Source organism: Acinetobacter sp. F16, assembly GCF_052712855.1.
The window spans coordinates 57,672-106,906 of sequence record NZ_JBRATK010000010.1 but is presented as its reverse complement, the minus strand read 5'-3'; the positions used below and the strand labels follow the sequence as shown (position 1 = coordinate 106,906).

At 40.6% G+C, this 49,235-nt stretch carries 56 protein-coding genes; 24 read left to right on the top strand and 32 right to left on the bottom strand.

Annotated features, from left to right (window positions below):
- Nucleotides 1-416: 416 nt before the first annotated feature.
- From ACU0NF_RS08085 to ftsY, 4 genes are all read right to left on the bottom strand, one after another.
- Complete coding sequence (locus ACU0NF_RS08085; RefSeq protein ID WP_445660748.1) at nt 417-1,067, bottom strand: DUF2057 family protein; 651 nt, start codon at nt 1,065-1,067, stop codon at nt 417-419.
- Between the two features lie 210 nt (nt 1,068-1,277).
- Nucleotides 1,278-1,871, bottom strand: a complete 594-nt coding sequence (locus ACU0NF_RS08080) for a nitroreductase family protein (RefSeq protein ID WP_445660747.1) — start codon at nt 1,869-1,871, stop codon at nt 1,278-1,280.
- Between the two features lie 200 nt (nt 1,872-2,071).
- Entirely contained in the window at nt 2,072-2,758 is a 687-nt protein-coding gene (locus tag ACU0NF_RS08075) for a nitroreductase family protein (protein ID WP_445660746.1), read from the bottom strand.
- 191 nt (nt 2,759-2,949) lie between these two features.
- Nucleotides 2,950-4,053, bottom strand: a complete 1,104-nt coding sequence (gene ftsY, locus ACU0NF_RS08070; protein WP_445660745.1) for a signal recognition particle-docking protein FtsY — start codon at nt 4,051-4,053, stop codon at nt 2,950-2,952.
- Nucleotides 4,054-4,306: 253 nt separating this feature from the next.
- Between ftsY and ACU0NF_RS08065 the strand changes: the two genes are divergently transcribed.
- Together ACU0NF_RS08065 and ACU0NF_RS08060 are read left to right on the top strand one after the other, a co-directional pair.
- Complete coding sequence (locus ACU0NF_RS08065; RefSeq protein WP_445660744.1) at nt 4,307-5,617, top strand: M16 family metallopeptidase; 1,311 nt, start codon at nt 4,307-4,309, stop codon at nt 5,615-5,617.
- 11 nt (nt 5,618-5,628) lie between these two features.
- On the top strand, nt 5,629-7,230 hold the full coding sequence (locus tag ACU0NF_RS08060; protein WP_445660743.1) for a M16 family metallopeptidase: 1,602 nt from the start codon (nt 5,629-5,631) through the stop codon (nt 7,228-7,230).
- Here the strand turns inward: ACU0NF_RS08060 and ACU0NF_RS08055 are convergent.
- Together ACU0NF_RS08055 and ACU0NF_RS08050 are read right to left on the bottom strand one after the other, a co-directional pair.
- Nucleotides 7,157-7,477 carry a hypothetical protein gene (locus ACU0NF_RS08055; RefSeq protein WP_445660742.1) on the bottom strand — a complete coding sequence of 107 codons (321 nt, stop codon included), beginning with the start codon at nt 7,475-7,477 and terminating at the stop codon, nt 7,157-7,159. The genes ACU0NF_RS08060 and ACU0NF_RS08055 overlap by 74 nt on opposite strands.
- A 106-nt stretch (nt 7,478-7,583) precedes the next feature.
- On the bottom strand, nt 7,584-7,943 hold the full coding sequence (locus ACU0NF_RS08050; RefSeq protein ID WP_445660741.1) for a hypothetical protein: 360 nt from the start codon (nt 7,941-7,943) through the stop codon (nt 7,584-7,586).
- Between the two features lie 224 nt (nt 7,944-8,167).
- Here ACU0NF_RS08050 and ACU0NF_RS08045 point away from each other — a divergent pair, with 224 nt between their 5' ends.
- The 3 genes from ACU0NF_RS08045 (at nt 8,168) to ACU0NF_RS08035 (ending at nt 9,478) form a co-directional block, all read left to right on the top strand.
- A complete protein-coding gene (locus ACU0NF_RS08045; RefSeq protein ID WP_171536984.1) occupies nt 8,168-8,401 on the top strand; it encodes a hypothetical protein in 234 nt (77 codons plus the stop codon).
- Between the two features lie 138 nt (nt 8,402-8,539).
- Complete coding sequence (locus ACU0NF_RS08040; protein WP_131266391.1) at nt 8,540-8,914, top strand: DUF2750 domain-containing protein; 375 nt, start codon at nt 8,540-8,542, stop codon at nt 8,912-8,914.
- A 132-nt stretch (nt 8,915-9,046) separates the two neighbouring features.
- A complete protein-coding gene (locus ACU0NF_RS08035; protein ID WP_171536985.1) occupies nt 9,047-9,478 on the top strand; it encodes a CBS domain-containing protein in 432 nt (143 codons plus the stop codon).
- Between the two features lie 149 nt (nt 9,479-9,627).
- Here the strand turns inward: ACU0NF_RS08035 and trpB are convergent, their stop codons facing one another.
- The 9 genes from trpB to ACU0NF_RS07990 all read right to left on the bottom strand — a co-directional run bounded on the left by trpB (nt 9,628) and on the right by ACU0NF_RS07990 (nt 17,335).
- Nucleotides 9,628-10,836: a tryptophan synthase subunit beta gene (gene trpB, locus ACU0NF_RS08030; protein WP_445660740.1), complete on the bottom strand. Its 1,209-nt coding sequence runs from the start codon at nt 10,834-10,836 to the stop codon at nt 9,628-9,630.
- 46 nt (nt 10,837-10,882) lie between these two features.
- Complete coding sequence (locus ACU0NF_RS08025) at nt 10,883-12,070, bottom strand: vWA domain-containing protein (RefSeq protein ID WP_445660739.1); 1,188 nt, start codon at nt 12,068-12,070, stop codon at nt 10,883-10,885.
- A 13-nt stretch (nt 12,071-12,083) separates the two neighbouring features.
- Nucleotides 12,084-12,935: an AAA family ATPase gene (locus ACU0NF_RS08020; protein WP_445660738.1), complete on the bottom strand. Its 852-nt coding sequence runs from the start codon at nt 12,933-12,935 to the stop codon at nt 12,084-12,086.
- Between the two features lie 21 nt (nt 12,936-12,956).
- Complete coding sequence (locus tag ACU0NF_RS08015) at nt 12,957-13,340, bottom strand: hypothetical protein (RefSeq protein WP_445660737.1); 384 nt, start codon at nt 13,338-13,340, stop codon at nt 12,957-12,959.
- Between the two features lie 21 nt (nt 13,341-13,361).
- Nucleotides 13,362-13,670, bottom strand: a complete 309-nt coding sequence (locus ACU0NF_RS08010) for a YcgL domain-containing protein (RefSeq protein WP_171537938.1) — start codon at nt 13,668-13,670, stop codon at nt 13,362-13,364.
- Between the two features lie 128 nt (nt 13,671-13,798).
- Nucleotides 13,799-14,941 carry a ribonuclease D gene (locus tag ACU0NF_RS08005; RefSeq protein ID WP_445660736.1) on the bottom strand — a complete coding sequence of 381 codons (1,143 nt, stop codon included), beginning with the start codon at nt 14,939-14,941 and terminating at the stop codon, nt 13,799-13,801.
- Nucleotides 14,942-15,166: 225 nt separating this feature from the next.
- A complete protein-coding gene (gene recR / locus ACU0NF_RS08000; RefSeq protein WP_131266398.1) occupies nt 15,167-15,763 on the bottom strand; it encodes a recombination mediator RecR in 597 nt (198 codons plus the stop codon).
- A 12-nt stretch (nt 15,764-15,775) separates the two neighbouring features.
- Nucleotides 15,776-16,105, bottom strand: coding sequence for a YbaB/EbfC family nucleoid-associated protein (locus ACU0NF_RS07995; protein ID WP_131384380.1), 330 nt, complete (start codon nt 16,103-16,105; stop codon nt 15,776-15,778).
- 42 nt (nt 16,106-16,147) lie between these two features.
- Entirely contained in the window at nt 16,148-17,335 is a 1,188-nt protein-coding gene (locus tag ACU0NF_RS07990) for an O-succinylhomoserine sulfhydrylase (RefSeq protein ID WP_445660735.1), read from the bottom strand.
- Between the two features lie 138 nt (nt 17,336-17,473).
- Between ACU0NF_RS07990 and ACU0NF_RS07985 the strand changes: the two genes are divergently transcribed.
- From ACU0NF_RS07985 to ACU0NF_RS07930, 12 genes are all read left to right on the top strand, one after another.
- The gene (locus ACU0NF_RS07985) at nt 17,474-18,565 is read left to right on the top strand and encodes an alpha/beta fold hydrolase (protein ID WP_445660751.1); all 1,092 of its coding nucleotides are present in this window, start codon (nt 17,474-17,476) and stop codon (nt 18,563-18,565) included.
- 10 nt (nt 18,566-18,575) lie between these two features.
- Entirely contained in the window at nt 18,576-19,448 is an 873-nt protein-coding gene (locus ACU0NF_RS07980; protein ID WP_445660734.1) for an NAD(P)-dependent oxidoreductase, read from the top strand.
- An 81-nt stretch (nt 19,449-19,529) separates the two neighbouring features.
- Nucleotides 19,530-19,799 (top strand): YARHG domain-containing protein, encoded by a 270-nt coding sequence (locus ACU0NF_RS07975; protein ID WP_131266402.1) that lies wholly within the window; start codon nt 19,530-19,532, stop codon nt 19,797-19,799.
- A gap of 31 nt (nt 19,800-19,830) precedes the next feature.
- Nucleotides 19,831-20,244: an HIT family protein gene (locus tag ACU0NF_RS07970; RefSeq protein ID WP_445660733.1), complete on the top strand. Its 414-nt coding sequence runs from the start codon at nt 19,831-19,833 to the stop codon at nt 20,242-20,244.
- 254 nt (nt 20,245-20,498) lie between these two features.
- Nucleotides 20,499-21,581 carry a porin gene (locus ACU0NF_RS07965; RefSeq protein WP_445660732.1) on the top strand — a complete coding sequence of 361 codons (1,083 nt, stop codon included), beginning with the start codon at nt 20,499-20,501 and terminating at the stop codon, nt 21,579-21,581.
- A gap of 278 nt (nt 21,582-21,859) precedes the next feature.
- A complete protein-coding gene (locus ACU0NF_RS07960; protein ID WP_445660731.1) occupies nt 21,860-22,729 on the top strand; it encodes an IS982 family transposase in 870 nt (289 codons plus the stop codon).
- Nucleotides 22,730-23,045: 316 nt separating this feature from the next.
- Nucleotides 23,046-23,237, top strand: coding sequence for a cytochrome oxidase putative small subunit CydP (gene cydP, locus ACU0NF_RS07955; RefSeq protein ID WP_131266405.1), 192 nt, complete (start codon nt 23,046-23,048; stop codon nt 23,235-23,237).
- Nucleotides 23,237-24,856: a cytochrome ubiquinol oxidase subunit I gene (locus ACU0NF_RS07950; protein WP_445660730.1), complete on the top strand. Its 1,620-nt coding sequence runs from the start codon at nt 23,237-23,239 to the stop codon at nt 24,854-24,856. Before cydP ends, ACU0NF_RS07950 begins: the two co-directional genes overlap by 1 nt.
- Nucleotides 24,853-25,998, top strand: a complete 1,146-nt coding sequence (gene cydB / locus ACU0NF_RS07945; RefSeq protein ID WP_370984637.1) for a cytochrome d ubiquinol oxidase subunit II — start codon at nt 24,853-24,855, stop codon at nt 25,996-25,998. The genes ACU0NF_RS07950 and cydB overlap by 4 nt, the downstream gene beginning before the upstream one ends.
- A 23-nt stretch (nt 25,999-26,021) precedes the next feature.
- The gene (gene cydX / locus ACU0NF_RS07940) at nt 26,022-26,123 is read left to right on the top strand and encodes a cytochrome bd-I oxidase subunit CydX (RefSeq protein ID WP_004653762.1); all 102 of its coding nucleotides are present in this window, start codon (nt 26,022-26,024) and stop codon (nt 26,121-26,123) included.
- 3 nt (nt 26,124-26,126) lie between these two features.
- On the top strand, nt 26,127-26,423 hold the full coding sequence (locus ACU0NF_RS07935; protein ID WP_445660729.1) for a cyd operon YbgE family protein: 297 nt from the start codon (nt 26,127-26,129) through the stop codon (nt 26,421-26,423).
- A 159-nt stretch (nt 26,424-26,582) separates the two neighbouring features.
- Nucleotides 26,583-26,888, top strand: a complete 306-nt coding sequence (locus ACU0NF_RS07930) for a hypothetical protein (RefSeq protein WP_445660728.1) — start codon at nt 26,583-26,585, stop codon at nt 26,886-26,888.
- A 58-nt stretch (nt 26,889-26,946) separates the two neighbouring features.
- On the opposite strand, the gene rodA is transcribed toward ACU0NF_RS07930, so the two are convergent.
- The 6 genes from rodA to ACU0NF_RS07900 all read right to left on the bottom strand — a co-directional run bounded on the left by rodA (nt 26,947) and on the right by ACU0NF_RS07900 (nt 33,128).
- On the bottom strand, nt 26,947-28,083 hold the full coding sequence (gene rodA / locus ACU0NF_RS07925; RefSeq protein ID WP_131266411.1) for a rod shape-determining protein RodA: 1,137 nt from the start codon (nt 28,081-28,083) through the stop codon (nt 26,947-26,949).
- Nucleotides 28,084-28,165: 82 nt separating this feature from the next.
- The gene (ispD, locus tag ACU0NF_RS07920) at nt 28,166-28,888 is read right to left on the bottom strand and encodes a 2-C-methyl-D-erythritol 4-phosphate cytidylyltransferase (RefSeq protein ID WP_445660727.1); all 723 of its coding nucleotides are present in this window, start codon (nt 28,886-28,888) and stop codon (nt 28,166-28,168) included.
- Nucleotides 28,848-29,243: a septum formation initiator family protein gene (locus tag ACU0NF_RS07915; RefSeq protein WP_214645824.1), complete on the bottom strand. Its 396-nt coding sequence runs from the start codon at nt 29,241-29,243 to the stop codon at nt 28,848-28,850. The genes ispD and ACU0NF_RS07915 overlap by 41 nt, the downstream gene beginning before the upstream one ends.
- Before the next feature lie 16 nt (nt 29,244-29,259).
- Nucleotides 29,260-30,549 (bottom strand): phosphopyruvate hydratase, encoded by a 1,290-nt coding sequence (gene eno / locus ACU0NF_RS07910; RefSeq protein WP_445660726.1) that lies wholly within the window; start codon nt 30,547-30,549, stop codon nt 29,260-29,262.
- A 45-nt stretch (nt 30,550-30,594) separates the two neighbouring features.
- A complete protein-coding gene (gene kdsA / locus ACU0NF_RS07905) occupies nt 30,595-31,452 on the bottom strand; it encodes a 3-deoxy-8-phosphooctulonate synthase (RefSeq protein WP_171537914.1) in 858 nt (285 codons plus the stop codon).
- 35 nt (nt 31,453-31,487) lie between these two features.
- On the bottom strand, nt 31,488-33,128 hold the full coding sequence (locus ACU0NF_RS07900; protein ID WP_445660725.1) for a CTP synthase: 1,641 nt from the start codon (nt 33,126-33,128) through the stop codon (nt 31,488-31,490).
- 226 nt (nt 33,129-33,354) lie between these two features.
- Between ACU0NF_RS07900 and ACU0NF_RS07895 the strand changes: the two genes are divergently transcribed.
- Complete coding sequence (locus ACU0NF_RS07895; RefSeq protein ID WP_445660724.1) at nt 33,355-33,807, top strand: internalin; 453 nt, start codon at nt 33,355-33,357, stop codon at nt 33,805-33,807.
- Between the two features lie 90 nt (nt 33,808-33,897).
- Here the strand turns inward: ACU0NF_RS07895 and ACU0NF_RS07890 are convergent, their stop codons facing one another.
- Nucleotides 33,898-34,011 (bottom strand): hypothetical protein, encoded by a 114-nt coding sequence (locus ACU0NF_RS07890; RefSeq protein WP_445660723.1) that lies wholly within the window; start codon nt 34,009-34,011, stop codon nt 33,898-33,900.
- 287 nt (nt 34,012-34,298) lie between these two features.
- On the opposite strand from ACU0NF_RS07890, the gene ACU0NF_RS07885 reads away from it, so the two are divergent.
- Both ACU0NF_RS07885 and ACU0NF_RS07880 read left to right on the top strand, forming a co-directional pair.
- Complete coding sequence (locus ACU0NF_RS07885; RefSeq protein ID WP_445660722.1) at nt 34,299-34,775, top strand: CinA family protein; 477 nt, start codon at nt 34,299-34,301, stop codon at nt 34,773-34,775.
- 2 nt (nt 34,776-34,777) lie between these two features.
- Complete coding sequence (locus ACU0NF_RS07880; protein WP_445660721.1) at nt 34,778-35,401, top strand: aminotransferase; 624 nt, start codon at nt 34,778-34,780, stop codon at nt 35,399-35,401.
- A gap of 62 nt (nt 35,402-35,463) precedes the next feature.
- Here the strand turns inward: ACU0NF_RS07880 and prpC are convergent, their stop codons facing one another.
- Both prpC and prpB read right to left on the bottom strand, forming a co-directional pair.
- Nucleotides 35,464-36,600 carry a bifunctional 2-methylcitrate synthase/citrate synthase gene (gene prpC, locus ACU0NF_RS07875; RefSeq protein ID WP_131384412.1) on the bottom strand — a complete coding sequence of 379 codons (1,137 nt, stop codon included), beginning with the start codon at nt 36,598-36,600 and terminating at the stop codon, nt 35,464-35,466.
- A 26-nt stretch (nt 36,601-36,626) separates the two neighbouring features.
- On the bottom strand, nt 36,627-37,502 hold the full coding sequence (prpB, locus tag ACU0NF_RS07870; protein WP_131318260.1) for a methylisocitrate lyase: 876 nt from the start codon (nt 37,500-37,502) through the stop codon (nt 36,627-36,629).
- A gap of 247 nt (nt 37,503-37,749) precedes the next feature.
- Between prpB and ACU0NF_RS07865 the strand changes: the two genes are divergently transcribed.
- The 3 genes from ACU0NF_RS07865 (at nt 37,750) to ACU0NF_RS07855 (ending at nt 40,001) form a co-directional block, all read left to right on the top strand.
- A complete protein-coding gene (locus ACU0NF_RS07865) occupies nt 37,750-38,400 on the top strand; it encodes a TetR/AcrR family transcriptional regulator (protein ID WP_131384414.1) in 651 nt (216 codons plus the stop codon).
- 111 nt (nt 38,401-38,511) lie between these two features.
- Nucleotides 38,512-39,432, top strand: coding sequence for an ornithine carbamoyltransferase (argF, locus tag ACU0NF_RS07860; RefSeq protein WP_131266422.1), 921 nt, complete (start codon nt 38,512-38,514; stop codon nt 39,430-39,432).
- A gap of 98 nt (nt 39,433-39,530) precedes the next feature.
- Complete coding sequence (locus ACU0NF_RS07855; protein ID WP_445660720.1) at nt 39,531-40,001, top strand: hypothetical protein; 471 nt, start codon at nt 39,531-39,533, stop codon at nt 39,999-40,001.
- A 25-nt stretch (nt 40,002-40,026) separates the two neighbouring features.
- Here ACU0NF_RS07855 and ACU0NF_RS07850 read toward each other — a convergent pair whose 3' ends face one another.
- The 8 genes from ACU0NF_RS07850 to rpiA all read right to left on the bottom strand — a co-directional run bounded on the left by ACU0NF_RS07850 (nt 40,027) and on the right by rpiA (nt 47,296).
- Entirely contained in the window at nt 40,027-40,380 is a 354-nt protein-coding gene (locus ACU0NF_RS07850; RefSeq protein WP_445660719.1) for a YnfA family protein, read from the bottom strand.
- A 113-nt stretch (nt 40,381-40,493) separates the two neighbouring features.
- Entirely contained in the window at nt 40,494-42,770 is a 2,277-nt protein-coding gene (gene clpA, locus ACU0NF_RS07845; protein WP_445660718.1) for an ATP-dependent Clp protease ATP-binding subunit ClpA, read from the bottom strand.
- Nucleotides 42,771-42,779: 9 nt separating this feature from the next.
- Nucleotides 42,780-43,193 (bottom strand): ATP-dependent Clp protease adapter ClpS, encoded by a 414-nt coding sequence (gene clpS / locus ACU0NF_RS07840; protein WP_067724705.1) that lies wholly within the window; start codon nt 43,191-43,193, stop codon nt 42,780-42,782.
- A gap of 18 nt (nt 43,194-43,211) precedes the next feature.
- Nucleotides 43,212-43,967, bottom strand: a complete 756-nt coding sequence (locus ACU0NF_RS07835; protein WP_131266426.1) for a DUF6776 family protein — start codon at nt 43,965-43,967, stop codon at nt 43,212-43,214.
- 78 nt (nt 43,968-44,045) lie between these two features.
- Complete coding sequence (argC, locus tag ACU0NF_RS07830; RefSeq protein ID WP_445660717.1) at nt 44,046-45,101, bottom strand: N-acetyl-gamma-glutamyl-phosphate reductase; 1,056 nt, start codon at nt 45,099-45,101, stop codon at nt 44,046-44,048.
- Nucleotides 45,102-45,339: 238 nt separating this feature from the next.
- Nucleotides 45,340-45,690: a DUF4431 domain-containing protein gene (locus ACU0NF_RS07825; RefSeq protein WP_445660716.1), complete on the bottom strand. Its 351-nt coding sequence runs from the start codon at nt 45,688-45,690 to the stop codon at nt 45,340-45,342.
- A complete protein-coding gene (locus tag ACU0NF_RS07820; protein WP_445660715.1) occupies nt 45,681-46,355 on the bottom strand; it encodes a M48 family metallopeptidase in 675 nt (224 codons plus the stop codon). The genes ACU0NF_RS07825 and ACU0NF_RS07820 overlap by 10 nt, the downstream gene beginning before the upstream one ends.
- Before the next feature lie 269 nt (nt 46,356-46,624).
- Nucleotides 46,625-47,296, bottom strand: coding sequence for a ribose-5-phosphate isomerase RpiA (gene rpiA / locus ACU0NF_RS07815; RefSeq protein WP_445660714.1), 672 nt, complete (start codon nt 47,294-47,296; stop codon nt 46,625-46,627).
- Nucleotides 47,297-47,404: 108 nt separating this feature from the next.
- Here rpiA and ilvA point away from each other — a divergent pair, with 108 nt between their 5' ends.
- Nucleotides 47,405-48,943 carry a threonine ammonia-lyase, biosynthetic gene (ilvA, locus tag ACU0NF_RS07810; protein ID WP_445660713.1) on the top strand — a complete coding sequence of 513 codons (1,539 nt, stop codon included), beginning with the start codon at nt 47,405-47,407 and terminating at the stop codon, nt 48,941-48,943.
- Nucleotides 48,944-49,235: the final 292 nt, after the last annotated feature.

Sequence of the window (49,235 nt, the reverse complement as noted above, 5' to 3'; positions counted from 1 at the left end):
TTCGAGTAATTCTTACCATCAATCAATGAAAATAATTTCGATCGATCAACCAGTAAAAATCCACACAAGTTGTTCTTCATAATCTCTTAATGATCTTCTTGCTCTTCGTCAGAGACAAGTTTCAACGCAATAAACTAAACAACTTAACCAAATCAGCTAAGTTCGTTTGCTGTATCGCGTCGGGATGCTGCGTATTCTATACAGTTTCTCAAGGCGCGCAACCCCTATTTATCAAAATAACCTTAAAACAGAACCGACTGTTTATTTTTTAAACCAAAATGCTATTTTTCTCACTTTTAAAGTCTTTTTTCTACTATTTCTTAGCTAAAAAACACTCATTCCCACATCACAACTACAGCCATAAAAAGAAAAACCCGCTCAAGCGGATTTTTTCGTTAAATGAATGAATTCATGTATTAGTTCGCTTGTTCAGCCAACCAAGCCATAAATTTTTGACGTTCAGCTGTATTCGCACTTTTCCAAAGCTGAATCAGTTGCTGATCCGTGGAATGATTAGAATTAACAATTGTGCCCGAATTTAGACTTGTTGTTTGTGCATATATAGCAGCAGGTTGATTAACAGGTGCAGATTTCTTTTGGGTTAAGTCTGTGGCTTTTGCAAAAATACCTTGTCCTAACCAGGGTTTTTGTTCTGTGTTTGCACATGTTTGTTGAACCAGTAATTGTTTGTTTTTATCAACCAAAGCAATAATAGGTTGTTCCGCATATTTTTTTGCAGCTTCAAAACTTGCTGGTGCATTAACTAAATCTAATCGGTAATTTTCACCCTCTTTTAACAATGGGGTTTTTAGCGTCACTACACCAGACTTCACAATATCGTGTTCACCATTCAGATGTTCGAAATATTGGGTGTAACGCACACTTATCAGACTTTCCCCTGCATCGACTTTATATTGATTATTCGCCGAGCGGAATAATCCTGTATTAACTTCCTGATCATTTACTGCAAGAATTTTAATTTCTTCAGGTGCCGTAATCGTGACTGCCGAAAATGCAGCCCCACTGATCATTAATGCAGCTGCAGCAAAGGTTAATCTTAAAGCCATTCTGCTTTCTCTTTTTCATTGTTAAAATTGAATTGCACTATGCAATGTATCAATGACGATTTTATGACAAAGCCATTTTCAATACACCAGCATTTTCAAGACTTTGTTGAGATAAGCTTTGCAACTTCCTAGATATAAATATTGAAGTCTTTTTGAGCCATAAAAAAGAGCGTTAAATAACGCTCTCTATAACTTTAAATGAAGAAAAATTTAGTCAAATTTCTTAAACCGCGCTTTATCATCCATAAATGTTTTTTCTCCGGCAAGTGCTTCTATTGAGCCAAACACCAATTGAGCACGTAATTTCCAGTTTTCAGGAATATCGAAAGTCTCTGCAACTTCATCATCAATTACAGGATGATAATGCTGTAATGAGGCCCCGATATGTTGCTCTGCCAATGCTGTCCATACGGCAAACTGCGCAATAGCGCTTGAATGTTCTGACCATACGGGGAAATGGTCGGCATATGAAGCAAATTGTTGTTGCAATGATTTTACGACATCTTGATCTTCAAAAAATAAAACGGTGCCATAACCGGCTGCAAAACTATTAATTTTTGCATTTGTTTTTTCAAAGGTATCTTCTGGTACCATTTTACGCAATGTTTCACGCACGATATCCCAAAATTTGCTATGCGAATCACCATATAGCGTAACCACTCGCGATGTCTGTGAATTAAAAGCGGATGGGCTATGACGCACTGCATCTTTAATAATTTCTTCGATTTTATCTTGTGCTAATGGAACATTTTTACCAATGGCATAAATCGTACGGCGTTGTTTCATGTGATCTAAAAATGACATTGCATCACCCTCTTTTGATTTTTGTTAAACATTATTAGGATGGATTCATCTTAGGTTAATTCTATGCGGGGTACATGACTAAAAAAGTGACATTATGTTTTATTTATAGAACAATTAGATGAAATGCTTTTTGAATTTTATGCTGATTTAAAAACAGAAAAAGCACCTATAACAAGTGCTTTATTTGCTCATAACATCGATTAGACCAATATTCTAAATCGCTCTCCATCTTGTGGATCATATTTAAGCTCAGCGTCTTGCTCAATTGAACCAAAAACCAGTTGCGCTCGAAGCAACCACGATGCGTCTATTTTAAAATAGTCGGCAACTGCTGAATCTATACTCGGGTTATAGTGTTGCAGGCAAGCACCAACACCCGAATCAGCTAAAGTAGTCCATACTGCATATTGCGCCATGCCTGAAGTCTGTTCTGACCAGACTGGGAAATCATCCGCATTAAAAGGAATTTTCTTTTGTAGTCGCTGAATGGTTTGCTGATCCTCATAAAAAAGAACCGTACCAAAACCTGCGGCACATTGCTCTATCTTCATCTCTGTACCTGCAAAAACATGCCCCGCAACTAATTTTCGTTGTACTTCTTTGACGATGTCCCAAAATCTTTCATGAGACTCACCAAATAACACTACAACGCGTGAACTTTGAGAATTCAAGGCAGATGGGCAACTTCGTACCGCTGCCTGAATGAGTTCTGCCAAATAGGCTTGACTATAATGAACTTTCTTCCCAAGCACATAGATGCTACGGCGTTTTTTCAAATGATCAACAAAAGTGAGTTGGTGTATTTCTTCAGCAACGCGTTTTTTAAGCTTAAAATCTTTGGTGATATCTGCCGTCAGGACATGACCAATTTTTTCTAACAATGCCACAGCAGTACTCCCCAATACCAATGCCAAAGCTTGTAATAGCTTTTGATTCTAATCGTTTCTTGGGGACTTCTTTGCATAAGTTATTTTTAGATGTTGTTTTTTAAATCAGTCAATTAGCTTAAAAACAACAAACTCCGCACTTGGCGGAGTTTGTGTGAAACATCAAGCATTTTGCTTTTCTGTTTCGACTTTTACTTTTCTGTTTCAAATAGTGCTGCAACAAAAGATTTTGCTGAAAACGGACGTAAATCGTCAATTTTTTCACCCACACCAATAAAACGAATTGGTACATGGGTACGACTGGCAATATTAAACAGCACACCGCCCTTAGCCGTACCATCAAGCTTAGTAATGGTCAGTCCAGTTAGGCCAACAGCTTCATCAAACATTTCAACTTGATTAATTGCATTTTGACCTGTACCTGCATCCACCACCAACATGATTTCATGCGGTGCAGTTGCATCAATTTTTTGCATCACGCGTTTAACTTTGGTCAGCTCTTGCATCAAGTGACTTTTATTATGTAAACGTCCTGCGGTATCCGCAATCAAAACATCAACACCTTTAGCACGCGCACTTTCAAAGGCATCAAAAATCACTGACGCACTATCCGCGCCATGACCTTGTGCAACCACTGCAATATTATTACGATCACCCCAAATTTGAAGCTGTTCTGTTGCTGCAGCACGGAATGTATCGCCCGCGGCCAACATCACTTTCTTGCCTTCACCTTGTAAGCGTTTTGCCAGCTTACCAATGGTTGTGGTTTTGCCTACACCATTGACGCCCACCACCAAAATAACAAATGGTGCTTTATTTGGGTCAATGTGCAAAGGCTTGACACGTGGAGCAAGGATCGCCACCAGCTCTTCTTGCAAAGCCTTATACAGCGAATGTGAATAGATCAAATCGCCACGTGTGGTACGCTCGGTTAAATTGGCAATAATGGTTTTGGTCGCATCAACACCAATGTCCGCAACCAGTAATTGCTCTTCAACTTCCTCTAGTAATTCGTCATCGATTTCTTTACCACCGATCAGAATATTCACCATGCCATCAGCAAGGTTTTTACGGGTTTTAGTTAAGCCAACTTTCATGCGGCTAAAAAAGCCACCCTTAGATGCATCATCTTGCTCAGTTTCTGTGGCTACAGGCGCAGAAACAATTGCTTGTTCTTGTTTTGGAGTTTCAACAATAGGTACATTTACCACAGGTAAATTCGGTAAAGTGACATCGTCATCCCCGATATCAGCATCAATCAAAAATTTATTTTGCCCATTAGATTGCTGTTGCATGCCGAATCCTTGAAAAGCATTGCGTTGAAAAACAAGGATTCTAGCATAGATTTCCTTTGCAATCCCCAGTAGACATACAACACACCAAAAACGAACAACTCCGCCTTGCTTTCAAACAGGAATTTCTTAAAAATAATCATAAATACAATGAATCACTTTGGTAAATATTGTGCTCAAAATTTATGTCTCACTTTTTCCAAAGCTGCCTTTTTTAAAAAAATATATTTTACCCCTGGGCTTTGCCTTGCTCTGCATGCAAAGTGGATGGGTTCATGCCGAGACACGCAGTGAGTTAGCACGCACCACCTTTGAAACCACACTTAAAAATGGCTTAAAAGTAATTATTCGCGAAGACCATCGCTCACCTATGGTAATGACGCAAATTTGGTATGGTGTCGGAAGTAGTGATGAATCAGGGAATTTACTGGGCATTTCCCATGTTCTGGAACATATGATGTTCAAAGGAACCAGTAAAGTTCCCAATGACGAATTTACCCGCTTAAGCCGTATTTATGGCGGCCGCATAAATGCCTCAACCTTTACCAACCACACCAATTATTATCAGCTTTATCCGAAAACCTATTTACCGATGGCGTTGGAACTTGAAGCGGATCGCATGAGTAATCTGCTGTTACGTCAGCAAGATTTTGATCCGGAAATGAAAGTGGTGATGGAAGAACGGCGCTTACGCACAGATGACAATCCAAGATCACTTGCATTCGAACGATTCAAATGGATTGCTTATCCCACCAGCCATTATCGACAACCGGTGATTGGCCACATGAAGAATCTTCAAAACATTCAGCTTGAAGATGTCAAAAAATGGTATCGCGACTGGTATATCCCGAATAATGCCATCTTGATTATTGTCGGCGATGTGGATTCTGAGAATGCCTTGCTGCAAGTACAAAAGTATTTTGGTGATATTCCTGCCAGAAAAATACCGGCCAGAAATGATGTTCTAGAGTTTGATCGTGTCGGTTACCGCCATATGGAACTCAACCTACCGGTACAAGTGCCGAATTTATTTATGGCCTGGAATGTCCGCTCACTGGTAACGGCCAAAAATCCACAGGATGCTTATGCGCTGACGATTATTAAAAATTTATTAGACAGCGGAATTTCCTCCCGGCTACAAGACCGACTGGTCCGTGACAAGAAAGTTTTAACGGCGATTAGCGTTTCTTACGATCCCTATAGTCGTGGAGACAGCTTGCTCAGTATTTCTGCATTGCCTGTTGATGGCGTGAGTTTGCAAGAAGCTGAAAAAGCCATTCAAAATGAAATTGATTTATTAAAAACCGAACTGATTAAACCCGAAGAAGTTGAACGCGTGACGGCTAAATTCGTATCCAATTTAGTCTATAGCCAGGACGATATTGCAGGTCAAACCAAAATGATCGGCAATCTGGAGATCAATGGTCTAAGTTTTCGCTTGATGGATGAACTGCCAAAGCATTTTGAAACAGTCACTCCCCAAGATATTCAGCGCGTAGCGAATATTTATTTTAGCCGCGACAATCTCAGCACCTTATATCTTTCTCCCGAAAACAAAGCACAATAATGGAATTATACATGTCGAAGCTACGCCCTCTTGTTTTACTCGGTTCTATTATTGCTGCCCAATCTGTAGTTGCCGAAGTAGATTTAACTAGCATGAGCGATGCCAATCCGGCTCATTTAAGCTCGATTCCCCTATTACAAAGTCTGAAAATCAATCACCAGCAACTTCAATTTAATGCCCCTTACGTTCATGAACTGAAGAATCGCTATAAAGTCCGCAGCCTGTTTGTAGAGTCAAAAGATCTGCCTATGATCGATATTCAACTCACCTTTAATGCGGGTGCCGCGCGAGATGAAGAGGTTGCTCCAGGTTTGTATGGTATTGCCAATATGGCCGCAAAGCTGATTGACGAAGGCACAGAACAATATACTGCTAATGATATTGCTAGTGCTTTTGAACGCGTGGGGGCTAAATTTAGTGCTCAAGCTTATCGGGATATGTTTGTTGTAAAACTAAGGGTGCTCTCTGACCCTAAAAAACTTGAGCCGGCTTTAGCCATGATGATGGAAGTTTTAAATCATTCGACCTTTAAAAAATCCAGTATTAATCTGGTCTTAAGCAATACCCAAGTGGGTCAGAAGCAAATTAAGGAAAGTCCGAGCCGGATGATGAGTGTTCAGTTTTATCGAGCGCTATATGGAAAACATCCCTATGCAGAACCGATTAGCGGAACACAACGCAGCATCAGTAAAATTACCCCAGTACAACTGAAACAGTTTAGTGACCAATTTCTGGTGGCACAAAATCTGAATATCGCCATTACCGGTCAACTCAGCGCCAAAGAAGCACTACAACTTTCTGAACGCATTGCTGGCAATTTAAAACAGGGCGAAAAAGCTAAACCCTTGGCTCAGCCACTCGACAAATCGGCTTTTGATATCCGCCACATAGCCTTTAACTCTAGCCAAGCGCATGTAATGATGGGGCATTTGGGCACCACACGATTTGATCCAGATCGTTTAGCTTTGGAAGTTGCCAATCAGATGTTGGGTGGAAGTGGCTTTAATTCTGTATTGATGAAAGAGCTACGGGTTAAACGCGGCTACACTTATGGGGCGTATAGCTCTTTTTCATTTAGCCAGGTGCCGGGTACTTTTAGTTTTAGTTACTCAACCCGACAAGACCAACTGCTCGACAGCATACAAGTTGCTCATCAGGCTTTAGTCAATTTTGTTCAGCAACCGATTGATCACAAACAGCTGGAAGAAACTAAAGCGGGAATGTTACGGGCATTTCCAAATAATTATAGTAGCAATGCCAATATTAATGCCCAGTTAGGCTCAATAGGTTTTTACAACCAAACTGCAGATTATTTGAATGAATATCCCAAGTTATTAGAAAAAATTACCGCACAAGATATCCAAAATGCAATCCGGAAACATCTGCATCCTGAGCGCTTAACCATCATCGTGGTCAATGACAAATTAGATAAACAGGCCTTGAAAACAGCTCTCAATCAAAATCTGCTTCCAGATCAAAATCTGCTTCCAGATACAGCTAAGCTTCCAGCACCTTCAATCGAGCAAATCCCTAAAACGATTATTGCTCCGCCTGCAAAGGAGGTAATTGATGTGCCTGTGTCATTTCCAACTGATGCGCCTGCATCAATTTAAAGTATTGACCGTAAGGAACCTGTGGCTGCTGCATCAGCTGCAAAGCCATTTCTTGAGTATCAGGATAATTGGCCTGAGATGAAAGTTTTACAATATTTTCAAATTGGGTAACTGAAATTGGTCGATGCAAGGCAATAAGGGCAAGGATTAATATAATGGCGATAATCGCAACAATGAGCACGTTATAAACATTTTCAAGCTTTATTTCAGATTTTAATTGAACAATTTTTTGTATAGCAATATGCATAACCTACCTCGAACTCAAGGTAGTGTATGGCGCGTTAAAAATAAGTACAAGCAGATTTGCTCAATTTCAAAGCACTTGTGGCAGAAATTGAGCAATCATCAATTACTTATCCCATTACGTTTCTGATTACGGCAAAGTAAAGCACCATTGCAATAATGGCCAAGACCACCGCAATTGCAAAAACCCCGACACCTCTTTCTGAATCAGCTGGATGCAGTTCATCATCATCCGCGACACGCATTAACTCGCCATTATAAACATCATAAAATTGTTCCCGTTGTTGGATATCCAGCTGACGGGTAAAATCATAAACTCTCTTGCGCTGAGCCAGACAAAAATTACCCAGATGAATTTCCTGATGAAAAACTGCTTCGTCTAAATTTTTGCGGTGTTGATGAGCGAGCTCAACAATTTGAGCTGCGGTTGGAGGCAAATCAAAATTCAAACCATCTAATGTTTTTGTCATGTTATTCTCCTTATACTTAAGAGTTTCCGTACATCCATCTTAATAAAAAATCATTTTGTGCATTGTTTAATCATGTAAACTTGAATTAACCCAAAAAACCCACATATATTGTTTGACAATTTATCTTCGTTGTAATATTACTTTAACAATACCAAGTTAAATTAGTATTAAGACGAATATAGAAGTCTGACCTTAGCAATCATAATTACAATAAGGAGTTTAATATGATTCAACAACTCTCTCCTCAAGATTTAGAACATGTATATGCAGATGCAGTAAATACGATTCAATTTCAAATGAATTTTGCAGATGCGGTTCAAAAATTGGAAGAAGTCGCTCGTGCTGGGCATGGTAAAGCAGCATTATTCTTGGCAGAACTTTATTATCAAGGTTTCCGCGTGGAACGAGACTCGCTAAAAGCGCAGTATTGGCAGAATTTAGCCACCATGCAAGCATAATAAAACGTCACCCAGGTGGCGTTTTTTAATGCCTATAGTTTTTAAATACATATTTTCTTACATTGTTTGTCAAAGCTTACACATAACTTTCATCTAAATTTCCTACAATAGCTGCTGAAGTCACTAGATGCTTTTGGTATGAATCGAATTAAATCTTTACACCCTATTCCTAAAGACTTGTTCTTTAAAATCACGCTTTTAAAGTCAATGATGTACTGCGGTGTACTCTGGGGTTTATATCACCAACAAGGCTGGGCCATGATGTCTGACCATGAAGACTTCATTTTTCCATTTTGGCTTAACAGTGTTCAAGCGCATAAATATGCCGAGCTACATTGGCCAGACTATACTCCTCGTAAAATCACGCCTCAGGATTTTCAGGAATCTTTATTGCCGACATTGACGCGTTTAAAAGTCACCCCTGCTTTATGTAATTCTTCAAGTCGAAAATTTAAATTGACCACTCAACAAATGCGTCATTTTTTCTTCTCTGAATCTTTACAGCCTGCTTAACAGTTGTGCAAATAACCAAAGCGAAAAACAGAGAAATGTAAAATTAAGTTTCTGAATTGAAAAGTGTTTGCATTTTTCTGATTTCGCGCTAAGTTTAATGTCAAAGAACAAAACAACAAAGGATGATAATAAATGACCAATGTAGCACAAGTTCTTCAGGACAAAATTGAACAAACCACCTTTACCATCAGTCCAGAAGCAACTGTACTTGAAGCGATTTCACTTATGGCAAATAAAGGCATTGGCGCAGTTGTGGTCACTGACCAGGATAAAGTAGTCGGTATTCTTTCTGAGCGTGATTACACGCGCAAAGTGATGTTAATGGAACGTACCTCTAAAGAAACTGCAGTGCAGGAAATTATGACTGCAAAAGTATTAACCGTGACCAAATCGACCAGTGTTGAAACTTGCTTGGATCTGATGACAGATCGCCATTTACGTCATCTTCCTGTTGTTGAAAATGACAGACTCATCGGCTTGATCTCAATTGGAGACTTAGTCAAAGCCGTCATGGATGACCAGCGTAAATTGATTGATCAGCTACAACAATATATTGCCAGTTAAACGCTTAAATCCAATAAAAAACCTCTCGAAACGAGAGGTTTTTTTTGTGGCCTATATTAGGAGTTAAGCCCTCTCCTTTTAGGAGAGGGCTTGGGAGAGGTAAAATTACCTCATCCTAAGCTTCCGCTTAAAAAGGAAGGAAATATGAGTTAGTTCAGGCCTAATTTTTCCGCAACATAATCGGAGTCTTTATCACCACGACCGGATAAGTTCACCACAATTTTCACGTCATTCGCCATTTTGGGTGCTTCACGTATCGCCCATGCTACGGCATGTGAACTTTCCAGCGCAGGTACAATTCCTTCTACACGTGACAATGTCATAAAGGCATCCAAACATTCCTGATCTGTTGCCGTTGAGTATTCCACACGACCCAAGTCTTTCAGGAAGCTGTGCTGTGGACCTACACCCGGATAATCCAGGCCAGAAGCAATTGAATGTACGGGTAAAGGTTCACCCTGCTCATCTTCAAGCACATAACACGCCATGCCATGCAGCTGACTCGGTTTACCCAAAGTCAAGGTTGCAGAATGCATATTGGTATCCAGACCATGTCCTGCAGGTTCCACACCCACAAGTTTCACATCGGATTCATTTAAAAATGCGGTGAAAGCACCCATTGCATTTGAACCACCACCGACACAAGCCACGATGTAATCTGGGTTCGAGCCGAAACGGTCATGGGTTTGAACTTTAATTTCATCGCCAATAATGGACTGGAAATCACGTACCATTTTCGGGAAAGGATGTGGACCGACGACTGAACCAATGGCATAGATAAAGTTTTTCGGATCTTTTAGGTATTCCTCAAACGCGCTATCGACTGCATCTTTTAATGTTGCCGTACCACGTGTGACAGAAATCAGGGTTGCACCCAAAATTTTCATTTTCACGACATTTGGATGTTCTTTTTCAATATCCACCTGGCCCATGTGAATTTCACACGGAATACCGACTAAGGCACAGGCGGTCGCCAAAGCAACGCCATGCTGCCCTGCACCGGTTTCTGCGATCACTTTAGTTTTACCCATATATTTGGCAAGTAAAGCTTCGCCTAGGCAGTGGTTAATTTTGTGTGCGCCAGTGTGGTTTAAATCTTCACGTTTCAGGTAAATTTGCGCACCACCCAATTGATCGGACAAACGTTTGGCATGAAACAGCGGACTTGGACGACCGACATAATTGGCAAACAAATCTGTCAGTTCATTTTGAAATTCTGCAGTATGGCGAATTTGCTCATACGCCACATTAATTTCATCCATCGCCTCTTTTAAATGAGGTGGAATAAATTGACCCCCATATTGTCCAAAGAAACCTTCTTCATTGGGTAATGGGATACCATTAATTTGATGAGTCATTTTCCAATTCCTTCATTTAAAACCAGTGCGTTGAGTTTTATTATGCTTAGCGAGATAAATACTTTGTCATATCTTCCACACCTTTCAAGGTCATTGGATACATATGATCTTCAAAAATCTGCTTAATTTGACCAATGGTATGGGTGTAATGCCAATAACGGTCTTCTTCAGGATTCAGCCAGGCGGTTTTTTCAAAATGCTGACGTAAACGCTGCAACCAGACATTACCCGCTTCATCATTCATATATTCAACCGAACCACCCACAGAGCTTAGCTCATAGGGTGCCATACTGGCATCGCCAACAACAATTACCCGATAGTCGCGACCATAAGTATTGAATAAATCCCAAGTGTTCATTCGCGTGTTGGAACGACGGATATTGTCTTTCCACACATAATCGTACAGACAATTATGAAAATAAAAATACTCTAAAGTTTTAAATTCTGTTTTGGCTGCACTAAACAGTTTTTCACATTGCGCGATGTGTGAATCCATCGATCCACCAACATCAAACAACATCAGCACTTTAATACGGTTACGACGTTCAGGCACCAGCTGTACATCTAAAATACCCTGCTTCGCCGTTTCACGAATGGTGCTATTGATATCCAGTTCTTCAGCGGCACCTTGACGGGCAAATTTACGCAAACGACGGAGTGCCATTTGCATTTGGCGTGTACCTAAAATCTGTTCATCATCGAGGTTTTGATATTTACGCTGTTCCCAGACTTTGACGGCAGAACGTTTACGTCCCGGGCCACCAATGCGCACGCCTTCAGGATGATCTCCATAAGCACCGAATGGCGATGTGCCACCGGTACCGATCATCTTGTTGCCGCCCTGATGCTTCTTGTGCTGCTCACGAAGACGCTCTTCCAGCATCTTCATCAGCTCTTCAAGAGAACCGGCTTTTTTAAGCTGTTCGCGCTGTTCAGGCGTCAGATGCTTTTCGATCAGTTCAAGGTCAAACCAGTCTTTCGGCAGTTTATGCACCTGATTGAGCAATTCATCCAGATCAAAAGTCGAGATGCCATCAAAGTAATCTTTCATGGCACGGTCAAACTTGTCAAAGAAGCGCTCATCTTTGACCATCACGGTTTTTGCCAGTTGATAAAACTCGTCCTGATCGGCAAAAACCAGACCAGACGCAACTGCTTCATTGAGGTCAATCAGTTCCCGTGTTGATACCGGTATGCCGTATTTACGTAAGGTATAAAACAATCGCACAAACATGCGTGTTTCCCCCTTAGCGACGTGACATAAAGGCTAAACGTTCAAGCAACTGTACATCTTGCTCGTTTTTAATCAGCGCGCCATACAGTGGTGGAATGGCTTTGGATTTATCATGGTTACGCAAAATATCTTCCGGCATGTCATCGGCCATCAGCAAACTTAACCAGTCAATCAGTTCAGAGGTTGAAGGTGGTTTTTTCAAACCCGGAATCTGGCGAAGTTTAAAGAAAACTTGCAAAGCTTCATTCACCAATGCTGTAGACACCTGCGGGAAATGCACATCAATAATCTCGCGCATGGTCGCTTCATCAGGAAATTCAATATAATGGAAAAAACAACGGCGCAAGAATGCATCCGGCAATTCTTTTTCATTATTTGAAGTAATGATCACAATCGGACGTTGCGTCGCCGTGATGGTTTCCCCGGTTTCATAAACAAAGAACGACATTTTGTCGAGTTCATGCAACAAGTCGTTTGGAAACTCGATGTCTGCCTTGTCAATTTCATCAATCAACAATACACAACGTTGTTCACGGGTGAATGCTTCCCACAGTTTTCCAGGTTTGATGTAGTTTTTAATATCATAAACACGATCATCGCCCAATTGGCTATCACGCAAGCGTGATACAGCATCATATTCGTACAAACCTTGCTGTGCCTTGGTGGTTGACTTGATATGCCAGGTAATCAGCTCAAGCCCCAAACTTTCAGCGACCTGTTCTGCAAGTAAAGTTTTACCTGTACCCGGCTCACCTTTAACCAAAAGCGGTTTTTGCAATGCGCGCGCAGCTTTTACGGCAAGTTTTAAACTGTCAGTCGCAATGTACTGATCTGTACCAGAAAATTGTTGAGTATCCACAGACATGATTTAACCTTATTGTTCTATTTAAAGCGGTGAACTATTTTTGCGTACTACAAACTTTGCTTTGTGGGCGGTGTATCTTGACCATAAATAGCCAACCACCAGACCAAGTCCTACAACAAATAAAATAAGGGAAGCATTTGACCAGACCAAAGCAGTTTCTTTGGTTAAAACGCCAAATAACAGCCCAAAAATTGCCGGGGCGATGGAAGCATTATTTCCTTCAGACACTGTAGGCGTCAGTAAAATCGCAAATCCAATGATCCACGTGATTCCGCCCAAAGGTTGAGGCAAGCGTTTTGCAATCGCATACCACGCCCAAAGAATAATTATGCTTCCCAATACATAAACCGTGACAGCGATGCTGTCTTCAGGAATTGAATCTAGTAGTGAAAGAAAACTATTCATCGTGCAACTCCTGAATCGACTTTAAGCACCGCGAAGCCCTTCTGGCGCAGGTTCATTCGGATTGATTAAACCTTCTGGCGGCACTTGAATAAAGAAGCCTTTGGTTTGAATTGAGTCAATCACATGCAGCACATTTACACGTGCCAATTTACGGTTTTCAGACAGTTCTAAATCCATCACAAAAGTCGCACGCCCAAATGCAACACGCATCGGTTCTGGTAAAATTTCAAGCGGACTTGCTGCTTCTGCTTCGTTTTCAGTTGGCTCAGGACGGGCAATGTAAAGATACATTTCATCTTTTTTGCTAGATTTGAAAATTGAACAATGCATAGTTGAAACAGTACTCATAAAACTTGGCTTAAGCATACAGCAAAAAAAAGACGGATACATTAGTGATTATTAACGCATCAGTCTTGATTTTGTATAAACGATAATTCTTTAATCAATCTGTTTAAAAATTATTCCATCACCTTCATTTGGGTAGACAGATATTGCTCGTCAGCATGCAGAACATCAATCAGTGGCTTGGTTAACAGCTCATAGCGCCAACCCAAAAGATAAGCTGGCAAATCCTGCTCATCATTATGAAAGACTACATGTTGATACAGTGCATTCAGCCATTTTTTACGCATCAACACTTCTTTCGGCACTGTGGTTTCGTCTACGACCGCCTGAATGACTTTATCGACCTTTTCACCAATATCTTTGGATGAATGACGAATTGGCCGTGCCATACGCAGTGGCCATTCTGCCTGCTCGGGCAAGAATTTTAATAGATCTAAAATGGTCTTGCCGTGATCACGCACGATATTTTGACGGATATCTTTAATACTGGATAACTGGAAATGATTACGCGGATTTTTTTCCACCAAATCAATCATACTGGAATTTTTCAGAATAAAGCTACGCGGATAATTCAATGCCTTAACCATCTGCTCACGCCACACCGCCAGTTGCTGTAACTGCATCAGTTGACGGCGCGAATGCCGGTAATTCCCCACATCATGGTAGAGCAATTCCAACGGGGTTTCCTGACCAATCTCATGGGTCAGATGACGGCAATCTTCAAGCGTAAACTCAAGTAAATTCTTATCGTTTAATTCATGCTGAATTTTATTGGATAAATTCATCAAATACAGCACATCATTGGCTGCATAGCTCAGCTGTTCCGGGCTAAGCGGACGTGCCAACCAGTCAGATCGCGTCTGATCTTTATCTATATCGACATCAAGCATCTGTTTTAATGCATTTTGATAGCTAACTTGCAGTCCATGTCCCAGAAAAGACAAGCCCACCTGAGTATCAAAAACATTGCTTAAGCTTTTTTGCTGTGCATAGTGATAGATCAGATCGATATCTTCACTACAGGCATGGAATATATTTTGTTGAGCATGAAACAGTTTTTTCCAAAATGCAGACAAATCCAGACTTGTCCCATCAAGCAAAAAGACCTGACCTGCAACATTAATTTGAAATACACCTAATTTAGGCCAAAGGGTATCCACTTTGATGAATTCTGTGTCTAATCCGTAAATGGATGTCTGACCCATCAAATGCAAAATATTTTCTAAGTCTTTTTGGTGCTGAATGAACTGAAACATATTACCGAGTCTAAAATCAGATTCTCTTTCAAAGTATATTAACCGATATATAGCATTTAGATATAACAAATTTTACATCTAGTGGTCTTATTCACTCTATTTTTAGTATTTAATTCAAAATGTAAAGCGCTTTTATATGTTTTTTATATAAGTTTAAGCTAAATTGAGACGAGGAAAACTCAACATTCAAGCTCATCAAAAGTGATGAAATAAGTACCATTGCACTTATTTCATACGCATCCGGTTATGAACGGCCTGACTCAAAGTATGACTATCCACATATTCAAGTTCTCCCCCTTGAGGAACACCTTGAGCAATACGGGTCATTTGCAGCGGTAAATGCTTGGTGGCTTCAACCAGGTAATGTGCAGTTGCCTGACCTTCTACAGTGGCATTGGTCGCTAATATCACTTCAGAAACATTGCCCTGACTCAAGCGCTGAATCAGATACGGAATACCAATCTCTTCCGGCCCAATCCCGTCAAGTGGCGATAAATGCCCACCCAAGACATGATACTTACCCCGAAAACTGCCACTTTGTTCAATCGCCATCACATCTGCAGGTGATTCAACTACGCATAGCAGCTGATCATCACGTTCATGTGAAAGGCAAATATCACACACTTCATTTTCAGTCAGTGAATGACAAACGCTACATTCATGGATATAGGTGGTTGCTTCATTTAAGGCATGTGCCAAGCCGACTGCACCTTCTCTATTTTTCATGATCAGGTGCAATGCCATGCGCTGAGCCGATTTCGGCCCAACACTTGGCAAAATACGTAAAGCTTGTACCAGTTGATCAAATCGATCACTAAACACTAAACGTATTCCTTAGAATAAACCGGCAAGGCCTGGTGGCAAGCCCATACCAGAGTTAGCCGCTTTCATGCGTTCTTCAGAAATCGCTTCTGCCTGACGCGCCGCATCATTCATTGCAGCAGCAATTAAGTCTTCAATCATATCGGCATCGTCTTGAAGAAGTTCAGGACTGATTTCGATACGTTTTACCACGTTACGGCAAGTCATGGTGACTTTCACCAAACCGCCGCCTGCTTCAGCATGAACTTCAGTTTGAGCAAGCTCTTCTTTGGCTTTTTTCATGTTGTTTTCAACATCTTTCTGCATGCGCTGCGCTTGCTGCATCAACATATTAATGTTCATAAAATTCTCCGAACAATCAATTTCTAAATTAATGTTTATAAATTAGATTAAATCTAAACCACGACGAATGTCGCGAATAATATCATCAATATCTTCTAAGCCAACAGATACACGAATTAAACCTTCACGAATACCTGCAGCTTCTTTGGCTTCCGGTGAGAGTTTACCGTGAGTTGTGGTCGCTGGGTGAGTAATTGTCGATTTCGCATCACCTAAATTACCGGTAATAGAAATAAATTGGGTATTGTCGATGACTTTCCAAGCTCCTTCACGACCACCTTTCACTTCAAACGAAACAATACCGCCAAAACCAGTTTGCTGTTTTGCCGCAAGTTCATAGCCCACATGTGAAGTTAAACCGGCGTAATACACTTTTTCAACTTTTTCGTGGTTGTTCAAGAATTCAGCCAGTTTCTGTGCGCTTGCTGAATGTTCACGCATACGTAAACGTAAAGTCTCTAAACCCTTTAAAAATACCCATGCATTAAATGGGCTCATTGATGGACCAGTGGTACGTACATAACCAAACACGTCTTCAAGCAGTTTGTGATTACCGACCACGGCGCCGCCTAAAGCACGGCCTTGACCATCTAAGTATTTAGTCGCTGAGTAAACCACCAGGTCAGCACCAAATTTAATCGGTTGTTGTAACACCGGGGTACAGAAGCTGTTATCAATCGCCAGTAATGCGCTATTGGCATGAGCAAGATCTGCCAAGGCTTGAACATCGGCAACTTCAGCAAGCGGATTGGATGGAGATTCTACAAACAATAGTTTAGTTTCAGGCTTGATGGCATTTTTCCATGCCTGCAAATCTGTCAAGTCAACAAAATCGACAGTTACGCCAAATTTAGCCACGTATTTTTCAAACAAGGATACAGTCGAACCAAACACGGCACGTGAACAGATGACATGATCGCCCAATTTCAAATATGACATTGCCACAGCCATAATGGCTGCCATACCAGAACTGGTTGCCACAGCACGTTCAGCACCTTCTAGGGCAGCTAAACGCTTTTCGAACATGGCTACAGTCGGATTGGTAAAACGCGAATAAATATTTCCCGGCTCTTGACCCGAAAATTTAGCGGCTGCCTCTGCTGCATTTTCATAAACAAATGAAGAGGTCAGAAAAATTGGCTCGCCATGCTCACCTTCAAAACTGCGTGTATGACCTGTACGAATGGCTAAAGTATCTAATTGGTATTCAATGTCGTCTTGTTGGCTCATTTTCCCTACCCAGTCCTGAACTACTGTTTGCTAATAATTGCCAACATTTTGAGCGCCTATGGCATTTAAGGTCAAGGTATAATGCATAAATATCGCTTACACTTCGATCAATCCACTCATATGTTAGTACCTGCAGCAATGATTCAAGTTAAAAATAAAATTGCCAAACAGAAAAGTAAACTCAAAAACCTGTCGACCAGTTTGTTCAATTCAAAATCGCTGGTTCTATCGCAAACCACGCCCTATGAAGTCATTGCCGAATACAAACAAACCCGTGTGCGTTATTACGCCTCACCGGACCGACAATATAAAGAGCCCTTGGTCTTTATTGCACCCCTTGCCATCAACATGGCGATTTATGACTTATATCCTTATCGCTCATTGATAAAACATTTTCAAAATAGTGGTTTTGATGTCTATTTAGTTGAATGGGGTCAATATAACTATAAAGATCGTTTCCTCAACTTCATGTCATTTATTGATGATGCAATTCCACACTGCATTGAACAGATTCGTCAGCATTCAAGCAGCGATGAAATTTCACTGCATGGCTGGAGCATGTCCGGTGTATTTGTCATGTTGTATTGTGCATTGCATAAACCGAACCAAATTAAAAATTTAATTGTATTGGGCAGTCCGGTAGACAGTCATGCCTCGGGTCGTACCGGTAAGCTTTTTCAAAAGGCCAATCAGCTGATTGCCAAAAATAAAGCGCTGCAAAACAAAATCTATTCTGAAACTTTACCTAAATCACTGATTCACACTCCCGGGTTACTGAATGCATTCGGGTTTAAAATTATAGACCCGCTGGGATGGATTCAAAGCCAAAAGCAGCTTCTGCTCAATCTGGATAATCCGGAAATTTTATATGAACACGCCACTATGGGGCATTTCCTTAACCGCATGATTGATTATCCCGGGGGAATCAATCAGGACATGATTTTTAATGTCTGGCTACAAAATCCGCTAAAAAACGGCGTTATCCAATTACAAGATAAGAATATCGAATTAAAGAATATTGAGTGCTCTTTATTGGTGGGTGCGGGTCGTAGCGATCAGATCGTTTCTGAAGATGCTGTTAAGCCTTTAATTGAATTGACAAATAGCCAGGATGTCACGTTTACTCTTATCCCGGGTGGTCATTTGGGGCTGATGTCGAGCCGAGCCAGTGCCAATGAGTTCTGGCCATTTATGACCACCTGGCTAAAACACAGATCAAGCAGAATATAAAGGAAACATCATGATTCAGTCAGTTGCATTCATCGGCTTAGGTGCTATGGGTTACCGTATGGCAGCACATTTACCTAAACATTTCGACACGGTCTATGTATGGAACCGTAATTTCGAAAAAGCCAAGCAACATGCTGCTGAATATGGCACTCAGGCAGTTGAATTAAAACAGGCGGTTCAAGCAGACATTATTTTCTCTTGCCTGCCGACCAGCAAAGAAGTGGAAGATCTCATTGCATCGGTTCAAATTAAGTCTGGCGCTGTATGGGTCGATTGCACCAGTGGTGTTCCTGAATCTGCAAAAAATCTGGCACAGCAACTCAAATTACAACATGTAGATTTTCTTGATGCACCGGTTAGCGGTCAAACCATTGGTGCTGAAAATGCGACTTTAACCGTGATGATTGGCGGTGAAGTCAGTGCTTTCGAAAAAGCACTGCCTGCCATTCAAGCCGTTGGCAAACTGATTAAGCATGTCGGTGGCCCGGGTGCAGGATTTGCGGTTAAAGCGGTTAACAATATGTTATTGGCTGTAAATCTTTGTTCAGTTGCTGAAGGCTTTACTGCCCTTAAAGCGCATGGTGTAAACCTGAACGAAGCCCTGGATTGTATTAATGCATCCAGTGGCAAAAGTGGCGTTACGGAAACTGTTTTACCGCAGCGTATCTTAAACCGTAGTTTCCCGCTGACCTTTGCCCTGCCATTATTGGCCAAGGATACCGGTATTGCTTTAGACTTGGTTCGTGAAGCTAAACTCTCTGCGCCAGTCATTGCCCTGACTCAAAGTTTAATTCAGGCTTCCAGTGATTTATCAGAAAAAGACAGTGACTTTTCTAGCGCTGTGAAAATGTATGAATCATGGAGTAAAATTACACTTGAGTAATAACTCGCCATTGAATAATGATAACGAAACCTAATATTGTGATTATATGTTATACACAATGTTCTTACAGAGGAAACTCTCATGACTAAGTTGAGTGTTGCAGTATTTGCTAGTGTTGCAACTTTTATTGGGGCAAATGCTTTTGCAGCGACTGCAGAGCAAGAATGTCAAAAATTGAAGAACGACCATGATGTTATTTACGCATCTAAAGGTTTTTGCTTTAAAGACCCTGATGCCAAGGCGAAGTTTGGCAATGATAATTGCTATACAACTAAACCAAAATTTTCAGAAAAAGAGCAACAACGACTTGACGCGATCAAAGATCGTCAGAAAGAATTGAACTGTAAATAATTACAGTTCAAATCACCTTCAAGGATTAAGCATGCTTTACGATGATCAAAATATTTTTGCACGGATTATCCGCAACGAAATTCCTGCAATTAAAGTGTATGAAGACGATCAAGTCCTCGCTTTTATGGACATCATGCCGCAAGCTGAAGGTCACACCCTGGTGATCCCTAAAACCCCTGCGATAACATTGCTGGATCTGCCGCCTGAAGCTGCTGCCTACACCATTCAGATTGTGCAAAAAATTGCACAAGCGATGAAAACAGCACTTGATGTCAAAGGCATTGTACTCATGCAGCTATCTGGGGCATCTGCGGGCCAGACTGTGCCGCATGTGCATTTCCACCTCATTCCAAGTTCGGTTCATGAGTTGGGCAAACATGCTTTGCACATGGGTGATCAAGAAAAAATTAAGGTATTGGCTGAAAAAATTAAAGCCGCACTTTGATTTAAATCAATTCAAGAAATGGAGCTTCGGCTCCATTTTTTTTATAAATACACAATAAAAAAGAAAAAATTAATTTAAAGATCCCTCCCTCACACTTCACCAAACTGTCATTTATTGTTCACTTCGCTGTCACAAACATTACAGATACTGCAAAGCAAGTTGGTGAGCTTCTGCAACTTTTGTACTTAAGCAAACTAAAAAGAAGTGTCAGGTCAGGCGAATGCCATTTAGAACCGTGTTTTGGAGAAATCTTAATGAAAAAATTGCTTCTCGCTGCTGTTGTAGCGACTATGGGGATGAGTGCAGCACAGGCAGCACCTACTTTGTACGGTAAAGTGAATGTTAGTGTTGACAGCTATGATGATGGAAAAGATGACAAAACAGAAGTGAATTCAAATGCTTCACGTATCGGGGTCAAGGGTGAAGAAAAACTGACCGATCAACTTGCTGCCATTTACCAGGCCGAATGGGAAATTGATGTCGATGGTGGCGATGACGTATTTAAAAAACGTAATATTTTCGCTGGTTTAAAGTGGACGGATGTAGGTACTTTAAAAGCCGGCATTATGGATACCCCATTTAAAGACGCTGCGGGTGGATACCGTGATGTATTTAATGACTACGCACACGCTGACATCAAAGAAATGATGTATGGCGAAGAACGCGTTGAAAACGTCATTCATATTGAAACCGATGCTAAACTGATGGGTGGCGTAGTCTTTGCACTTCAAGCTCAACAAGGTGAGTCTACCAGCGACACAGTCGCTTATACGGATGGTGCGCGTAACAGCATTGGTGATGGTCTTTCCACTTCAATTTCCTATGCCAATAAAGATTTAGGCTTCGAAGGCATAATTGCAGGAAACTTCAAATCTATAGGCGACTTCGCTGCTGTCGGGATCTCAAATGCGCCTGCTGATGCAATCCGTATTGGTGGTTCTCTCGACTTGGGTAAAATTGGCGCGACTGGCTTGGCTCTGGGTGCAATGTGGCAAACTGCAGAAATCTCTGATTATTTAAGTACGGATAACTATCGCAATGTCCAAGAAGATGCATGGTTAATTTCGGCAACTTACAAGCTTGCAAATACACCCTGGTCTTTTAAAGCTCAATATCAAAAGGCGGATACCGACTGGACTGCAGTTGCAGGAACTGGCGATACTTCCGTAAACCAATGGGGCATAGGCGCAGATTATAAATTAAACAGCCAAACCAAATTATTCGCCAGTGCCGTACAACGCGAATGGGATAATAAACGCACAAATACGGGCACTGCTACCGCAATTCCAAATGCGGATGAAAGTGTTTATGGCCTAGGTATGGAAATCAAATTCTAAATTAAATGATTAAGCACAAGAAGACTGCCTGAGGGCGGTCTTTTTTATTTAAATGAATACTCATCACAGCCATCGTGAATAAAATACTGAATACCTGATCTCTGACTCATCCTTAGTCTTTTTTAGACGCTTCTCGCTTTAATTAAAATATGAATCAATCTCACTTCATAAATATTATTTTAAAATAACCCGAATCGCGGATAAGAAATTGACTTGAAAAATAAGAGGACTAGAGCCATCAGTTGAGTTACCACACCAAACTCACAACTCTAGTCCTAATGTTCAATAGTACCGAATTATTCTGTGTAATTGATGATTTTTTTCTTAAATTTGAAGCAACTTATTGGGAGTTTCTCAAACAAAACTGTGATTCCCTAAGAATCAGAACTGCTCAACTCACAATTTCAGAAATCTGCTTTATTGCCATTTGGTACAAATGTTCTCATTTCAATAATTTCAAAGCCTTTTTCACATGGCTAAAGCTAGATAAAAGCTATTTATTTAAGTACTTGCCTTGTTATCAACGTATGATTCATCTGATCAAAAGGCATGAATTAGCACTGCATGCCCTGCATGTCGCTCTGATGAAAGGTCAAGAAACACAATATTTATGGATTGATTCAACAACTCTGCCAGTTTGTAAAAATCAACGTATTCAGCGTCATAAATCATTAGTCCAAATTGCATCACGTGGTAGAAGCTCAATGGGCTGGTTTTATGGCTGTAAATTACATATTGCGATGAATCAATTTGGTGAAATTGCCTGTTCTGCTTTATCGAATGGGCATGTTGCTGACATAAAAATGGTTAAGCAATTAGTTGATGGCCTAAACGGAAAACTTTACGGGGATAGGGGCTACATCAGTCAAGAATTAAAAATTAGATTGAAAGATCAAGGTATTGATTTAATTACTTATCATCGGAAGAATATGCAGGCTATTCAACTCTGTGCATCAGATGAATATCACCTAAGACAACGCAATAAGATAGAAACATCATTCAGTTTATTGAAGGGGCAATACAATTTAATGACGAGTAAAGCACGTAGTCTTCATGGATTTCTGAGTGGAATTTACGCCTCACTATGTGCATATCAATTAACCCATCGAAATAAGCCAACAATTCAAATTAAGGAATCATCGGCTTAAGCAGGATTCGGGTTAAAATAGCAATTTTAATAATTCAGACTATTTCAGTCTACTTTGAATATTAAACATAACCATTTTAGTCAACTTTAAATATAATATATAACCATTTTAGTCGGGATTAAAAAATATTAATACAAAGCATTTTAGTCAACTTTAAAATAATAAAAATTAGTTTGTTTTTTAATACCGCACCAATATAAATTACTGTTTTTATTCAAATTAATAATATATTTTTATTTTAACTGTTTAATCTATTTATTTTTAGTTAATTTTTGTTTAATAATATACATTATGTTTTAAAAGTAGGCTTATTTACATGAGCTTAATACCCAAAGATTTTAATCAACGATTAGTTCGCGAGATCACAATCATATTAATAATTAAGATTGCTCTCTTGTTGACAATTAAACATATCTGGTTCGACGCCCCCACTATTCCCAAAAATTTTGACTCTCAAGTTGCCGAGCGTATTGCCGGCAGTCCTTCCCCAATCAAGGAGACACGTTGATGATTTCTGAAAGCGTGGTCGATCTTTCGCGGTTCCAATTTGCAATGACCGCGTTGTATCACTTTATATTTGTACCTCTTACTCTTGGTCTGGCTTTTATCCTGGCCATCATGGAAACCACCTATGTGATTTCCGGTAAAGAAATTTATAAGGACATGACCAAATTCTGGGGCAAACTCTTCGGTATTAACTTCGCTTTAGGAGTAACGACTGGTTTAACCATGGAGTTCCAGTTCGGTACAAACTGGGCGTACTATTCGCATTATGTCGGTGACATTTTCGGCGCTCCACTGGCTATTGAAGGATTAATGGCATTTTTCTTGGAATCAACTTTTATTGGTCTGTTCTTCTTTGGCTGGGATCGACTTTCCAAAGCTCAACATTTAGGCGTGACCTGGCTGGTTGCACTCGGTTCCAACATGTCGGCACTTTGGATTTTAGTTGCCAATGGCTGGATGCAAAACCCGGTCGGTGCAGAGTTCAACTTTGAAACCATGCGTATGGAGCTGGTTGACTTCGGTGCACTGATTTTCAACCCGGTGGCACAGGTTAAATTTGTTCACACCGTATCTTCAGGTTATGTCACTGGTGCAGTTTTCGTTTTAGCGATTTCTAGTTTCTACTTGCTCAAAAAACGGGATATTCCTTTTGCACGCCGTTCTTTCGCAATTGCTGCAATCTTTGGCTTAGCCTCTACACTTTCTGTAATTTTACTGGGTGATGAATCAGGTTATGAACTTGGTGATGTGCAAAAAACCAAACTAGCTGCCATTGAAGCGGAATGGGAAACTCATCCGGCACCTGCTCCATTTACAGTGTTTGGTATTCCTAATCAGGAAGAACAACGCACTGACTACGCCATCAAGATTCCTTATGTAATGGGTATCATTGCGACACGTTCTTTAGATAAAGAAGTAACTGGCCTGAAAGACCTGATGGTTCAACATGAAGTCCGTATCCGTAATGGTATGACTGCATATGGCGAACTTGAAAAACTTCGTGCAGGCGACCGTTCTCCAGCGCTTATGGCTTCTTTCAAGGAAAACCAAAAAGACTTGGGTTATGGCTTACTTCTTAAAAAATATACACCAAATGTCGTGGATGCTTCTGAAGAGCACATCAAAGCCGCAACCAAGGATACCATTCCTAACGTAACTGCCTTGTTCTTCTCGTTTCGTGCGATGGTTGCTTCTGGTTTCTTAATGTTGCTTCTATTCATCCTTGCAACATATGCAGTGGCAAAACGCAATGCGGAAAACAAACCATGGTTGCTTAGATTTGCACTTTACGGCCTTCCGTTGCCTTGGATTGCTACACAAACTGGCTGGTATGTCGCTGAAGGTGGCCGTCAACCGTGGACCATTGGTGAAGTTTTACCAACACATCTCTCTGCTTCAAGCCTAAGCACTGGTGATATTTGGGGTTCAATCATCGCGCTTGCAGCGTTCTATACCGTACTTCTTATTATTGAGATGTACCTGATGATCAAGTTTGCTCGTTTAGGTCCAAGTTCTTTACATACTGGTAAATACCATTTCGAAAAACCAAATGCTCAAGTAGAAGCTGAGCAAAACAACACTGTTCTTCCTGAAGGCGTATCTGGAGAGGCTCAATCATGATCGAATATGAACTTCTCAAAATTATCTGGTGGGTACTGGTTGGCGTATTGCTGATTGGCTTCGCCCTCACCGATGGTTTCGACATGGGCTCAATGGCCATTATGCCATTCGTAGGAAAAAATGATAACGAACGTCGTGCGGCAATCAATACCATTGCCCCACACTGGGACGGTAACCAGGTCTGGTTTATTACTGCCGGTGGTGCTTTATTTGCTGCATGGCCAATGGTTTATGCCACTGCCTTCTCTGGCATGTACTGGGCGCTGCTTCTGGTCTTGTTCGCCTTATTCTTGCGACCAGTCGGTTTCGACTATCGCTCTAAACTAGAAAACACTAAATGGCGTTCATCTTGGGATTGGGGTCTGGCTGTTGGTGGTGCAGTTCCAGCACTGGTATTTGGTGTAGCATTCGGCAACATGTTCTTGGGTGTTCCTTTCACTTTAGATGAAACTGTACGCTCAACCTATACAGGTAGCTTCTTTGCCCTGCTGAATCCATTCGCAATCGTTTGCGGTCTGGTCAGCTTGTCTATGCTTTGCGCACATGGTGGTGCATGGCTCATGCTTCGTACCGATGGTGATTTACGTGCACGCTCGGCCAAAGCCACTCAAATTATGGGTATGCTGTTCTTGGTTTGTTTCCTGGGTGCAGGTGCATGGTTATACTTCGGTGGAATTGAAGGTTATACCTTGGTGACTCCATATGACACTAATGGCGTTGCAAACCCACTGGCCAAAGAAGTGCTTACCAATGGCAACCATGGCTGGATGAACAACTACTCAACTTACCCAATTACTATGCTTGCACCAGTTGCGGGTATTCTTGGCGGTATCATCGTGGTGCTTGCTGCGGGTAAAGATAAGGCGGGTTTCAGCTTTTTAGGTTCAAGTCTTGCCGTTATCGGTTCAATCCTCACTGCCGGTTTTGCATTGTTCCCATTCTTAATGCCGTCTAGCCTTAATCCTGCGATTAGCTTGACCATGTGGGATGCGGTTTCAAGTAAAAACACCCTTACTGTAATGACCGTAGCCGCTTGTATTTTCGTCCCACTGATCTTGTGTTACACCACTTGGTGTTACTACAAAATGTGGGCTGTGATCACCAATAAACACGTTCAGGATAATTCACACAGCCTTTACTAGGCTTGTGTGCAAGGAGAATAGATATGTGGTATTTCGCTTGGATTCTTGGCGTTTTAATGGCGTGTTTTGCAGGTGTACTCAGCGCCCTTTACATCGAGCACCATCAAGATTTGGACGAGGAATAAAAAATGACTGAAGTAGCAATAACAGCAGAGACCATAAAGCCGAACAAGTTTGCAATGGCGATTTCCTTTTTGTTGGCATTGCCGCTTGCAGGCGTTTTACTGATTCATCCAGCGATGATGTTAGATGCAAATGGTGAATATAGTCACAGCACCATGATGTATATCATGATTGGTATTTCAGGTGGCTTTATTCATGGCATGGGTTTTATTCCAAAGTTCTGGTTATGGAAATGGTTATTTAGCCCATTTCTGGCATGGCCACTGATGCTTTGGGGTTACTACACCTGGCTCTTCACCTAAACATTGAATTTCAAAAAGCCCTCGATTGAGGGCTTTTTTATAAACAATCATAAACCACATAAGTTTTCCTACAGATCACTCGAAATGCATCGATTAGAAAAGCAGAATACGGTAAAAACCTTTAAACTATTGTTTTCAATATTTTTAATGTAGCCAAAAATGTTTGATCAACTCCTGAATAAAGTCAAAGCACAAGTTTCGAATGTCAGTCCAGAACTATGGAAGCAACACGGCAGCAAGATTGAAAGCCTTGTGGTCGATGGTTTACTCAATATCGCCGAAGATAAACTGATTAATGAAACGGAAATTCGCAATGTAATTAGTAAAGTCTATGAACTTTTGCCTACACCGGTGCGCCTTGTGTTACCACGCGAGATGATTATCAATAAAGTTTTAGAGCAAAAAGGTCCACTCTTAACCAAAGTCAGCCATGCACGTGAAAAGCGTAAAGCGACGCAAGCCTAATTACATATTAAAAAACCAGAGCATTGCTCTGGTTTTTTAATATATATGACCCTGACTCTCATCGATGGGTATGAATCGACATCACAATACCCATGCTGGCCAATAACGAAATAACGGCTGAACCACCATAACTCATCAGCGGCAATGGATCTCCCGTCACGGGTAAAATCCCGCTCGCCATGCCCGAGTTTAAAAATACAAAGAAAAAGAAGGTCAAACCAATGGTACCCGCAAATAAACGGCCAAAATTATGGAAACTATTCAACCCAATCATTAGGCAACGAATAATAATGGCAGCAAAAAGACTGAATAATAAAAACACCCCGATGAAGCCATATTCTTCAGCATAGGCCGACATAATAAAGTCAGTATGATGTTCTGGTAAGTAACCCAAATGCGACTGCGTCCCGGTCAAATACCCTTTTCCGGTTAAACCGCCAGAACCGATAGCAATTTTCGACTGGATAATATTCCAGCCTGCCCCCAACGCATCCGACTCTGGATCAAATAAAGTTAAAACCCGTTTCTTTTGGTAGGTCTGTAACAAGAACATCCAGATTAATGGTGCGGCTACTGCCAAAGCCGTCAATGCACCCAAAATGAGGCGCCATGACATTCCACACAGAAATAAGGCAAAAATACCGGGAATAATGAGTCCAATATTCAGGTCGGGCTGCAAAGCCACCAACACGAAAGGAAACATCATTAACATCAGTCCAATCACAATCTGAACAAATGTAGGCGGGAAAGCACGACGAGAAAAAAACCAGGCCATCATTAAGGGCATGGCGAATTTCATAATCTCGCTGGGTTGCATACTGCCTATCCCAGGAATGGTCAACCAGCGCTTAGCACCCAGACGGGTATCACCAATAATCAGCACCAGTACCAACAACACTACGCCCAGTATATAAAAATAAGGACTCGCTGCCTGATAGACTTTTGGTGGAATCTGGGCACAGATAAACATAATAATAAAGCCGACACCAAAGCTTGTGGCTTGGCGGATGACCATGCTGTTATCTTGCATGGTTGCACTATAAACCACCATCAATCCCAGCACTGAATTCAATAAAAGAAAACAAAGTAGCCATGGATCTAAGTGTAATCTAGCCCATCTGGATGAATCATGTTTAATGCTTCTACCATCACGTAAAGAGTGACGTAAAAAACGATACTGGGATGATGGTATCATTTGAAATATTTGAGTGTTTAAATGCGATGGCAAAGTATAAATTTAAAGCCGGCCAGATAATACATCTGACATCAATTTTATTTTATTTTTGTACTGTTAAAATTAATTTTGCGAGTTCCAAATCATCTGAATAGGTAATTTTAATATTATCTGAACGACCTTGAACCACTTTTACAGTTTCGCCCACATATTCCAAAGCACTTGCTTCATCGGTAATTGTGATGCCATCCTGTAACGCTTTTTCAATTGCGTGCTTCAATATGCCCAACTTTGAAATTTGCGGAGTCTGGGCCTGCCATAAATAATCACGGCTCACGGTTTTCTCAATATTATTTTTGTGTTCAACCAGTTTTAAAGTATCACGTACAGGAATTGCCAAAATCGCACTACAGTTTTGTTGTATTGCAGTATTCACTAAATGATTCAAACAATCTTGGGTCACGCAAGGACGTGCAGCATCATGCACAAAGACTAAATCATCAGGTGACGCAAACTGGCTTAAATAAGTCAGCGCATTCAGGACTGAATGAACCCGTTCTGCCCCACCGACACAAAAATGAGCTTTATCCGGCTGAGCCAAATTTAATGTTTTCGCAACAGAATCATCTTCACTGATCGCTAGCACATAACCCGACAGCGGCAAATCATTCAAACGGCTTACCGTATGTTCCAATACAGTTTGACCCTGAATCATCTGATACTGTTTAAGTTCAGTTTTAGAAAAACGACTTCCAGAACCCGCAGCAGGAATAACCGCCCAAATTTTATGGCGCATTTGCAGGTACTGCTCCAGTGTCATCTTCATTTGTTCTTAAATCGACTTTAGCATTTGGGTCGATATAAATCGGTTTATAGTGCGTACCAATCATACTCATTTGCACAAAAGTTTCACGCGGTTTGACCAAACCCAGGTCTAAACGTGCATGCTCTTCAATGGCTTCAATACCATTTTTCAAGTCATAGACTTCAGCAGCCAAGACACGGTTACGTTCTTTTAATTCCGCATTTATTTCTGTTTGTTGTTGAATTTTTTGGGCTAATTTTTGATGGTCATGGTAACCACCTTCACCAAACCAGAATAAGTACTGAAACCCTGCGATCAAAATGATCGCAAGGCCCAATAATACTTTACTCGCAGCGGAGTTAAATATACTTAACATAAATCGCATTAGTCGCTTAGTTCAAACCTTTGAATTCAGCTTTACCGCGATATGCAGCATGAGTCAATTCTTCAATACGAAGCAATTGGTTATATTTAGCAACACGGTCAGAACGGCAAAGCGAACCTGTCTTGATTTGGCCCGCTGCAGTACCTACTGCAAGATCCGCAATAGTCGAATCTTCAGTTTCACCTGAACGGTGTGAAATCACAGTAGAGTAACCATTTGCTTTCGCAAGGTAGATTGCATCTAAAGTTTCAGTCAAGGTACCAATCTGGTTATACTTGATTAAGATCGAGTTACCGACTTTCTCATTAATACCGCGTTGTAAAATCTTAGGATTAGTCACGAATAAGTCATCACCAACCAATTGAATCTTGTCGCCAAGAATAGAAGTTAGGTAAGACCAACCTTCCCAATCAGACTCATCCAAACCATCTTCAATTGAGATAATTGGGTATTGGTTTACAAGACCTGCAAGGTAGTCAGAGAATTGGTTGCTTGTAAATGCTTTATTGCCTTCACCTGCAAGGATGTATTGACCATCTTTGTAGAATTCTGAAGATGCACAGTCAAGTGCAAGCATGATGTCAGAACCAGCTTTGTAACCCGTTTGACCGATCGCTTCAAGAATGACTGTAATTGCTTCTTCGTTAGAACGAAGGTTAGGTGCAAAACCACCTTCATCCCCAACTGCAGTGTTTAAACCTTTTTTGTTTAAAACTGATTTTAAAGAATGGAAAATTTCTGCACCAGCACGAAGTGCTTCAGAGAATGAAGAGAAGCCCACTGGCTCAATCATAAATTCTTGAATATCAACGTTGTTGTCTGCATGTGAACCACCATTAATGATGTTCATCATTGGTACAGGCATAGTTAAAATGCTGTTGTTACGAAGATTTGCAATGTATTGGAACAATGGAATCTTTTGTTCATCCGCCGCAGCGCGAGCAGCAGCCAAAGATACCGCTAAAGTTGCGTTTGCGCCTAATTTTTCTTTATTTTCAGTACCGTCCAACGCGATCATCGTGTTGTCGATGTCTTTTTGTTCGAATACTGATTTACCAACTAAAGCATCACGAATTAACGTATTTACGTTATTAACAGCAGTGCGAACACCTTTACCTAAGTAACGAGCTTTATCACCGTCACGAAGTTCTAAAGCTTCACGAGAACCAGTTGAAGCACCAGATGGTGCACATGCACGGCCAACTACGCCAGATTCTAAGATTACGTCTGCTTCGATGGTTGGGTTACCACGAGAGTCCAAAATTTCACGTGCACGAATGTCAACGATTTGACTCATGAACAATTCCTCAGTTGATTGAATAACTAGATGCTATTTAAAGCATCAATGAGTATCTAACTTTTTGAATCCTTTAACCAAAGTATCCAATTCTTTTAATTGCGCCAAGAACGGCTCAAGCTGTGACATACGCAGCGCGCATGGACCGTCACATTTTGCATGTTCTGGATCTGGATGTGCTTCCAGGAATAAACCCGCCAAACCTGTTGCCATACCTGCACGCGCCAGCGTGGTAATTTGCGCACGGCGTCCACCTGCAGAATCTGCACGACCACCCGGGGTTTGAAGCGCATGCGTTACATCAAAGAACACAGGGACATCCATTTCTTTCATGATGTCGAAGCCCAACATGTCTACAACCAGGTTGTTGTAACCAAATGCCGAACCGCGTTCACAAATAATCAGTTTGTCGTTTCCTGCTTCTAAACACTTATGCAAGATATGGCGCATTTCATGTGGCGCAAGGAATTGTGCTTTTTTGATGTTGATGATGGCATCAGTTTTTGCCATCGCTTCAACCAGGTCAGTCTGACGACTCAAGAACGCAGGTAACTGAATAATATCAGCCACCTCAGCGACAGGTGCAGCTTGGTAAGGCTCATGTACGTCAGTAATGATGGGTACATTGAAGTGTTTTTTAATGTCTGCTAACCACTCAAGACCTTTTTCCAGACCTGGGCCACGGAAAGAATTCAAGCTAGAGCGATTGGCTTTATCAAAACTTGCCTTAAATACATATGGGATATCCAAACGTGTACAGATATCAACATAAGTTTCAGCAATTTCAAAAGCTAAATCTTTAGATTCAAGTACATTCATTCCGCCGAATAATACAAATGGCAAGTGGTTTGCCATTTGTATATCGCCTAAACGTACAATTTCTTGTGGTTTTAATTGCGACATTATTTAAACTTTCCTAGTTTATTCCTAGAGCAACATTATTTGGTGTTTTGATACTGTTTTTTAGCAGCGTCAATAAAGCTAGCAAATAATGGATGTCCATCACGTGGAGAACTTGTAAATTCCGGGTGGAATTGTACAGCAATAAACCAAGGATGTTCAGGAATTTCAACAGTTTCGACCAAGTGTTGCACGGGTGAATAACCTGAAATTTTCATACCTTTCTCTTCTAGAGCAGGAATGAAACGGTTGTTCATTTCATAGCGGTGACGGTGACGTTCAATAATGTCCGCACTGCCATACACTTCACGAGTTTTAGTACCTTCAACCAATTCTGATTTTTGGGCACCCAAACGCATGGTTCCACCCAGATCAGATTCAACACTACGTTGTTGAACTTCACCACGTTCATCTAGCCATTCAGTAATTAAACCAATGAGTGGTGATTTAGTTGAACGGTTAAATTCGGTAGAAGTCGCATCAGCAATGCCGGCAACGTTACGTGCATATTCAATTACTGCAAGTTGCATACCTAGGCAAATACCCAAGAATGGCACTTTATTTTCGCGAGCAAATTGAATTGCTTTCATTTTGCCTTCAGTACCACGCTCACCGAAACCACCTGGAACCAAGATTGCATCAGCATCTTTCAATACTTCATTGACATCTTGGCTTTCAAGTTCTTCCGCATTGACATAATCAATTTGAACTTTAACGCGGTTTTTAACCCCAGCATGTAAAAGCGCTTCATTTACAGATTTATATGCATCTGGAAGTTCAACATATTTACCGACCATTGCTACACGAACTGTATATTCAGGATTAAATAATGCTTCAACCACATTATCCCAATCTGAAAGATCAGCTTCTGGCAAATCGTTATAACCAAAACGTTCACAAATTAAATCATCAACATTTTGTTCATAGAAGGTACGTGGAATTTCGTAAATCGAGCGAGCATCTTTACACACCACAACAGCACGTGCTTCGACGTTGGTAAATAACGCAATTTTACGGGTTGTGTCTGCATCAACATCATGTTCTGTACGGCAGATCAAGATATCTGGCTGAATACCAATCGACAAAAGCTCTTTTACAGAGTGTTGTGTTGGCTTGGTTTTAAGTTCAGCGGCAGATTTGATATATGGCAATAAGGTTAAATGCATCAGCATGGTACGTTTATGACCAAGCTCAACCATTAATTGACGAACAGATTCCATGAATGGGAGAGATTCAATGTCACCTACTGTGCCGCCAATTTCAACAATCGCAACGTCATAGCCTTCACCTGCGCGAAGAACACGTTCTTTAATATTATCCGTAATGTGTGGAATAACCTGAACAGTACCACCAAGGTAATCACCACGACGTTCTTTATTCAGTACGTCCTGATAAACACGACCTGAAGTAAAGTTATTTAGTTTGGTCATTTTCGCACGACGCAAGAAACGTTCGTAATAACCCAAATCTAGGTCAGTTTCAGCACCATCCTCTGTGACAAAAACTTCACCATGTTGGAAAGGACTCATTGTCCCTGGATCGACATTAATATATGGATCCATTTTGACCATGGTTACTTTTAAACCACGGGCTTCTAAAAGTGCAGCAACTGAAGCAGCTGAAATACCTTTACCTAGTGATGAAACTACACCACCAGTCACGAAAATAAAATGGGTCATTGGGTTTCTCGTACAATCGAGCCTAAATCGGCCTGCAATGTTGCGCAATTTTACTTTACTCTGTACCTATAAAGCAAAGTCATTCCGCATCAATTCAAAGAACAATAAACAATTGGTTATTCTATCAGCATTTCCGATAAAAAATTAGGGGCACTTGAGAGGATTTTTATATTCACATTTGCTGTTATAATGCTTGCATCCTATTAATGCTTTATTTTGTGCAATTATGAATAAAAATTTTTTGATTTGTGGCGCTATTGCAGCAGGTTTATTATTGACAGCGTGTGTAAAAAAAGAAGCACCGAAGGAAGATGAACAAGAAAAAGTTGAAACCACTCAACAAATTGAACAAGTGAATGAACCTGTTCAATTAGAACCATTGGATGCACCCGAAAATACACCAGCTGAAGCTCCCGCACAGGTTGAAGTAGAACGTCAGGAAACTGCCAATACAACAACTGTAATTCGTCGTGAAGTGCGTGAAGCACCTCAACAAGCTGCTACTGACGCAGCTCCAAAAGTCGAAACGCCTAAAGCTGCAGCACCAAAGACCGAAGCACCTAAAGCTGAAGAGAAACCGACTCAAACAGCACCATCAAAATCAAATTCTGCTAATCAGTCTGAAGATGATGCGGTTGCTGCGGCAATTGCTGCGGCAACGCCTGCACTTGAAAACTAAGTTGAGTATTCGTCTAAATGCAAAAAACCCAGTGACTTCACTGGGTTTTTTATTGAATCATTAAACACTGATCACGATTATATTAATTTATTAGGCAGGATTAATAACATAAAAGTACACCACTAAAAAAGCTAAAATAAATACTGAGAACAACAAATAAGTATTTACTGTATTAAAACTTTTAATAAATTTAATAATATCCACAACGTCATACTGCCAAGATTACATTCGTTACATTTTACAATATTTTGTAATATATAATTACACACACCCAAATACATGAATATTAATTAATCAAAAGAACTGATTAAATTCTCTTAATAGGAAGATTAAGTTATTGAGCATATCTAACCACCTCATCCCTCCCTATCTTTTCCTTTAAAATAATGTAATGAATTTATCTCTAACATTCCCATTATAAAGAGTTCTGTAGACCATTAAACTCATCATTTTTAAGTTAAAATATAAATGATTTTTAGGGCTTTTAATAAATGCTAAAAAAGTGCTGCGATTTACTTGAGTTGAAAAATTTAAAGATTGCGTTTATTGAAAGCGCAAGCTCAGGCTATCTTTCGAGCCAATTTTCTATTTGCAAGAACAGCGGTGCAGAGATTTTGCTGGGTGGTCTGGTCAGCTATGATCCCTCTATCAAGGTGGATCTCCTGAATATTAATGCCGAACTTATAGAAAAATATACCGCCGAATCTGCCGAAGTTACAGAGACCATGGCAATCCATGGGAAAAAGCTATTTAGTCAGGCAGACATTATTGTCGCTTGTACCGGCTTACTCAAACCGGGTGGGAGCGCAACAAAAATAAAACCTGAAGGTACATTTTTTATCTCAATTTTATATTTAAATAAAATTTACAACTTTCATTACTTTATTGATGGAACGCCTTTACACAGGCTTTCAGTCTTAACCCAGCATATTGCAGCAGAAATTATCAAACTCATTGATGGAGTTTAGTTATGTTGAAATTCAAAACTTTTATATTCGGTTTAATCCTGCTCCCCTGCACCAGTTTTGCAACCGTGGGAGGGCCTCAGAAGCTGGAATTTCTAGGTTATGACAGCAAAGATCAAAAAGTCTATTTGTTAAAACATTATGAAGATGGTCGTGGTCGCCTACCCCAACTCTATTATTATCAATTTAAAAACAACAAGCAGCCTGAAAAACTTATACAGGTCAATTCGCTATATATTAACCCCAAAACCAAAAAGATTGATTATGATCAAGACGGTATTCAATTCAATAAAGACATATTAAAAATCAAGAAAAGATTAACCCCTTTAATTGCTATAAATAAAACATCAGCTAAAATTCAAATCGTGAAAAAAACACGTGTACAAAAATCTGCAAACCCCGGATTTGATGATTTAATCAGTGAATATCAGTATCGCTATAAAGTCACCACGCCCCAATTAAGCAGCCTGCAACACAAAGCCGTAGCCTATAAACCCTACTTAAATATTTCCCAAGCCTTCAAAATTCCACAACACAACAAAATCATTGTCGCGGTTAAATACCTCGGTATTCCTTTTGAAACAGGCTATAGCATTGAAGATCCTGTTTTACTCACACTTAAAAAATAAAGATCTAAAAAAAGGACCTAAAAATAAAGCCTCCGAAGAGGCTCTATGATAATTTTTACAATTTATGCTGCTGTACGATCTGCAATTGGCACAACTTTACGTAATTCTGGACCGGTATAATCGGCACTCGGGCGAATAATACGGTTGTCCGCACGCTGTTCCATCACGTGTGCTGCCCAACCCGTTACACGGCTCATCACAAAGATAGGTGTGAACAGTTTGGTTGCAATACCCATAAAGTGATAGGCAGATGCATGGAAGAAGTCCGCATTACAGAACAATTTCTTCTCGCGCCACATCACCTCTTCACAGCGTACAGATACAGGGTAAAGCACCGTATCGCCGACATCTTTCGCTAAACGCTCAGACCAGATTTTAATGATGCCATTACGCGGGTCATTGTCTTTATAGATTGCATGACCAAAGCCCATGATCTTTTCTTTACGCTCAAGCTTGCCTAGCATTTCACGTTCAGCTTCATCAGCTGATGTCCAGTTTTCGATCATTTCCATCGCAGCTTCATTGGCACCACCATGCAGCGGACCACGAAGTGAACCAATCGCGCCGGTAATACATGAATGCATATCAGACAATGTTGAAGCGCATACACGTGCAGTAAATGTTGAAGCGTTAAATTCATGCTCAGCATAAAGAATCAACGATACATTCATCACCTGTTCATGCAATTCATTCGGCTTTTCACCACGAAGTAAATGCAGGAATTGCGCGCCGATTGAATCATCATCAGTATTTTCTTCGATACGCACGCCATCGTGGCTAAAACGGTACCAATAGCAAATGATTGCAGGTAAAGTCGCTAAAATACGGTCTGCAACATCTTGCTGTTCATCGAAAGATTTTTCAGTTTCCAGATTGCCGAGCATAGAAACACCAGTACGCATCACATCCATTGGATGCGAATCTGCCGGAATACGTTCCAATACTTCTTTCAATGCCTGTGGAATCGCACGTAAAGATTTTAATTTGGCTTTATAAGCTGCAAGCTGTTCTGCTGTTGGCAATTCACCAAAGAAGATCAGGTAAGCCACTTCTTCAAATTGACAGTTTTCAGCCAGATCTTGCACATCATAACCACGATAAGTTAAGCCTGCGCCACTCTTACCCACTGTTGATAGTGCTGTTTTACCTGCTACTTGTCCGCGTAATCCTGCGCCGGTGAGTACTTTTCCTTCAGCCATTTTTTTAATTCTCCATTTTGAATCAATTATTTAAACAATTTATCTAAAGTGTTTTCAAAGGTATGATAATCAAGGAACTCATAAAGTTCTTTACGTTGTTGCATTTGGTCCAACACGTTAACTTGCGTACCATTTTCACGAATAGAGCGCATCACTTCCAATGCCGCTTTTTGCATTGCACGCGTTGCAGAAAGTGGATAGAGCACCATTGAGATCCCTTGTTCACCCAACTCATCTACAGTGTAATAAGGCGTATCACCAAATTCGGTAATGTTTGCCAATACTGGAACACCGACCGCATCACACACTGTACGATACATGGTAATGTCAGTCATTGCCTCAGCAAAAATAGCATCAGCACCCGCTTCTACACAGGCACAGGCACGGTCAATAACCGCTTGCAAGCCTTCTTTTTGCAAGGCATCAGTACGTGCCATCACCACAAAGTTTGAATCGGTTTTAGCATCTACCGCAGCTTTAATACGGTCGACCATTTCCTGTTGAGTCACAATTTCCTTATTTGGACGGTGACCACAACGCTTTTGCGCAACCTGATCTTCAATATGAACTGCGGCTGCACCTGCAGCAATCATTTGTTTAACAGTACGAGCGATATTAAATGCACCGCCCCAACCTGTATCAATATCTACCAACAATGGCGTATCTACACGTTCAGTAATACGACGAACATCTTCAAGAACATTGTCTAAACTGGTCATTCCTAAATCAGGTAAACCATAAGAATAATTGGCAACACCTGCACCAGATACATAAATGGCTTTGTAACCTACTTCCTTCGCCATCATGGCTGCGTAGGCATTTACTGTGCCGATAATTTGTAATGGTTTTTCCACTTCCAGTGCTTGTCTAAATCTTAAGCCTGCAGACATTTGTTGTGTCATATTCCTTTCCACAGTTTTCACTTTACTTATCGAAATCCGAGTATATCCATAAACACCTTTATATCCATGACTATTTAGAACTTATGCTCTAAAACTTTAGTCAAATATTCACCAAATCTATAATAATATTTCGATTTTTCATAATTGTAACTTAACAAGACAAAACCTTTATTTTAAGAAATGTGTACATATTTTTGCTATCATTACAAATGTTTTCATTTATTAGATTATTGACGCTATAGCCCATATGCAAGAACTCGCTCAGTTAGAACCCTTAGGTCGCGACATACCACAAACCAAACGTGGTCATGAACGATGCCTGGCACTTTTACTTAGCGCAAATGAGCTATTTCTAGAGCGTGGTTATGATGCAGTGTCTTTAGATGACATCGTCAATCATGCGGGTGGCTCCAAAGCATCGATCTATAAATTTTTCGGCAATAAGGAAGGTTTGTTTACTGCAATTTGTGATTATCGCCGTGAGCAATTTTTTAAAGATATCTGTGTACCTTTTGAACAAAGTAAAGATGATCTACGTTCCTATTTAATTCAGACTCTTATAAATCTTAAAAATCACTTGGTGATTCCAGAGAATGCAGCTTTTTTTCGTTTAATTATAGAGCAGACGCAGCGCAGTCCAAAACTGGCCCTTTATATTAATGAACAAGGTCCAAAACACATTCAAATGGCAATAGCCTGCGCACTAACAAAAGCGGATGAACTCGGCATTATCCAATGTGAACAACCGATTTACTCTGCTCAACTCTATTTTGGAATTATCCGGAATATTGAATGGCGGATTTTAATGGGCATTCCAATTCAAGAAAATGATCAAGAAACGCGCGAATACTTCGAATATTGCGTCGATCGCTTCCTGGAAGGCCATCAAAAAGTCTAGTTTTTTTGCAATTCTGCCCGCTTATAGTATATTAATCGATTCCCTTTCACTTAACCAACCAACAACTAATTGTTGTTTTGTTTTCTATTCAGCAATTATTGTGGAGTAACCATGGCTCTACGTCACTTTCTGACCTTACGCGATTTATCGACTTTAGAACTTAACCAAATTTTGCAGCGCGCGATTGAACTTAAACGCAAGCAACATAGCAATGAGGTGTTCCAACCTTTTGTCGGTAAAGTTATGGGCATGATTTTTGAAAAATCGAGTACCCGCACACGTGTTTCGTTCGAAGCAGGTATGAGTCAATTCGGTGGTAGTGCAATTTTCCTCTCTTCTCGCGATACTCAACTGGGTCGTGGGGAGCCGATTGAAGATTCTGCACGTGTGATTTCAAGCATGCTTGATATTATTATGATCCGTACTTTTGGTCATGACATCGTAGAACGCTTTGCTTCTTATTCAAAAGTACCCATCATCAATGCCTTGACTGATGATCATCACCCTTGCCAGCTGCTTGCCGACATGCAAACTTATTTAGAACAGCGTGGTTCTATTGAAGGCAAAACCGTTGCATGGATTGGTGACGGCAACAATATGTGTAACTCTTATATTGAAGCGGCACATATGTGGGGCTTTAAATTAAAAGTTGCTGCGCCTAAAGGCTATGAACCACAAGAGAAATTCTTGTCTGAATTTGCTCACTGCGTAGAGCTTGTTGATTCTGCTGAAGATGCTGCAGTAAATGCCGACCTGATCGTGACTGACGTTTGGGCAAGCATGGGGCAAGAAGAAGAGCAGAAAATTCGTGAAAAAGCATTTGCCGATTTCCAGGTAAATGAAAAACTTATGGATTTAGCACATCCAGATTGCCTGTTCATGCACTGCTTGCCTGCTCACCGGGGTGAAGAAATTTCTGAAAATATGCTTGACCATAAAAATGCCGTGGTTTGGGATGAAGCAGAAAACCGTTTACATGCTCAAAAAGCTTTGGTTGAATTTTTACTGAATGAAAATTTAAAAAAAGACTAATTGATTAGAAAATCTTAAAAAAATTAAGCACCTTCGGGTGCTTTTTTTATGCTCAACTGACTATAATAAATCCATAACTTTTATAAGTGTTTATAACCATGCCTTTAAAAATAATCGTTTTATGCTTAAGCAGTTTGCTTCTCATCAATTCAGTACAAGCCAAAACCACGGAACTCGACCAATATCTAGTTAAAAAGCAAATCCTCGACCAAACGTATAAAATTAAAGACACCAAAGCATTGAATGAAATTTTAGATGTCATCAGTGATGAAGATTCTCGCACTATGCCATTTCAAGCTGATCAAAACACGCTGATTGAGCAATTGCGTTTATATGCCGATCATATTGATATTCAGGGCATCATTACCACACCAGACTTTAGCCAGTTTGCTGAAGATATAGGTGATAAAAAAGTAAAACTTCTGATTAAACAAAATTTAATTCAAAATTGTGATTTATTTTTTGAGCATGAATTCCAACGTGTAAATCCATATCATGTTGCCATCAAACTCAGTTCAGATAATAAAAATTATCATATGAAAATTAAAAATAATGAGTGTCAGTTTTAACCTGCCTATTTGATACGTTAGTTCTCTAACGTATCAAACCCTGAGGCTGTAAAATAATGATCATCGCACCCAATATAACTACCAATCCGCCCAAAATATCCCAGCGCGTCAAGATCACCTGATCGATATAGCGCAGCCACATTAAAGCGCTAAAGATATAAATCCCGCCATAAGCGGCGTAAATTCGACCTGATGCAGCAGGATGCAAAGTTAGTAACCATACAAACACAGCCAGACTTAAGGCTGCTGGAAACCACAACCACTGTGATTTCCCCTGGTTTAAAATTAAATATGGAAAATAACAGCCCAAAATTTCTGCTATTGCAGTAATAAAAAAGAGACAAAAAGTGGTAATAACCTTGGTAATTTGAATATCCATGAATTCTTATATCATTTGATTCGCTACTTCTCTCTTTGAAAGAAGGTGCGAATGAAGCGGAATAAAAACAAAATAACCCGTGCGAACACGGGTTATTTCAACAATTCAAACGATTATGCAGGTTCAGCAGTTTGATCTTCAAATACTTCAAGTTTCAAGCCCACTGCCTTGCCATCTTCTTTTTTCACCGAAACAGCAACATTACCGCCATGTTCAGCTAGCTCACCAAACAGAATCATCTCAGCAAGCGGTTTCTTCAAATGTTCCTGAATCAAACGCTGCATTGGACGCGCACCCATTAAACGGTCATAACCATGTTCAGCCATCCATTCACGCGCACTTTGATCGACTTCAAGAATTACTTTCTTGTCATCAAGTTGCGCTTGCAACTCAGTCAAGAATTTATCCACTACATTTTCAATAACCGTAGTTGGCAACGCATTGAACTGAATCACACCGTCGAGACGGTTACGGAATTCAGGCGAGAATGCTTTCTTCATTGCATCTTTATTGTCATTACTATTGTCTTGTTCCATAAATCCGATACTCGCGCGAGAAATACTTTCCGCACCAATATTGGTGGTTAAAACAAGAATCACGTTACGGAAGTCTGACTTGCGACCATTATTATCAGTCAATGCGCCATGATCCATAATTTGCAATAACAAATTAAACACATCTGGATGTGCTTTTTCAATTTCATCCAGTAGCAATACGCAATGTGGACTTTTATGAATCGCATCTGTCAGCAAACCACCCTGGTCAAAACCAACATAACCTGGAGGGGCTCCAATTAAACGTGAAACCGCATGACGCTCCATATATTCAGACATGTCGAAACGAACCAGTTCCACACCTAACAGCTTAGCCAACTGCTTGGTGACTTCGGTTTTACCCACCCCAGTTGGGCCAGCAAACACAAAGCTACCCACCGGTTTATCTGGTGATTTCAAGCCTGCACGCGACAATTTAATCGCAGAACCGAGTGCTTCAATTGCATCATCCTGACCGAACACCACACGCTTAAGATCACGCTCAAGATTACTCAATACAGTCTTGTCATCTTTGGATACTGTTTTCGGGGGAATACGCGCAATTTTAGAGATGATATCTTCGATATTTTCAACCGTGATTACAGTATCATCTTCCTCTGCTTTCAAACGGCGCTGTGCACCCGCCTCATCAATCACATCAATGGCTTTATCCGGCAAGAAGCGATCATTAATAAATTTCGATGACAACTCCACTGCTGCAACCAAGGATTTATCGTCATATTGAACATGATGAAAATCTTCAAACTTAGATTTTAAGCCACGTAAAATATCAATCGTTTCAGGAATAGACGGCTCATTGACATCGATCTTCTGGAAACGACGAGACAAAGCATGATCTTTTTCAAAAACCTGGCGATATTCCTGGAAAGTGGTTGAACCGATGCAACGCAAAGAACCATTCGATAAAGCAGGTTTAATCAAGTTTGATGCATCCATGGTGCTGCCCATGCTTGAGCCTGCACCAATAATCATGTGAATTTCATCAATAAACAAAATTGCTTCTGGTTTCTTTTTCAACGCATTCAACAATTGTTTCAGACGTTTTTCAAAGTCACCGCGATATTTTGTACCTGCAACCAACGCACCAATATCCAAGCTGTACACTTCTGCATGAGCCAGCGGTTTAGGCGCTTTACCGTTCACAATCAGCCAAGCCAAGCCTTCAGCGATTGAAGTTTTACCCACGCCCGGGTCACCGACCAGCAAAGGATTGTTTTTACGGCGGCGACATAAAATTTGCGCTGCACGTTCAATTTCTTTTTCACGCCCAATTAAAGGGTCTGTTTTTCCTTTTTGAGCTTCAACATTCAAATTGGTGGTATATAAATCGAGTGGTCCTGCATTTGAAGAACCCGATGTTTCACCATCTAACTCTTCAACTTCTTCTTCGGCTTGCACTTCTTCTTTGCGCGTACCATGAGATAAATATTGAGTTAAAGTTAAACGGTTAATTTGATGACGTTTAAGCAAGTAAACCGCAAAAGAGTCACGTTCAGAGTACATTGCAACAAGAATGTCTGCACCTTCAACAGTCCGATCACCACCGCTGGATTGCACATGGAAAATCGCACGCTGCAGAATACGATCGAAACTTTCAGTCGGATGTGGCGCCTGATCGCTATGTTCGCCTAATTTAGGGGTGTGTTGTTCAACGTATTCTTCTAGCTCTTTACGAAGAACGATAATGTCCGCACCACACGCTTTTAGCGCATTTACAGCAGAGTCATTATCAAGTAAAGCCAACAATAAATGTTCAACCGTGAGAAACTCATGTCTCTTTTGACGAGCCATGCTTACAGCCAAACGTAAAGATACTTCTAATTGACGACTGAGCATGTAATCCCCTTAATCTTTTGGCTCAATCTGACAAAGCAATGGATGACCTTGTGACCGAGCATAATTATTGACTTGGTTCGCTTTCGTTTCCGCAATGTCTCGTGGATAAACGCCTGCAACACCTTTCCCTTCATAATGTACAGTTAGCATTACTTGGGTCGCTTGGTCAAGATTCAAAGCAAAGTATTGTTGTAAAATTTCAATTACAAAGTCCATTGGGGTGTAATCATCGTTCATCAAAACAACAGCATACATGGGTGGACGTTTTAATTCGGGTGGCGCAGTCTGCACCGCGATCTCACCCTCAGATTCATCTTGCGAGTCATTGCTTAAGCGTGGACTAATATGCCAATCGACATATCCTGATTGATGAAAGGAACTTTTGATGGCATTTAAACAATTTTGACGCTTATTCATTCGCATAGGATTTAAAATTCACATTTATTGTGCATTTGCTTCTGCTTGAGGAATTTCAGAAATAAATGCAGATTGACTCTCAATCGGTTTACCACGGCCCCAACTAAAACGTTTAATCACTGGCGTACTTGTTCCACCGGTTAAACGAACTTCAATGAATTGTGGAGTAAAACCTTTAGGCATAGTCCAGCGGCCTGTTAAACGCTCGTAATCTTGAAAATTAAAGTTCTTGTCTTCCATGGGAACAACCAGAACTTCTGTACCCTGAATCAAGCGTATTTCCACAGTTCCAGAGGTGCTACGTTTGTTCGGGCTAACTTGTACCAAATCCAGTTCGTATTCATAAGCATTGTCAGGTAAAGGTTTAATTCCAATATTCTGGATCGTTAGGCTCAGACCACCGCGTTGGCGTAACACTTCACGATAAATTGCCCCCAAACCTTCAGACTGGACTTTATCTTCACGGGCTTGATTCAGCGCAGTAAACAAATCATTTGAATTACTCACGGCAACATCACGCTCTTGCACAGCCAGATTCAAATTTTTATTCATTGTTTCCAGGCTAGTCTTTTGCTTTTGCACAACTTCAACCAGCTGTTCAGCATCCGCTTCATAGCCGACAACCGTCAAACCTTGCCGATGCCCAACTGAATAGCCCAGCAAGCCACTCCCCGCAACCAGAATTGCAGCTCCAATGGCTAAAGGTAAATTCCCCTTAGCAAAAAGCTTTTTACTCAGTGGAGTCTGTTGTGACGGAGTATTTGATTCAGTGTTCGGCATCATCATCTCTTATTTTGATTCATTCAAAACACACATTTAAATCCAAATCCAAATGTGTGTGAAGCTGAAAAACGTTTTTTATGGTAATAAACCAATACCTGCCAGACCTGCATTTTCAGCAAAACCGAACATCAGGTTCATATTTTGCACAGCTTGACCCGCAGCACCTTTGACCAAATTGTCTTGTACGGATAAAACAACCAGTTTTTTCGGCTGTGGTTTATACAAGGCAATGCGAAGCTGGTTTGCACCACGCACAGAACGTGTTTCAGGTGAACTGTTTGCTGGCATTACATCAACAAACTGTTCATGCGCATAGAACTGTTCATATACGCTTTGAAGATCTGCTGCATCACCTGCATCGGTTAAATCGACATAAATGGTGCTAAGCATGCCACGAATCATCGGAACCAAATGCGGTACAAATAAGATGTGATTAAACACATCTTTAAGTCCCGAAATATTTTCCAGTGCTTCCACAATTTCAGGATGATGACGGTGACCTGCCACGCCATAGGCTTTGAAGTTGTCAGCATTTTCAGAATAAATCATGCCGAGGCTTGCTTTACGACCTGCACCAGAAACCCCCGATTTTGCATCAATAATAATACTTTCAGGTTTTACTAATGCTTCAGCCTGTTTAAATAATGGCGCAAGACCCAGTTGTACCGTAGTTGGATAGCAACCCGGGTTACCAATCACGCTGGCTTGTTTGATTCTGTCACGATTCAGTTCTGATAAACCGTACACTGAATCTTTTAAAATATCTGGGCAGGCATGTTCAAGACCATACCATTTTTCAAACTGTTCCAAGTTTTGCAAACGGAAATCCGCTGCCAAGTCGATAACTTTAGTATTTGCTGCAACCAGTTCTGCCGCGTGTTTCATTGCCACACCATGAGGGGTTGCAAAGAAAACCACATCGCATTTTTTGAGTTCATCAATGTTTAAATCTGAATATTCAAGATCGGTATGACCGCGTAAGCTTGGGAACATATCATCTACACGGCGACCTTTTTCGGTACGTGATGTCAGTACATTGACTTGCACATTTGGGTGTCGTAGTAAAAGACGTAACAATTCAACGCCTGTATAACCTGTACCACCGACAATACCAACAGTAATCACGATCACTACCTCAAATCTAAAGTTTTCATTTCGTAACTGCGTAGTATGACAGGAAGTTTTGGTTTTCTGAACTGTTTTGAATGAGTTTGCTTGTTAAATTCACTGTCTGAAAGATTATTATTATCTGCATATTGACTCTTAGCGCTAATAAATAACACAACCTAAAAATAAAAATCTCCTAATTAAAAGACGATTCACTCTTCTTAAAGCACCTAAGCAGCAACTGCTTTATCCCAATACATCTTTACTTAAACTGAACCGCTTTCACAACACATAAAACTTTTGTAGTGTGATGTGCTGTATGTCCTCTAAATAGTTCCTCACACGCAATAGCTACAGGTATTCCTTCATTCTTAAACATTATGAAATAACGACTTTCATTCATATCAATCAATTGGATCAGTTTTGTTTTTACCAAGCCCTCAGCACCATCGACTTTAATAACTCGGTCTAATGCTACAGCTATTTGATTCCCACCAAACACCTCCTGATTTGGATGTAAACTTTTTATTTTTAATAATTTTCCATGTAAAAAAGCAGGCTTGTCGTAATAAAATGTCTGAGCCCGACTGAATATTGGTAGAATTAATACCACCAATATGGCATTGGCGTAGTTTTTAACAATTTCCGATGCTGTTGAAAATTGGCATCATGCTTGTGAACTTCCGCCCAAAAATGCGGGCTATGATCAAAGTGCTTGGTATGTGCTAATTCATGCACACAGACATAACGGGCAAGCTTTTCAGGAAATAGAACCAAGCCGCTATTTAACATAATATCATGCTTAGATGTACAACTTCCCCAACGGGTTTTAGGCTGCCGAACCGCACACTTTCCAAATTTCAGATTACATAAATTACTAATTTGATCTAAATAAAGAGGCAGATACTGTTTGGCATAAGCAATTACAAAAGCTTTTAGATACTGTTCAGGCTGACGATCACTCACTGAAAGTTGTAAATTTTGATCATCAAAAATAAATGACTGCTTTTGGGTTTGATAAATGATCTGTAAAGGTTGATCTAAATTGAAAAGCTTTAATTCGGTCGGTAAGCTTTTATCAATCTGCCCTGTTTTTTCCTGCTGCTTCTGCCATGTTTCAATCATCCATTGTTCTGATTGTTTTAAGAAGTCTTGAACTTGGCGCTGTGTGCAAAACTGCGGCACAGTTAATTTAATTTGCATCGGCTCTACGCGCAGTCTCAAGCGTGTTGCGCGTAATTTTCGAGTGATTTGAATTTCTGGTAAGTTTGTGGTCATTTATCTATAATTTTATAATTTGAATCCCCTTCCTAACGGAAGTTCACATCTCACATTTTCTAAGAGAATGTTTTAAAGGGATTCTAAATATTCAATAATGGTAGTGAAATTAATATTGAAAAGTCCCTTCTCCCTGAGGGAGAAGGTTAGGATGAGGGGATTCTTCATATAAATCTTCTCCCTAACCCTCTCCTTTTAAAGGAGAGGGAACTTTCATTAGAAATTAAAATATAAATCGAAACTCAATTTACATAGAAATTTCATATAGATTAAACCGCAGTACGTTCTTCAATACCATTATCAGTTGCAACAACCGCAATATCCGCTTTGTTAATCGCGAAGATACCGTTACACACTACACCCGGAATATTATTGAGGGTTTTTTCAAGTTCAAGTGCATTCAAGATATTGAAGTTATGCACATCTAAAATCACGTTACCGTTATCGGTCACTACACCTTCACGATAAACCGGATCACCGCCGAGAGACACAATTTTACGCGCCACAGCAGAACGTGCCATTGGAATGACTTCTACAGGTAATGGGAAATCATGCCCCAATTGCTCAACCCATTTGGAATCATCGACGATACACACAAATTTTTTCGCAATTGAAGCGACAATTTTTTCACGTGTTAATGCTGCACCGCCACCTTTAATCATGTGCATATGACGTTCAATTTCATCTGCACCATCTACATAAGCATCCAAACCGCCCACAGAGTTCATGTCGACCACTTCAATACCTAATTTTTTAAGGCGCTGTGCTGTTGCTTCAGAACTTGCCACCGCAGCTTCCAATTGCAATTCTGGTAATAATTCAATGAGGAAGTTCACAGTACTTCCTGTACCTACACCCAAAATCCCGCCTTTAGGCAAGTGCTTTAAAGCTGCTTTCGCAGCAGCTTGTTTCTTTTCATCTTGGGTAGCATACAGACTCATAACTTGGCTCAACTATTTTTTGACATTTGTTGCTGAATTATTCAGCCCAAATGTACAGGGGTTTGTTACAATAAAGATCTATTTTAAACTGTTAGATGGAAAATTAACATGCTGTCTCGTTTGGTTCGACAAATATTACAAGCAACGGTGTATGACGTTGCAATCGAAACTCCACTCGAAGCAGCGCCACGAATTAGTGAAAAGCTAAACAACAACATTCGCTTTAAACGCGAAGATTTACAACCTGTCTTTTCCTTTAAACTACGCGGTGCTTATAACCGTATTAGTCAATTACCGAAATCTCAGTTGGAACGTGGCGTTATTACGGCTTCAGCAGGTAACCATGCGCAAGGTGTGGCTCTATCTGGTAAAAAACTGGGAATTCGCGCCATTATTGTGATGCCGAAAACCACACCGGATATTAAAGTCCAAGCGGTAAAACGCCTGGGTGGCGAAGTGGTATTACACGGCGATTCTTTTGACGTTGCCAATAAATATGCCATTCAGTGTGCGCAAGATGAAGGCATGACTTTCATTCCGCCATACGATGATGAACTCGTTATGGCCGGTCAAGGCACCATTGCCAATGAAATTTTACGTCAATGGCGTGATGTTGAATATGTATTCGTTGCAGTGGGCGGTGGCGGTTTAATTGCCGGGGTTGCTGCTTACCTGGGCGATGTTGCTCCACACGTGAAAGTTATTCCTGTGGAATATGATGAATCTGCTTGCCTAAAAGCAGCCTTTGAAGCCAATGAACGTGTGATTCTTCCATCTGTGGGTTTATTTGCGGATGGTACGGCGGTTGCTCAAATTGGTGCAAAACCATTTGACGTGATTCGCCTGCAAAAATCAGATAACTCAGGTCCAATTGTTGAACGCGATGTGGTCTTGGTCAACACAGACGAGATCTGTGCGGCAATTAAAGATACTTATGATGAATGCCGCAGTATTGTTGAACCTTCTGGTGCCATGGCACTTGCAGGGATCAAAAAATATGTGGCTGAACATGGCATAGAAAATAAAAACATGGTGTCGATTGTTTGCGGTGCCAACATGAACTTTGACCGTTTACGTTATATTGCTGAACGTACTGAACTCGGTGAACGTAAAGAAGCCATTTTTGCCGTGACCATTCCTGAAGAAAAAGGTTCATTCCTGAACTTCTGCCGCGCCCTTCAAGGACGTAATATCACTGAGTTTAACTACCGTGCCAGCACGTCTAGTGCCGCTCAAGTGTTTGTCGGTATTAGCCTCAAAGGTGGCGAAAAAGAACGTCATGACATTTATGAAACTTTAAAAGTTCAATATGATGTAGATGATTTGTCTGATGATGAAGTTGCAAAACTGCATATCCGTTATTTGGTCGGTGGTCATGCGGACATCGAAAATGAGCGTTTATTCCGTGTCGAGTTCCCGGAACGTCCGGGTGCATTACTGACTTTCCTAGAACGCCTTGGTCCAACCCACAACATTACCCTGTTCCACTACCGTAACCACGGTGCTGCGGAAGGTCGTGTACTGGTTGGCTTGGAAGCAAGCGACGCAAAACAGAATCCGGATGGTTTAATTGAGACTTTGGAAAGTATCACTTATCCATATGCAGAAATTACCAATAATCTGGGTTATCAGCGTTTCCTAAAATAAGCCCTGAAATCCCTGGAAATAGCCTGTCATTTTACAGGCTATTTTTTTTAACTTTATAAAAACATAGCGCTATATATTTTTAACTAAAATCAATAACTATAAAACAGGAATGTGAAATTCAAAGCTGGAAGTAATTTCTATATATTTCCTTGCTGGTTTGGTTAATTTTGTCTTTATTTTTATGGGCTAAAAATTTCATTTCAAACAGCAATTTAACGCTATAAACAGTCTTTTCGATGCTTATCGTGACTACTTTCACAGCGATGGCTTATTCCATGCTGATCTATGCAAC

Excerpts from the sequence above, each read along its gene's own strand:
- ACU0NF_RS07915 (WP_214645824.1), bottom strand. The coding sequence starts at position 29,243 with ATGTTAAGTATATTTAACTCCGCTGCGAGTAAAGTATTATTGGGCCTT.
- cydX (WP_004653762.1), top strand. The coding sequence starts at position 26,022 with ATGTGGTATTTCGCTTGGATTCTTGGCGTTTTAATGGCGTGTTTTGCA.
- ACU0NF_RS07950 (WP_445660730.1), top strand. The coding sequence starts at position 23,237 with ATGATTTCTGAAAGCGTGGTCGATCTTTCGCGGTTCCAATTTGCAATG.
- clpS (WP_067724705.1), bottom strand. The coding sequence starts at position 43,193 with ATGCGAATGAATAAGCGTCAAAATTGTTTAAATGCCATCAAAAGTTCC.
- ACU0NF_RS07865 (WP_131384414.1), top strand. The coding sequence starts at position 37,750 with ATGCAAGAACTCGCTCAGTTAGAACCCTTAGGTCGCGACATACCACAA.
- ACU0NF_RS08085 (WP_445660748.1), bottom strand. The coding sequence starts at position 1,067 with ATGGCTTTAAGATTAACCTTTGCTGCAGCTGCATTAATGATCAGTGGG.
- ACU0NF_RS08020 (WP_445660738.1), bottom strand. The coding sequence starts at position 12,935 with ATGTCTGTGGATACTCAACAATTTTCTGGTACAGATCAGTACATTGCG.
- ACU0NF_RS07850 (WP_445660719.1), bottom strand. The coding sequence starts at position 40,380 with ATGGATATTCAAATTACCAAGGTTATTACCACTTTTTGTCTCTTTTTT.
- ACU0NF_RS07935 (WP_445660729.1), top strand. The coding sequence starts at position 26,127 with ATGACTGAAGTAGCAATAACAGCAGAGACCATAAAGCCGAACAAGTTT.
- ACU0NF_RS08025 (WP_445660739.1), bottom strand. The coding sequence starts at position 12,070 with ATGTTTGTGCGATTGTTTTATACCTTACGTAAATACGGCATACCGGTA.
- ACU0NF_RS07885 (WP_445660722.1), top strand. The coding sequence starts at position 34,299 with ATGCTAAAAAAGTGCTGCGATTTACTTGAGTTGAAAAATTTAAAGATT.
- ilvA (WP_445660713.1), top strand. The coding sequence starts at position 47,405 with ATGCTGTCTCGTTTGGTTCGACAAATATTACAAGCAACGGTGTATGAC.
- ACU0NF_RS07980 (WP_445660734.1), top strand. The coding sequence starts at position 18,576 with ATGATTCAGTCAGTTGCATTCATCGGCTTAGGTGCTATGGGTTACCGT.
- ACU0NF_RS08065 (WP_445660744.1), top strand. The coding sequence starts at position 4,307 with ATGCAAAGTGGATGGGTTCATGCCGAGACACGCAGTGAGTTAGCACGC.
- ispD (WP_445660727.1), bottom strand. The coding sequence starts at position 28,888 with ATGAAGATGACACTGGAGCAGTACCTGCAAATGCGCCATAAAATTTGG.
- argF (WP_131266422.1), top strand. The coding sequence starts at position 38,512 with ATGGCTCTACGTCACTTTCTGACCTTACGCGATTTATCGACTTTAGAA.
- eno (WP_445660726.1), bottom strand. The coding sequence starts at position 30,549 with ATGAGTCAAATCGTTGACATTCGTGCACGTGAAATTTTGGACTCTCGT.
- ACU0NF_RS07960 (WP_445660731.1), top strand. The coding sequence starts at position 21,860 with ATGTTCAATAGTACCGAATTATTCTGTGTAATTGATGATTTTTTTCTT.
- ACU0NF_RS08015 (WP_445660737.1), bottom strand. The coding sequence starts at position 13,340 with ATGAATAGTTTTCTTTCACTACTAGATTCAATTCCTGAAGACAGCATC.
- ftsY (WP_445660745.1), bottom strand. The coding sequence starts at position 4,053 with ATGCAACAGCAATCTAATGGGCAAAATAAATTTTTGATTGATGCTGAT.
- ACU0NF_RS07990 (WP_445660735.1), bottom strand. The coding sequence starts at position 17,335 with ATGAGCCAACAAGACGACATTGAATACCAATTAGATACTTTAGCCATT.
- cydB (WP_370984637.1), top strand. The coding sequence starts at position 24,853 with ATGATCGAATATGAACTTCTCAAAATTATCTGGTGGGTACTGGTTGGC.
- ACU0NF_RS07970 (WP_445660733.1), top strand. The coding sequence starts at position 19,831 with ATGCTTTACGATGATCAAAATATTTTTGCACGGATTATCCGCAACGAA.
- ACU0NF_RS07835 (WP_131266426.1), bottom strand. The coding sequence starts at position 43,967 with ATGCCGAACACTGAATCAAATACTCCGTCACAACAGACTCCACTGAGT.
- kdsA (WP_171537914.1), bottom strand. The coding sequence starts at position 31,452 with ATGTCGCAATTAAAACCACAAGAAATTGTACGTTTAGGCGATATACAA.
- ACU0NF_RS07995 (WP_131384380.1), bottom strand. The coding sequence starts at position 16,105 with ATGAACATTAATATGTTGATGCAGCAAGCGCAGCGCATGCAGAAAGAT.
- ACU0NF_RS07900 (WP_445660725.1), bottom strand. The coding sequence starts at position 33,128 with ATGACCCATTTTATTTTCGTGACTGGTGGTGTAGTTTCATCACTAGGT.
- ACU0NF_RS08055 (WP_445660742.1), bottom strand. The coding sequence starts at position 7,477 with ATGCATATTGCTATACAAAAAATTGTTCAATTAAAATCTGAAATAAAG.
- ACU0NF_RS08045 (WP_171536984.1), top strand. The coding sequence starts at position 8,168 with ATGATTCAACAACTCTCTCCTCAAGATTTAGAACATGTATATGCAGAT.
- ACU0NF_RS07880 (WP_445660721.1), top strand. The coding sequence starts at position 34,778 with ATGTTGAAATTCAAAACTTTTATATTCGGTTTAATCCTGCTCCCCTGC.
- ACU0NF_RS08005 (WP_445660736.1), bottom strand. The coding sequence starts at position 14,941 with ATGTTTCAGTTCATTCAGCACCAAAAAGACTTAGAAAATATTTTGCAT.
- ACU0NF_RS07985 (WP_445660751.1), top strand. The coding sequence starts at position 17,474 with ATGATTCAAGTTAAAAATAAAATTGCCAAACAGAAAAGTAAACTCAAA.
- ACU0NF_RS07895 (WP_445660724.1), top strand. The coding sequence starts at position 33,355 with ATGAATAAAAATTTTTTGATTTGTGGCGCTATTGCAGCAGGTTTATTA.
- ACU0NF_RS07965 (WP_445660732.1), top strand. The coding sequence starts at position 20,499 with ATGAAAAAATTGCTTCTCGCTGCTGTTGTAGCGACTATGGGGATGAGT.
- prpB (WP_131318260.1), bottom strand. The coding sequence starts at position 37,502 with ATGACACAACAAATGTCTGCAGGCTTAAGATTTAGACAAGCACTGGAA.
- prpC (WP_131384412.1), bottom strand. The coding sequence starts at position 36,600 with ATGGCTGAAGGAAAAGTACTCACCGGCGCAGGATTACGCGGACAAGTA.
- cydP (WP_131266405.1), top strand. The coding sequence starts at position 23,046 with ATGAGCTTAATACCCAAAGATTTTAATCAACGATTAGTTCGCGAGATC.
- ACU0NF_RS08040 (WP_131266391.1), top strand. The coding sequence starts at position 8,540 with ATGAATCGAATTAAATCTTTACACCCTATTCCTAAAGACTTGTTCTTT.
- ACU0NF_RS08060 (WP_445660743.1), top strand. The coding sequence starts at position 5,629 with ATGTCGAAGCTACGCCCTCTTGTTTTACTCGGTTCTATTATTGCTGCC.
- rpiA (WP_445660714.1), bottom strand. The coding sequence starts at position 47,296 with ATGAGTCTGTATGCTACCCAAGATGAAAAGAAACAAGCTGCTGCGAAA.
- ACU0NF_RS08050 (WP_445660741.1), bottom strand. The coding sequence starts at position 7,943 with ATGACAAAAACATTAGATGGTTTGAATTTTGATTTGCCTCCAACCGCA.
- ACU0NF_RS07820 (WP_445660715.1), bottom strand. The coding sequence starts at position 46,355 with ATGACCACAAACTTACCAGAAATTCAAATCACTCGAAAATTACGCGCA.
- clpA (WP_445660718.1), bottom strand. The coding sequence starts at position 42,770 with ATGCTCAGTCGTCAATTAGAAGTATCTTTACGTTTGGCTGTAAGCATG.
- trpB (WP_445660740.1), bottom strand. The coding sequence starts at position 10,836 with ATGACTCATCAAATTAATGGTATCCCATTACCCAATGAAGAAGGTTTC.
- ACU0NF_RS07975 (WP_131266402.1), top strand. The coding sequence starts at position 19,530 with ATGACTAAGTTGAGTGTTGCAGTATTTGCTAGTGTTGCAACTTTTATT.
- rodA (WP_131266411.1), bottom strand. The coding sequence starts at position 28,083 with ATGATACCATCATCCCAGTATCGTTTTTTACGTCACTCTTTACGTGAT.
- ACU0NF_RS07930 (WP_445660728.1), top strand. The coding sequence starts at position 26,583 with ATGTTTGATCAACTCCTGAATAAAGTCAAAGCACAAGTTTCGAATGTC.
- ACU0NF_RS07855 (WP_445660720.1), top strand. The coding sequence starts at position 39,531 with ATGCCTTTAAAAATAATCGTTTTATGCTTAAGCAGTTTGCTTCTCATC.
- ACU0NF_RS08080 (WP_445660747.1), bottom strand. The coding sequence starts at position 1,871 with ATGTCATTTTTAGATCACATGAAACAACGCCGTACGATTTATGCCATT.
- ACU0NF_RS08010 (WP_171537938.1), bottom strand. The coding sequence starts at position 13,670 with ATGCATTGTTCAATTTTCAAATCTAGCAAAAAAGATGAAATGTATCTT.
- ACU0NF_RS08035 (WP_171536985.1), top strand. The coding sequence starts at position 9,047 with ATGACCAATGTAGCACAAGTTCTTCAGGACAAAATTGAACAAACCACC.